This is a genomic window from Enterococcus songbeiensis, assembly GCF_005405265.1.
GTDB classification, from domain to species: Bacteria; Bacillota; Bacilli; order Lactobacillales; family Enterococcaceae; genus Enterococcus_C; species Enterococcus_C songbeiensis.
On record NZ_BJDS01000015.1, the window covers coordinates 1 to 57,671 of the forward strand.

58 protein-coding genes and 1 pseudogene (1 of these 59 running past the window's edge) are annotated in these 57,671 nt (G+C 35.9%); 38 read left to right on the top strand and 21 right to left on the bottom strand.

The window, feature by feature from the left end:
* The 9 genes from FFM66_RS07995 to FFM66_RS08025 all read left to right on the top strand — a co-directional run.
* The coding region (locus FFM66_RS07995) for a transposase (RefSeq protein WP_212741318.1) at positions 1–174 on the top strand (174 nt) is incomplete at its 5' end.
* Between the two features lie 216 nt (positions 175–390).
* Positions 391–513 carry a hypothetical protein gene (locus FFM66_RS11495; protein WP_272927844.1) on the top strand — a complete coding sequence of 41 codons (123 nt, stop codon included), beginning with the start codon at positions 391–393 and terminating at the stop codon, positions 511–513.
* 209 nt (positions 514–722) lie between these two features.
* Positions 723–953 carry a type II toxin-antitoxin system PemI/MazE family antitoxin gene (mazE, locus tag FFM66_RS08000; RefSeq protein ID WP_048603531.1) on the top strand — a complete coding sequence of 77 codons (231 nt, stop codon included), beginning with the start codon at positions 723–725 and terminating at the stop codon, positions 951–953.
* Positions 953–1,294 carry a type II toxin-antitoxin system PemK/MazF family toxin gene (locus tag FFM66_RS08005; protein WP_048603530.1) on the top strand — a complete coding sequence of 114 codons (342 nt, stop codon included), beginning with the start codon at positions 953–955 and terminating at the stop codon, positions 1,292–1,294. Before mazE ends, FFM66_RS08005 begins: the two co-directional genes overlap by 1 nt.
* The gene (locus FFM66_RS08010; protein WP_048603529.1) at positions 1,278–1,715 is read left to right on the top strand and encodes a hypothetical protein; all 438 of its coding nucleotides are present in this window, start codon (positions 1,278–1,280) and stop codon (positions 1,713–1,715) included. The genes FFM66_RS08005 and FFM66_RS08010 overlap by 17 nt, the downstream gene beginning before the upstream one ends.
* Positions 1,716–2,005: 290 nt before the next feature.
* Positions 2,006–2,503 carry a YehS family protein gene (locus FFM66_RS08015; RefSeq protein WP_137605553.1) on the top strand — a complete coding sequence of 166 codons (498 nt, stop codon included), beginning with the start codon at positions 2,006–2,008 and terminating at the stop codon, positions 2,501–2,503.
* Between the two features lie 439 nt (positions 2,504–2,942).
* Positions 2,943–3,227: a hypothetical protein gene (locus FFM66_RS08020; protein ID WP_137605554.1), complete on the top strand. Its 285-nt coding sequence runs from the start codon at positions 2,943–2,945 to the stop codon at positions 3,225–3,227.
* Positions 3,227–3,403, top strand: a complete 177-nt coding sequence (locus FFM66_RS11375) for a DUF6019 family protein (RefSeq protein WP_171000825.1) — start codon at positions 3,227–3,229, stop codon at positions 3,401–3,403. Before FFM66_RS08020 ends, FFM66_RS11375 begins: the two co-directional genes overlap by 1 nt.
* Positions 3,404–4,794: 1,391 nt before the next feature.
* The gene (locus FFM66_RS08025) at positions 4,795–5,292 is read left to right on the top strand and encodes a nucleotidyltransferase domain-containing protein (protein WP_137605555.1); all 498 of its coding nucleotides are present in this window, start codon (positions 4,795–4,797) and stop codon (positions 5,290–5,292) included.
* Between the two features lie 220 nt (positions 5,293–5,512).
* Here FFM66_RS08025 and FFM66_RS08030 read toward each other — a convergent pair whose 3' ends face one another.
* Together FFM66_RS08030 and FFM66_RS08035 are read right to left on the bottom strand one after the other, a co-directional pair.
* Positions 5,513–6,373, bottom strand: coding sequence for a helix-turn-helix transcriptional regulator (locus FFM66_RS08030; RefSeq protein WP_161526842.1), 861 nt, complete (start codon positions 6,371–6,373; stop codon positions 5,513–5,515).
* Between the two features lie 275 nt (positions 6,374–6,648).
* Entirely contained in the window at positions 6,649–6,954 is a 306-nt protein-coding gene (locus FFM66_RS08035; RefSeq protein ID WP_137605557.1) for a hypothetical protein, read from the bottom strand.
* Between the two features lie 298 nt (positions 6,955–7,252).
* On the opposite strand from FFM66_RS08035, the gene FFM66_RS08040 reads away from it, so the two are divergent.
* The 7 genes from FFM66_RS08040 (at position 7,253) to FFM66_RS08070 (ending at position 14,563) form a co-directional block, all read left to right on the top strand.
* On the top strand, positions 7,253–8,653 hold the full coding sequence (locus FFM66_RS08040; protein WP_137605558.1) for a hypothetical protein: 1,401 nt from the start codon (positions 7,253–7,255) through the stop codon (positions 8,651–8,653).
* Positions 8,653–9,555, top strand: coding sequence for an ATP-binding cassette domain-containing protein (locus tag FFM66_RS08045; RefSeq protein WP_161526844.1), 903 nt, complete (start codon positions 8,653–8,655; stop codon positions 9,553–9,555). Before FFM66_RS08040 ends, FFM66_RS08045 begins: the two co-directional genes overlap by 1 nt.
* Positions 9,530–10,648 (top strand): hypothetical protein, encoded by a 1,119-nt coding sequence (locus FFM66_RS08050; protein WP_137605560.1) that lies wholly within the window; start codon positions 9,530–9,532, stop codon positions 10,646–10,648. The genes FFM66_RS08045 and FFM66_RS08050 overlap by 26 nt, the downstream gene beginning before the upstream one ends.
* A 750-nt stretch (positions 10,649–11,398) precedes the next feature.
* Entirely contained in the window at positions 11,399–12,721 is a 1,323-nt protein-coding gene (locus tag FFM66_RS08055; RefSeq protein WP_137605561.1) for a sensor histidine kinase, read from the top strand.
* Positions 12,721–13,455 carry a response regulator transcription factor gene (locus FFM66_RS08060; RefSeq protein WP_137605562.1) on the top strand — a complete coding sequence of 245 codons (735 nt, stop codon included), beginning with the start codon at positions 12,721–12,723 and terminating at the stop codon, positions 13,453–13,455. Before FFM66_RS08055 ends, FFM66_RS08060 begins: the two co-directional genes overlap by 1 nt.
* A gap of 68 nt (positions 13,456–13,523) precedes the next feature.
* Entirely contained in the window at positions 13,524–13,910 is a 387-nt protein-coding gene (locus FFM66_RS08065) for a hypothetical protein (protein WP_137605563.1), read from the top strand.
* Between the two features lie 104 nt (positions 13,911–14,014).
* Positions 14,015–14,563 (top strand): CPBP family intramembrane glutamic endopeptidase, encoded by a 549-nt coding sequence (locus tag FFM66_RS08070; RefSeq protein WP_161526845.1) that lies wholly within the window; start codon positions 14,015–14,017, stop codon positions 14,561–14,563.
* Between the two features lie 310 nt (positions 14,564–14,873).
* Here FFM66_RS08070 and FFM66_RS08075 read toward each other — a convergent pair whose 3' ends face one another.
* The 5 genes from FFM66_RS08075 to FFM66_RS08095 all read right to left on the bottom strand — a co-directional run bounded on the left by FFM66_RS08075 (position 14,874) and on the right by FFM66_RS08095 (position 18,661).
* A complete protein-coding gene (locus FFM66_RS08075; RefSeq protein ID WP_137605565.1) occupies positions 14,874–15,200 on the bottom strand; it encodes a hypothetical protein in 327 nt (108 codons plus the stop codon).
* A 12-nt stretch (positions 15,201–15,212) separates the two neighbouring features.
* Entirely contained in the window at positions 15,213–15,620 is a 408-nt protein-coding gene (locus FFM66_RS08080) for a helix-turn-helix domain-containing protein (RefSeq protein WP_137605566.1), read from the bottom strand.
* Positions 15,621–16,770: 1,150 nt separating this feature from the next.
* A complete protein-coding gene (locus tag FFM66_RS08085) occupies positions 16,771–17,478 on the bottom strand; it encodes an SDR family NAD(P)-dependent oxidoreductase (RefSeq protein WP_137605567.1) in 708 nt (235 codons plus the stop codon).
* A gap of 314 nt (positions 17,479–17,792) precedes the next feature.
* A complete protein-coding gene (locus FFM66_RS08090) occupies positions 17,793–18,095 on the bottom strand; it encodes a hypothetical protein (protein WP_048603523.1) in 303 nt (100 codons plus the stop codon).
* A 29-nt stretch (positions 18,096–18,124) separates the two neighbouring features.
* Complete coding sequence (locus FFM66_RS08095; protein WP_048603522.1) at positions 18,125–18,661, bottom strand: TetR/AcrR family transcriptional regulator; 537 nt, start codon at positions 18,659–18,661, stop codon at positions 18,125–18,127.
* A gap of 101 nt (positions 18,662–18,762) precedes the next feature.
* Here FFM66_RS08095 and FFM66_RS08100 point away from each other — a divergent pair, with 101 nt between their 5' ends.
* The 13 genes from FFM66_RS08100 (at position 18,763) to FFM66_RS08160 (ending at position 34,535) form a co-directional block, all read left to right on the top strand.
* Complete coding sequence (locus tag FFM66_RS08100; protein ID WP_137605568.1) at positions 18,763–19,557, top strand: SDR family oxidoreductase; 795 nt, start codon at positions 18,763–18,765, stop codon at positions 19,555–19,557.
* A 162-nt stretch (positions 19,558–19,719) separates the two neighbouring features.
* Positions 19,720–21,279: an ABC transporter substrate-binding protein gene (locus FFM66_RS08105; protein ID WP_137605569.1), complete on the top strand. Its 1,560-nt coding sequence runs from the start codon at positions 19,720–19,722 to the stop codon at positions 21,277–21,279.
* Positions 21,280–21,356: 77 nt separating this feature from the next.
* A complete protein-coding gene (locus FFM66_RS08110) occupies positions 21,357–22,316 on the top strand; it encodes an ABC transporter permease (protein WP_137605570.1) in 960 nt (319 codons plus the stop codon).
* Positions 22,317–22,319: 3 nt separating this feature from the next.
* Positions 22,320–23,156: an ABC transporter permease gene (locus FFM66_RS08115; RefSeq protein WP_137605571.1), complete on the top strand. Its 837-nt coding sequence runs from the start codon at positions 22,320–22,322 to the stop codon at positions 23,154–23,156.
* Positions 23,149–24,033 (top strand): ABC transporter ATP-binding protein, encoded by an 885-nt coding sequence (locus FFM66_RS08120; RefSeq protein WP_137605572.1) that lies wholly within the window; start codon positions 23,149–23,151, stop codon positions 24,031–24,033. Before FFM66_RS08115 ends, FFM66_RS08120 begins: the two co-directional genes overlap by 8 nt.
* The gene (locus tag FFM66_RS08125; RefSeq protein WP_137605573.1) at positions 24,026–24,916 is read left to right on the top strand and encodes an ATP-binding cassette domain-containing protein; all 891 of its coding nucleotides are present in this window, start codon (positions 24,026–24,028) and stop codon (positions 24,914–24,916) included. The genes FFM66_RS08120 and FFM66_RS08125 overlap by 8 nt, the downstream gene beginning before the upstream one ends.
* Positions 24,916–25,302 (top strand): OsmC family protein, encoded by a 387-nt coding sequence (locus FFM66_RS08130; RefSeq protein WP_171000826.1) that lies wholly within the window; start codon positions 24,916–24,918, stop codon positions 25,300–25,302. Before FFM66_RS08125 ends, FFM66_RS08130 begins: the two co-directional genes overlap by 1 nt.
* 160 nt (positions 25,303–25,462) lie before the next feature.
* On the top strand, positions 25,463–26,134 hold the full coding sequence (locus tag FFM66_RS08135; RefSeq protein WP_048603514.1) for an HAD family hydrolase: 672 nt from the start codon (positions 25,463–25,465) through the stop codon (positions 26,132–26,134).
* A gap of 264 nt (positions 26,135–26,398) precedes the next feature.
* Complete coding sequence (locus FFM66_RS08140) at positions 26,399–27,733, top strand: PTS sugar transporter subunit IIC (protein ID WP_137605574.1); 1,335 nt, start codon at positions 26,399–26,401, stop codon at positions 27,731–27,733.
* On the top strand, positions 27,726–30,023 hold the full coding sequence (locus tag FFM66_RS08145; protein WP_137605575.1) for a glycoside hydrolase family 3 N-terminal domain-containing protein: 2,298 nt from the start codon (positions 27,726–27,728) through the stop codon (positions 30,021–30,023). Before FFM66_RS08140 ends, FFM66_RS08145 begins: the two co-directional genes overlap by 8 nt.
* A 131-nt stretch (positions 30,024–30,154) precedes the next feature.
* A complete protein-coding gene (locus FFM66_RS08150) occupies positions 30,155–31,123 on the top strand; it encodes a LacI family DNA-binding transcriptional regulator (protein WP_137605576.1) in 969 nt (322 codons plus the stop codon).
* A gap of 239 nt (positions 31,124–31,362) precedes the next feature.
* Positions 31,363–32,760: a glycoside hydrolase family 1 protein gene (locus tag FFM66_RS08155; RefSeq protein ID WP_137605577.1), complete on the top strand. Its 1,398-nt coding sequence runs from the start codon at positions 31,363–31,365 to the stop codon at positions 32,758–32,760.
* Between the two features lie 266 nt (positions 32,761–33,026).
* Complete coding sequence (locus FFM66_RS08160) at positions 33,027–34,535, top strand: flavocytochrome c (RefSeq protein ID WP_048603506.1); 1,509 nt, start codon at positions 33,027–33,029, stop codon at positions 34,533–34,535.
* Positions 34,536–34,754: 219 nt separating this feature from the next.
* Here the strand turns inward: FFM66_RS08160 and FFM66_RS08165 are convergent, their stop codons facing one another.
* Entirely contained in the window at positions 34,755–35,147 is a 393-nt protein-coding gene (locus FFM66_RS08165) for a VOC family protein (protein WP_137605578.1), read from the bottom strand.
* A gap of 156 nt (positions 35,148–35,303) precedes the next feature.
* Positions 35,304–36,659: an MFS transporter gene (locus FFM66_RS08170; RefSeq protein WP_137605579.1), complete on the bottom strand. Its 1,356-nt coding sequence runs from the start codon at positions 36,657–36,659 to the stop codon at positions 35,304–35,306.
* 246 nt (positions 36,660–36,905) lie between these two features.
* Between FFM66_RS08170 and FFM66_RS08175 the strand changes: the two genes are divergently transcribed.
* The 3 genes from FFM66_RS08175 to pcp are packed head-to-tail and all read left to right on the top strand — an operon-like array spanning position 36,906 to position 39,205.
* A complete protein-coding gene (locus tag FFM66_RS08175; RefSeq protein ID WP_246038431.1) occupies positions 36,906–37,598 on the top strand; it encodes a DUF969 domain-containing protein in 693 nt (230 codons plus the stop codon).
* Position 37,599: 1 nt separating this feature from the next.
* Positions 37,600–38,544, top strand: coding sequence for a DUF979 domain-containing protein (locus FFM66_RS08180; protein ID WP_137605581.1), 945 nt, complete (start codon positions 37,600–37,602; stop codon positions 38,542–38,544).
* A gap of 16 nt (positions 38,545–38,560) precedes the next feature.
* Complete coding sequence (pcp, locus tag FFM66_RS08185) at positions 38,561–39,205, top strand: pyroglutamyl-peptidase I (protein WP_137605582.1); 645 nt, start codon at positions 38,561–38,563, stop codon at positions 39,203–39,205.
* A 45-nt stretch (positions 39,206–39,250) separates the two neighbouring features.
* Here pcp and FFM66_RS08190 read toward each other — a convergent pair whose 3' ends face one another.
* Positions 39,251–40,435, bottom strand: coding sequence for an MFS transporter (locus tag FFM66_RS08190; protein ID WP_137605583.1), 1,185 nt, complete (start codon positions 40,433–40,435; stop codon positions 39,251–39,253).
* A 34-nt stretch (positions 40,436–40,469) separates the two neighbouring features.
* The gene (locus FFM66_RS08195; RefSeq protein ID WP_048603500.1) at positions 40,470–41,411 is read right to left on the bottom strand and encodes a LysR family transcriptional regulator; all 942 of its coding nucleotides are present in this window, start codon (positions 41,409–41,411) and stop codon (positions 40,470–40,472) included.
* 234 nt (positions 41,412–41,645) lie between these two features.
* Here FFM66_RS08195 and FFM66_RS08200 point away from each other — a divergent pair, with 234 nt between their 5' ends.
* The 4 genes from FFM66_RS08200 (at position 41,646) to FFM66_RS08215 (ending at position 47,391) form a co-directional block, all read left to right on the top strand.
* Positions 41,646–42,242 (top strand): NADPH-dependent FMN reductase, encoded by a 597-nt coding sequence (locus tag FFM66_RS08200; protein ID WP_048603499.1) that lies wholly within the window; start codon positions 41,646–41,648, stop codon positions 42,240–42,242.
* Between the two features lie 15 nt (positions 42,243–42,257).
* Positions 42,258–44,684: a flavocytochrome c gene (locus FFM66_RS08205; RefSeq protein WP_048603498.1), complete on the top strand. Its 2,427-nt coding sequence runs from the start codon at positions 42,258–42,260 to the stop codon at positions 44,682–44,684.
* A 141-nt stretch (positions 44,685–44,825) separates the two neighbouring features.
* Positions 44,826–46,064, top strand: coding sequence for an L-lactate MFS transporter (locus tag FFM66_RS08210; RefSeq protein ID WP_048603497.1), 1,239 nt, complete (start codon positions 44,826–44,828; stop codon positions 46,062–46,064).
* 220 nt (positions 46,065–46,284) lie between these two features.
* Positions 46,285–47,391: an NADH-dependent flavin oxidoreductase gene (locus FFM66_RS08215; protein ID WP_137605584.1), complete on the top strand. Its 1,107-nt coding sequence runs from the start codon at positions 46,285–46,287 to the stop codon at positions 47,389–47,391.
* Positions 47,392–47,438: 47 nt separating this feature from the next.
* Here the strand turns inward: FFM66_RS08215 and FFM66_RS08220 are convergent, their stop codons facing one another.
* Positions 47,439–47,918, bottom strand: a complete 480-nt coding sequence (locus FFM66_RS08220) for an effector binding domain-containing protein (protein ID WP_137605585.1) — start codon at positions 47,916–47,918, stop codon at positions 47,439–47,441.
* A 94-nt stretch (positions 47,919–48,012) separates the two neighbouring features.
* Between FFM66_RS08220 and FFM66_RS08225 the strand changes: the two genes are divergently transcribed.
* Positions 48,013–48,987: a helix-turn-helix transcriptional regulator gene (locus FFM66_RS08225; protein WP_137605586.1), complete on the top strand. Its 975-nt coding sequence runs from the start codon at positions 48,013–48,015 to the stop codon at positions 48,985–48,987.
* A gap of 922 nt (positions 48,988–49,909) precedes the next feature.
* The gene (gene xerS / locus FFM66_RS08230; protein WP_048603493.1) at positions 49,910–51,022 is read left to right on the top strand and encodes a tyrosine recombinase XerS; all 1,113 of its coding nucleotides are present in this window, start codon (positions 49,910–49,912) and stop codon (positions 51,020–51,022) included.
* Positions 51,023–51,297: 275 nt separating this feature from the next.
* On the opposite strand, the gene FFM66_RS08235 is transcribed toward xerS, so the two are convergent.
* The 9 genes and pseudogenes from FFM66_RS08235 to FFM66_RS08275 all read right to left on the bottom strand — a co-directional run.
* The gene (locus FFM66_RS08235; protein ID WP_137605587.1) at positions 51,298–51,531 is read right to left on the bottom strand and encodes a hypothetical protein; all 234 of its coding nucleotides are present in this window, start codon (positions 51,529–51,531) and stop codon (positions 51,298–51,300) included.
* A gap of 161 nt (positions 51,532–51,692) precedes the next feature.
* Complete coding sequence (locus tag FFM66_RS08240; protein WP_137605588.1) at positions 51,693–52,241, bottom strand: bifunctional transcriptional activator/DNA repair enzyme AdaA; 549 nt, start codon at positions 52,239–52,241, stop codon at positions 51,693–51,695.
* A 12-nt stretch (positions 52,242–52,253) separates the two neighbouring features.
* Positions 52,254–52,781 carry a methylated-DNA--[protein]-cysteine S-methyltransferase gene (locus tag FFM66_RS08245; RefSeq protein ID WP_137605589.1) on the bottom strand — a complete coding sequence of 176 codons (528 nt, stop codon included), beginning with the start codon at positions 52,779–52,781 and terminating at the stop codon, positions 52,254–52,256.
* 307 nt (positions 52,782–53,088) lie between these two features.
* Positions 53,089–53,538: a pyridoxamine 5'-phosphate oxidase family protein gene (locus FFM66_RS08250; protein ID WP_048603489.1), complete on the bottom strand. Its 450-nt coding sequence runs from the start codon at positions 53,536–53,538 to the stop codon at positions 53,089–53,091.
* Between the two features lie 57 nt (positions 53,539–53,595).
* Positions 53,596–53,937, bottom strand: a complete 342-nt coding sequence (locus FFM66_RS08255; protein WP_137605590.1) for a hypothetical protein — start codon at positions 53,935–53,937, stop codon at positions 53,596–53,598.
* A gap of 373 nt (positions 53,938–54,310) precedes the next feature.
* A complete protein-coding gene (locus tag FFM66_RS08260; protein ID WP_161526851.1) occupies positions 54,311–55,399 on the bottom strand; it encodes a DUF4179 domain-containing protein in 1,089 nt (362 codons plus the stop codon).
* A gap of 1 nt (position 55,400) precedes the next feature.
* Entirely contained in the window at positions 55,401–55,931 is a 531-nt protein-coding gene (locus tag FFM66_RS08265) for an RNA polymerase sigma factor (RefSeq protein ID WP_237579228.1), read from the bottom strand.
* A 148-nt stretch (positions 55,932–56,079) separates the two neighbouring features.
* Positions 56,080–57,123, bottom strand: a complete 1,044-nt coding sequence (vanA, locus tag FFM66_RS08270) for a D-alanine--(R)-lactate ligase (protein ID WP_137605593.1) — start codon at positions 57,121–57,123, stop codon at positions 56,080–56,082.
* Positions 57,124–57,151: 28 nt separating this feature from the next.
* Positions 57,152–57,671, bottom strand: a pseudogene (locus FFM66_RS08275) (M15 family metallopeptidase) (its annotated part continues 59 nt past the right edge of the window); the annotation flags it as partial.

The window sequence follows — 57,671 nt, forward strand, 5'->3', positions numbered from 1 at the left end:
TTACCTGCGAAAGAAGCAGTTTTCCAAGTAGACACCTTACGTCTTCGCCTTTTCAAAGTGGCTGGTAAGCTAATTCGTAGCGGTCGAAAATTGTTTCTGAAAACGAGCTCTTCCCATGTTTACCAGAACCTGTTCTATTATCTATTGGAAAAAATCCAGCAACTCTGCTGGTAGAACTGGGAGCTAACTGAAATTTTAAAAACTTATTAATTCTAAGGGATATTTGCGCTCAAAAATAAGAAAAATGACTCGTCATTCCTTGAATAGATCATATTTTGAGCTAATAGCGCTAGCGACATTTGAAATGTAATAACGGAAAAAGAAAAACCGATGGTTTTTCAAAATTAATGTTAAAAATCTAGAAGTATGAATAATTCAGGTAAGAGAATCATGGAAATCAATACATTTGGAATTGTACCCAATGGGTTAATCGTTGAAACAAGTACGCAAAAATTTCAATTCGTGTTATCTCAACGTAGAAAAGTAATCAATGTATTCAATATTGCTTATTAGTTGATTACTTAGAGAGGAGAAAATCTCAGCTTTGACTATCAATTAACAGGTTTTCATATTTCTTCTTTAATTAGAGCAGTATTTCCACATAATTAAGTTTTTAACTCATAATTAAGAATGTTAAGTCTCATCTAGTGTTGCTAGAATTATGTAGCGTTATGAGATATAATTGAATGGTAATAATAGAATAATAAAGGATGTGGGCAGAAATGTTATTAACCAAATCAAGAGTACAAGGGAGCTCAATCATTATTACATTGCCGAGTGATAATGGTAAGAAGCCTGAAGCGAATCAGGAATATGTAGTAATGTATTCAGAAGATGGCGTAATTACACTTGTTCCCAAAATAGGAGACCCATTCGATCAGGGAACTGAAGCAGAATTTTATGAACAGGATGAGTGGTCTGATTTAACACCAGAAGGGAGAGAAGTTTTTTAATGCACGAGGAAAAATTATTTATTCCTAAAAAGGGAGATATCGTCTGGATTGACTTCGATCCTTCTGCTGGCCATGAAATTCAAAAAAGAAGACCGGGTCTTGTGGTGTCTCGCTATGAGTTCAATAGAAAGACGTTATTTGCAGTTATATGTCCCATCACGTCTACAATCAAAGACTATCCAACTCGACATACTTTGCCGGATGGAACAGATACCCGCGGACAGATTATTATTTCACAACTAAAATCTCTCGATTTTAAAGTAAGGAACTTAGAGTATATTGAACACCTACCACTTCAAGAAATGGCAAAAATAGATCAGATTATTGAATATATTTTTTAATTTTCAACCGGGTATTTTAGAAGCAGTAAATTACAATGAAGGGGAAATTGTCGGACGTCATCATTTAATCACAGCAGGAAATGATGTTGAAATTAAAGCAACAGTTGATCGTCCAATTATTAAAGCGAATGGATCGGATTTAGCATATATTAAAATTTCGCTTTCAGACAGTGAAGGCAATGAAAATCTAAATAGTAAAGAAAAAATCAATATTTGTATTGAAGGATCGGGAGAAATCATCGGGTTTGGAAGTGCGGATCCACAGACAGAGAACTTTTATCAGTCCAATGAATGGGAAACATATGATGGTAAATTGCTTGCAGTCGTACGTTCAAAGAAAAAAAGTGGAAACATCAACGTATCAATTAATTTCATTAATATAGAAAGAGCTGGAAAGATAATTCAAATTGTTTCTGAATAGGTTAAAGCTTACAGATGTTTGCTCAAATGTCTTAGCTGTTTTCCGTAGGTATCGGTATTTTTCTTGATTTAGGTGATGGTTGGAGAATAGTGTTTTCGACTATATTGTGTGTACTCTTAGCTTTTGAAATTGAAAGAAAAATCCTCAAAAGTGTCTAAAATGTGGCGATTTTACATTTTAGGCACTTTTTTTCTCAGAATTCAGCAACTAAAAACAGTGTTGAATTATTTCAGCGTAGTTTTGCCGAAAATGTTATACTGATGGAGTGAGAAACTTCGTAGGAGGAAATGATGAACAACAATGATATTCTAATTAGATTGCGTTATGCATTAGACTTGAAGAATCAGGAAATGATCAAAATTTTTCAATTGGGTGGAATGGAAATCGATCAGATCAAACTAGGAGAGCTTCTAACAAAACAGTCGTCCGATGAAGATCTGCCAAGAGATGCTGTTTGTGACGCAAAAACTTTGGAGACTTTTCTTAATGGATTTATTATTTTTAAGCGTGGAAAACAAACGATAAAACCGGGTGTGACACCACCAAACCCATTTCAAATCACCAATCAGTCAAGTGTAAATAACGTACTTATCAAGAAAGTCCGAATTGCTTTATCGATGACAAGTGATGATATATTGGATGTACTACGATTAGCAGAAGTTTACGCTTCTCCAAGCGAAATCAGTGCAATTTTGCGCAAAGAAGGACACAGAAATTACATGGCTTGTGGAGATCGCTATGCCCGTAACTTCCTAAAAGGGCTTACTATTCGGTACCGTGAAGCTTAGAATTTTTATTCGGAATTACAAAATTTAAAAACGTGAAAAAAGTAACCATTATTCTATTTCGACTGAAACAGTGTAGAACATGGTTGCTTTTTTAGTACCTTGGATTGCATAAAAGCTACTTGTTTTGTATGAGGAGATTGATTTTTGCTAGTAAAGGGTGTCAGATACTAATTTGAAGATGTCCTGTTAGAAGAAAAGTAGATTTGCATTCTATTCTGCTAGAAGACTCTTTCAGATAAAGTAAAAAAATACTTTATTGTGTAAACGGTTTATGCTACTATGTGAATGTATCCTAACTTCTAATCAAGGATAGTTTATCTGAATAGAAAAGGAACCTGCAGGACGATTTGATGTTTTTTATCAGATGTGGTTACTTTTCTATTTTTTACATAGTTCAGTTTTGTGTTAATCATAAACATACGCGAAAGTGGGTTTCTCTATGGAAAAATTTGTAAAGACTTCAATTATTAGTCGTTTTGGATTGTTGGGATTTTTGTTATTCAACCACTATTCCCAAAAGAATAGATGGCAAGATAAATACTTTATTTTTTCAAGATTTACAATTGGTTTTTTTCTCGTTTTTTTAGGACCGGGTTTAATTATTGGCATCAGCTTAAAGCATAGTTGGCTTGGAATTTTCTTTCTTACTATACTAAGTACAGTATATGGCTGGTGGGCAGAAACATTTTTTAATAAATTTACTCAGAAAGAGGAGAAAAACTAATGTCATATGTTGTTACTTCAGAAAAAGGGAGCGGACTTGTGTTTCTATCTTTTTTTATCAGTACTCTTTTGTTAGTAGGTTTATTTGTTGTGTTATATTTTGTGGTAAAAGCTGCTGTTCGCAACGGAATCAAAGAAGCGAAAAAAAGCGATAACGACCAAAAAAATAGTGATTAGTAACTATAGAATGGCCTTTTTTTCGCTATTTTGCACTATTGTTGTATACTGAAGAAAACGATTGTTATTTACTGGAGAATACAAGCTCTTACGAGAAATCATAAAGAGGAGAATTGGAAGGGAATCAAGTGAAAAATTGGACAAAAAATCAGAAGATTGATTTTTTATATGAAATCATTTTCTTCTTGTTTTATTTTATTGTTTTACTGATTGTTAAACTAATTGGATGGGATAATCATTTCGAGTACTTCTTATTTCTGCTCGCTATTTGAACTTCAGGTATATTAAAAATTAGACGTCAAAAGAAACGCTTCAGGAAGATTGGTCAATTACAAAAGATATTGCCTGTTTCAATAGAAGAAATGCGAGCGATTAGTGGTGCTGGCAGATATGATTTAATCGAGTGGAAAGAAGACAAGATGATGATTACTCCGAAACAAATGTATATTTTAGAAGATTATTTAGATAAAAAATATTTTTTGAAATATGGAGAAGAATTCAATAAGAAAGAAAATAGGTAGGAACTGAAGGATGGAAAGTCTTAGTCGTTTATTCTTTTAGCGTAAAATTTTACATTTGATTTTTAGATTCTACGACATACTTACTTTTTACTTTAACGAAAATTATCAAGGAAAGAATTAGCAAAAAGATTCCCATAAATATAAGAAATATACCAAGTTGATAATTTAGAGCAAATTCTTGCCCAATCGATTTACGCTGTTTTTTTGTGAGTAGCTCATAATCTTGTATTGGAATAAAATTAATGGATAAAATGATTCCTATAAATGAAGAAACCAGTCCTGATATGGAAAGAATTATTGATAACTTTTTAATATAATCACCACCGAAGAGTTGGCATTATTTCAATTTTAAATTGTACTATTTCTATTAATATGATTAGTTATTTTTGTACTAAATACGCTATAACGCAAGCGGTTTCTGAGGAGGGGTTCATATGGCGATTTTTGGTATTATCATAGCAGTTATTGGTCTCGTATCATTTGCATGGAGTTGGTCAAAGATGCCAGAGATACTAGAGCAATGGAAAAACCGAAGTAATAGAAAATAAAAAAATCGTTAATATTTAGAAAGGGCGAAAACTCTGGAACTTCGTTTTTTTCTTAAATTTTTTACAAAGAGAATAAATTTGTTGAAGAGCAAATCGATATTTATGATCTTAGCAGAGGTTCCATTCTTTAACATAGCCAATCTGATTGATTTTAAAAAATACTATAAATGACTTATAGATTTTAGAAGACTGTGGGGAAATAGTATGAAGTCAATTTTAATGGGAAAGTCTTCACTTTTTACAGCTTTTTTCAAACTTGTCTTGTCCACAAGCATCATATAGAATCAAGATAGTTACTTAAAAATTATTTGTGGGTGGTTATTTGAAAAAGAAAATCGTTTCTAAAATAGAATTATTCAAAATATTAGATTTTTTAGATGGATTAGCTATTCATTATTGGGTAGATGGTGGTTGGGGTGTCGATATTTTAACTGGAAAGCAAAATAGGGAACATCGAGATATTGACATTGATTTTGATAGTAAGGATACCGACCGATTACTAACAGCTTTGTATGAGTTGGGCTACGAAAAAATCGTGGATTGGATGCCTGCCAGAATGGAGCTGTGGCATGAAAATCTGGGATATTTAGATATTCATCCGTTAGAAATTAATCCAGATGGTAGTGCAAAACAGGCGGATTTAGAGGATGGGTTTTACTTCTTTCAAGCAGACTGGTTCACTAAGAAAAAATTTGAGAACAGGGAAATTCCCTGTCTTTCATTAGAAGCTCAATTAATTTTCCATAAAGGCTATGAGCTGCGAGAGTCAGATTATATTGATTTGAAGAACTTGGAAAAGTTGGCAGGTCATAATTATTAATAAATCAATTAAGTAGAAGTAGAGCAAAGCAAAAAATCAAACAAAGGAGAATCTAATTTGTTTGATTTTTTTGAGTATCATAAAATAAAATGTAGTCGGTTAGCGTACATAGATTACAAATCAACTTAAAGGGGAGGGTATGACTGTTTTAAGTTTTTTCTGAACTGTTAATGAGAAATGAAAATAAAGCTGACTTAATTTTCTGTGAAAATTTAACATCCTATTCATGACTTGATGATAGTAGCTTAAATTCTTCCTTAAGATCGATCTTTATTGTGTCCTTTACATGATTATTCTCATTAAAAGATGATATTTGATAAGCTCGATCATATTTTGTTAGATAGGTTGGATCGTTGAGCTCTTTTGTGTTATATGCAACTTCATATAATAAAAAGTCTAACAATACCGTAGACTGATATTGTTTATTGATTTTGATTCCCTTATTGCAAAGATCTATAGCTTTCTGGTAATTCTTTATCTCACTATAGAATTTTGCTGCGTTAAAATACACCTTGTTTAGCTCAAGCTCTTTAGATGCTCTATTATCTACATTCGTAATTGCGGCAACATAATAAGTTTCTGCAAATGAGTATGATTTCTTCTGTTCGTAGGCGATACCTAGCCCCATATTTGCTAAAATTGCAAACAGATCCTTCTCATCTGAGCTAGAGATAACCTGTGAGAAATAAAAAAAGGAAGCATCAAAATTGTTGTTAACAAGAAGCTCGGTAATTCCTTTTAAATAGTTTAACTGGTTCATTATTCCCTGATCTGATATTCTGGTAGAATCAATCGTTTGTATTTTTTTTAAAGCTTCATCATTTTTCCAAACATTACAGAGCTTTTGTACATCATTCAGTTTATTCCTAATTTGAACTTCCTCTGATTGAATTATTACATCATTAATTTGTAAATTTAAACGGCTACAAATTAATGATAGAATTTCAATGCTGTAGCAATAGTTCCGGCTTTCGATATTACTGATAGTGGCTTGCTTACAGATACCTGAGGCAAGTTCCTTTTGAGTTAACTTTTGCTGTTTTCTTCTATCTTTTATTAAATTACCTTTAACTGTAGCCAAAATTCCACATCCTTAGTTACTAATACTATGTATATTATCACCATAATAAAAAAAATACTATCAGTTGATATTACAACCAATAGTATTTAATCAATTATTTACCTACGTGTCCTGTATTTCCGTCGGGAAGTGGAAAAGGAATTGGAAAAAAAATTTTATTAGACATAGAATCACTACTTTCTGTTCTTTCTACTAGTAATATAATACATAGATTTATCTCTATTTAAAATACGAAAGATGTATATTATCGAAATGAAAACCACTGATTTACTACATTAAATATCTGATTTACTATTTACTACCATTAATGGCTGGATCGCACCTTTAATTAGTGTCCCTCTAAACTCAAAACCTTTAGAGGTAGAACGTCCAGTGTAATAAAGGTAGCCTGCATATCCATCAGCTGTTCGGTACCACTGAGGAGAACTTTCAGTTTGATAATAAACTGTAACAACTTTAGTTGCGGCAAGAGCTGATGCAGCAGCGGAATTACTGCTTGCTGCGGAAGCGGTGACCCCGGTACTCATGAGACCAACAAAAAGACCACTTGCAATAAGAGTTAACCCAATAAATTTCTTCATAAAAAAACCTCCTATATTTTAATACAAGGTTATCTTAGCCTAAATAAATAAATAAATCAATAAAAAAATAAAATATAAATAATTTGTATTTTTCTGAAGAGCAGATTCAAAAGATGAAAAATGCATTTTTTTGTGGAAGTATTTTATTTTTGGGTGAAAAAATACTATTTTTATGCTAGTCTATACATAACTTTAGTATTTTTTAAAGAAATTATATTTATGTGTTTATATTTATATATATTGATAGTGTTTGTGATTGGAAATTCTGATGAGTGGAGATAGAAGGGAGCAATTTTTAATGAAAAAGCTTTTATCCGAGTGGAAAAATTCTGGAGAGAAATATGAAGGACCTATTGAATGGTATTTGAAGCGAAAAACAGGAGACAAAGGGAAACTAGTATTTTCATTAACGCTTCTGGGAATTTTTATTTTTTTCTTAACTCACATTTTCATTGCTATCTTCATTTTAGTTTCGGTGGTTATAATCATTACCTGCTGCGTAATCATACTTGAAGTGTGGAAGAGTCCTGATCTACATCTTATTGTTTCTAAAATTTTTCCTTTTATACGTTTAGAATTTAAACGTATTTTTTTGAATAGAGTGAATTATTCTGTGATATTACTTACATTAATTATTGGCTTTGGCTCTGGTTATGCGTATCTCGTGTATCAACCACAATCTCAGGAAGCATTTGTTGCAAACCAAGCCTCAGCAGTTCGTACCGTTTTAGATCGACAAATACAAATAGGTCATCTTACTCCAGAATTACAGAAAACATTAAGTGATAAAAAACTTGATGCAAATTTTGAGAATTACTTAAAGAAGCACGAAGAGCTAACTAACAGACTTTATTCATTTCAAATCATGGAGAACTTTAATGATTATACATCTGTTCAAACTGAACAATTGTTGAATGAAGAAAAACTATTGAAGAAATTTAAGAAAGAGCGTCAGGATGGACAACTTAACTTTATTAGGAAACCATATGAGATTAATGCACAATTGGCTATTAATCGGGAATTGACAAAAGAGAAGATGGTCATAGAGACAAGGCAGACTACTGCGTTGGGAAGATTTTCTGAATGGTTTCCAATAATAATTTTAGTGGGTTTGTTCTTAACATTTGTTATTGCAGCACCAATAGTACAAATAGACAACGATCATTCATCGATTTATTCATCACTACCAATTAGAACGTATCTAAGAATCATTTGCCGAGTACTTATTTATCAGCTTATATTTTTAACCTATATAGTTAGTTCAATTATTGGGTATTTTTCTGTTTTTAAACTATTTTCTCAAATAGGAAGTTTACAGACCGTTTTTGCTTACTATTGGATAGATTCCTTTAAAGCTAGTCATGTTGGTCTCTTTATCGTCATTCATGTAAGTCTTGCACTTATCATAAATCTATTAATGCTCTTTTTACATGCAATGCTCAGCTTGAAAGTGAGAAGCTATTTCATTTCGACTACATTCATTCTCAGCACGTATTGTCTGATAGGGCTGCTTTTAGCTATCGGAAATCGTTCATTAGAGAAATTGGAATTCTTGTATCCTTATTTTGTAGTAGGTGGGATTTCTGATTATGGAATTATATTTTCTGGAGCTCTTTTAATGGGATTACTTGTTGCTTGTTCTGTTTTTCTACGAAAGCAATACTTAAAATATGATCATCTTCAAGGGAGTGTATGGTAATGGATCAAACAGAATTGGTCATGCAATTAAAGTATTTGTCCAAAAGTTATGATAAAAGGAAAGTTATATCAAATGTCACATTAGATGTATTCTCTCATTCAATTATTGGTATAGCTAGCCCAAACGGATATGGAAAATCAACGCTATTTCATTTAATAATGAACTATACAAAACCTGATTCTGGAAATATCACTTTTTTTAATGGCTTAGACTATAAAAAAAGAAAAGATTATGAGTCTATTCGAGAAAAAGTTGTTATGCTTCCAAATCAATTTGATTTACATGAAGAATTAACGGGGTGGCAACACTTAAAAATATATCAAAAAATGTGGCATCAACAAGAAAGTCGCTGCAACGAAATAATCGAAGATTTAGTTATGGAGAAATTTATTCAAAAAAGAGTTAGTGAGTATTCTTTAGGTATGAGACAAAAATTATGTTTTGCAATGATATATATGACTAGAGGGAGAATTTTCTTATTGGATGAACTAACCAATGGGCTTGATAGACAAGCTATTAAGCATATTTCTAAAGCCATTTTTCGATTGAAAGCGGAAGGGGCTACAATTTTAATGATATCTCATGACTTAGTGCACCTTCAATCAATGGCTGATAAAGTCTATTTTTTAAAACATGCTGATTTGCATTATGCTTATCCACTACCCGAAGAAATTGATCAAAAATTTATCTCCATTCCAAATCTTGATGATGAAAAAAAGCTGGATTTAAGTTTTCAAGAATTAAAAACTGGGCGATACTATCGGCAAAATCTCAAGTTAGTACAGTTTCTAGTAGAGCATTCAATTGCTTTCAATGTGTCAAATCAAAGTTTGAGTGACGCTTTTAGCCGGTTTTATCCTGAAGATGGGGTTGAGAATGACAATGAATTACCTGAATTATGAATTTCATCTATTTTATAAAAAAAAGAAAATATTGGGGATACTTGGTTTAATTCTTGCTTTAGGCTTTTTTATGGGTACCCTATATCTCAGTAACTTTCATCCAGTAGAGCCTATAGATCAAGCACGATTACAGATAAGTGAAACTGATGTTAATCACAAGGATAAACAAAAAACCTTGGAGAATTACTTACGCCTATCTGTTGAATATTACGATGGCTCCTTAACCGCCTTACAGTTTCCAGAGAAATACTTTACTTTTCATAATTATTACGGTCAATCTGATGCGGCATATCAATTCTCTTATAACTATATTCTTTACAATGGACTGATAAAAAATAGTAATAATCTATCGACCAATGTAATTGAAGAAACGACGGCAGCACAATTTATGCTTCCATCCTTAGAATTTAGTCTCCCACTGTTACTTATTTTATTTTGTTTTGGTTGTTCAGATATAGTGTTGAAAGATCGACGTAATGCCTCAATCGCGTTTGGCCTTCCAGTTTCAAATTTAAAGAAGTTACTGACAAAAACCGTTATGGGGATAAGTTTTTCCATTTGTATTTTTCTATTGTTCTTTTTAGTTGTATATATTACTGTCGGAATTCAAAATGGATTTGGTTCACTTTCGATTGAGAATCCAATTTATAAAGGAGTACTTACCAAAAGCAACTTTGAGACCTTGATTCGAGCAAATATTACTCCCGAAGTTTTTAGTTTACTCCCGATTTGGAAAATATTGTTGGAAGTGTTTATCATGTACTTACTTCTATCAAGTGTTTTTCTAGTAATCATTTTTACCGTGACAAATTTTATCTCCTCTCAGGTAGTTGTGCTAAGTATTCTTTGTCCAATTCCAGTGTTGTCCTATCTCCCACAAGAGCGATTTTCAGGAATATATAATAAGTGGTTAGCTTACCTGCCTTGGAATTACTTGAAAATAGTACCTGTACTAACTGGTAAAATCCAACAATGGGTGGGTGGGGATAATATTACTGTTTTGAGAGGGGTTAAGCTTTATCTTATTCTCCTTTTTGTATTTGGATTAGTGAGCTTTCTTTTTAGAAATCGACTTTCTAGGTATAATAACTAGGAATTTTTTTATTTTTTATAAAAGAAGAGGATCCCAATCCCACCCTCGATGGATCCTAACTCATTTGTCTCTAAAGAATCAAATTTAGATAACGATGCATTATTTTTCATTATTTTTTCCTCCAAATATTTATTTAATAGTTGTGCAACTACTATAAACTGATCTTAATCTTTGGACTTCTCAACATCAATCGTATAATCATAAAGCGACATTAAGATTTCTTAAACGTTTTTTTTATTTTTAAATTCATTATCTTACCGTTCAAGAAATTAAAATGACCGATTACGATAATCAGTTTTCTTTTTTTGCAAATTTAGTGAATAATAGTAAAAAATAGGAAGAAATTTTTGGATGCATTCATGTAGATGTTACAAAGATTTGAGGAATTGCGGTTTTCTATCTATGATTTTAAGAGGAAAGAATCATTTGCTAGACTAAGAAAAATGATAAAAACGGGTACAACCGATTTAGAAAATTACTGAAACTGCAAAAACTTTAAATTCTAAAACGCAAAATAAGTAGAGCAGATATTCCACTATTTTTTATATTTAGATAGTGTAGTTCCATTTTTCGTTCATGTACTGAAGGAAGGTAAGTGGTCATGTTACTATGCAACATAGAAATTCTATTGTGTTAGCAGGCATGATGCTGAAGATTGTGGTCTCTACTATTTTTAGTGTTTGGTTATTATTGTGAGTTGATCTCCTAGATGATAAGATATGTAGTAATTTAGGGTGGGAGAGAAATAAAATGGTGAACTTTATTCTTATAGTACTAAGTTTAGCGATGCAGTTGATGTTAATGTGGGTGATCTACTATCAGATAACTAGGACAAAAATTAACTTCTTGTGGATTGTGTATTCTGTGATCATATCGACAGGGAGTTTGTTTATTCTTAAAAGCTATTGGATGATTATTATGCTGCCATTTTTCTGTATCTATAGTTTCATAAATGAGAAAAAAGATAATTGGTTATTGATTTCTTTTAACGATATTTATACTATTTTTATCTCAGTTTTATTGATGAATTTAACGTCAATGCTCTACTATCTTGTTGTACCGGTAACCATTTTTAATCGTACTAGGTATCTACTAATAATAAACAGTATTATTTTCCCAGTGGTATTGCACACGATACTGCTAAAAGTATTTAAATTTAATTTTGCAATTCTAAAATATAAAGATTCGTTTATAAGAAATAAAATACTGCTTCCATTAAATGTAGCGTTATATGGTGGATTTTCATTATTTTTGGTTGTTTATGGTTATGAAAACAGAGTTAGTGCTAATACTCCTGTCAATGAGTACACAAAATATGTTTTTTTTATTTATACTTTTATGTTTTTTAGTCTACTCATTTTCCTAACAATTCAAATGAAAAATTATTTACAAAAGCAAGTACAAGATATAAAAGAAGAACAATACAATCAGTTGACTTTGTATACACAAGAAATTGAGGAGCTTTACCAACAGATCAGGGGATTCAGACATGATTTTGGAAACATGCTAATTAGTATGAGTGAAAGTATTAATTCAGCAGATGTGGAACAAATTAGGAATGTATATAATAAGGTTCTCTTGCAGGCCAATATTGAATTAAATCAAACTTATTATGATGTTGCAGAATTATCAAATATAGAAAATACTGCCATAAAAAGCATTTTATCTTCAAAAATTATGATCGCTAATCAAAGTGGTCTTCATATCTCGTTGGAAATAAAAGAAAAAGTTGTTTTTTCTGATATGGATATTTTGGATTATGTTCGAATTATCTCGGTTTTAATCGACAATGCAATAGAAGCTGGAATCAATAGTGAAGAAAAAAAGGTTGGTATTGCTATTTTTTTAGCTGAGGAGCAACTAATTTTAATTGTTCACAATTCACGAGAACCAGGAGTTCTGACAATTAAGAATCTTTTTGATCCTAAGTTTTCAACAAAAGGGCATGATCGTGGAACTGGATTGTACAATATTCAAAACATCATTCAGAAATACGAAAATGTTACTTTAGAAACCCAAATTGAAGATACAAGTTTGGCACAAAGATTAATTATCAGGCAGGTGATCGACTAGTGAATATTTATATTTTAGAGGATGATTTATATCAAAGGAATAGAATCAAAGAAGTGATAAAAGAAATCCGAACTACAAGTAATTTTCGAATAAAAAAAATTTTTGATACTGGTAGACCAGAGGAATTGATTGAGAGCATCGTTGAACGTGGATGTCACATGCTATTTTTTCTGGATAATGAGATTAAAGAAAGTCAAAAGAAGGGGTTGGATATAGCAAAAAAAATCCGGGAGTTAGATCGATATGCTACGATTGTTTTTGTTACAACACATTCTGAATTTTCCTTTTTAACGTATTCGTATCAGGTCTCTGCCTTAAATTTTATCGCAAAGGATCAAAACGAGGAAAGTTTCAGGGAACAAATCTACGAGAGTATTCAATATGTCGATAGAGGAATGGATGAAGAGAAACCAACAGACGTATTTCAATTTGAAAGTGAGTTTAAAAAATTTTGGGTGCCTTTTTCCGAAATTTTATATTTTGAGACGCTACCTCAACCGCATAAAATTGTGTTAGTTACCTTGAAGCAAAGAATCGAATTCTATGGAAATCTAGCTGAAATTGAAACTATGGATTCACGTTTGTATAGATGCCATAAATCATTTGTTGTTAATTTGAAAAGTATAGTAGTAATTGACAGAGCAAAAAATTTACTTATTTTAAAAAATGATGAAAACTGCTTATTATCGAGAAGAAAATTGAAAAATATTGCGGAAAGATTACTAGATATTTAATTTTATTGGAAAAGGAATATTTTATCCACGTTGGAAAATGAGCCGTTCTGGAAGAGTTTGCTACCATTGTGGAAAAATCCTTTGAAATAAATTCTGTTCAGTCTTATAGTGAAGAAAATTCTGAAATTGAAAGAGGAGTATTAAAAATGAAGACTGCGTTTTTTTTAACTGAAATGAGAAGATATGATTATACGGGCTCAGCGTTGGCTAACACAATATTATTCGGGAATAAAACGAATAAGGAACTAGAAATGATAAAAAATAGATTTTCAAATTACAATTGGCATGCTGTCAAACTAGATGATATTTATAATTTGTTAGGCCAAGAAGATAGTCAACTCATTGTAGTTTCTACCAAAGCAAAAGCATACACTCATGCACTGAGGGATAAATATTCTAATTCAAGAATTATTACAATTGAAGAGATAACATTGAACCCCAATCTATTATTATGACAAGACCTAACAATATAATAAAACGCTCACTATTTTTTCTAAGTTTAATTATACTGAGCATATTCATACAATTTGAGGTAATTTTTGATATAAATGGTACTATATTGCATGAAAATGAAGATCAATTTATTCTATTGAAAACAGTTCTTTGGCTGGTCGTTTTTGTTTTTTTTCTGTGGGTGTACTTCAAGCAACTAAAAAAAGACAAACGAACTGTTTTTTCTTTAATAGGAAAATTAACTCACAGGAATGTATTGATTTTTGTGGGAATGTTTTTACTTATCTTGATAGTAAACTATATTGATATAAAGCTAAATCCGTTAGTCATTTCAGAAAATCAATCAATAATTAATCAATATGAAAGGATTGTACCTCATCTGACAATACTTAGTAATTCTATCTTTGCTCCAACTATTGAAGAAATTCTTTTTAGAGGAATATTTTTTAATCTTTTTTTTCAGAATAAAACAAAAGTAAATGTGATTCTATGTATTTTTTTCTCCGGAGTAATTTTTAGCTTTGCCCATCAATTTACCTTTGATTTTAATTTACTCATTTATTGTGCGATGGGCTGGATTCTTGCTTCCACCTATTGGTATACTGGAAGCTTATCGTACCCAATAGCATTACATGCATTAGTAAATATTCTTTAGAGAAAATCTCAATTACAGTAATAAGTATGCGAAAATATGTTGTATTCTAAGCTAGAAATTACCCTGTAACAATCAATTTACCCTCAGACATGATTTAATGGTTAAAGATAAAATTGAAGTTATTTTGAACTTTCCGCTTTTGAAGAACTATAAAAAGTCTTGTAGAATCGATGATCTGTTTGATTTTTTTTGAGTGGGATTCTTTGTTACTATCAGAAACCACACAGAATAATAAATGAATTTTATGTTATCTGCATTAAAGGATTGATAAATCTAGATAGGAGTATTAGACAGTACCTAGCTTGTAATATTATAAGTTTCCAGATAATGCGGCAAAAATTAACCCAATGAGTCCTGCAGCAATGAAGCCTAAAGATAATCCAGCTCTTTTTTTACGAGAATCAACAAGTAACTTTATATCCTCCGACATATCGGAAGGATACTTATTTCCACCAAGTAAATATAAAATAAGTCCGCCCCCGCTATTTGTACTTCCAATTGAAAATAATCCCCAAAGTTTTGGATGTTTTAGTCCCCGGCTTTCTGCATCAAGAACGACTAATTGAAATACTTGGTATGCAAGTGTCACACTACCAAGTAAGATCATGAATAGAAAAATTATCGCTAAGATTAACAAAGTAAATTCCCCCTACAATTTTTTAATTATTTGATAAAAAAGGATGCACGTACTGATGATTCCAATCGCAGAGCTCCCAAAGATTAGGTAGTTGTTTTGGAGTATTAATCCATTGAAAAATACGAACGAAAGTAGCAAAGCCACGTTTATAAGAAAGGCTACAATAAGCTTTTGATTGCTCTTTACAATATTGGTGCTTTTTTCTAAATGATCCATCATCTCTTGATCTCCTTTCAAAAGGTTGTCCAGGCTCACGCTATATAGGTTGCTTAATTTAATGACACTAACAATATCAGGGAAGGACTTTTCGTTTTCCCAATTTGATATTGTTTGGCGTGACACTTGAATATTTTCAGCAACCTTTTCCTGAGTTAAGCCTGCCTGTTTTCTTGCTTCTTTTAGCTTGGCTCCTATTTCCATTTTAGATATCAATCCTTTCGTCATTCAATATTTCATATTCTCACATCATCGTCTATCAAATATACCTTACAAGTACAAAATAACCTTGTCAAAATTTTTTAACATCCTTTATTTGACGGTAATTTCCTTAAAATTAAGCTTGGATGAAGAGGGGTATAAAGTTTTTTTTAAAAGTTACTTTTTCCAATTTTAACTATTTTTCTTATAACGTATTTTTTTAATCTGTAAATTGAAATTTGTGGTAATATGAATCTAACGAGTTATAGGGAAGTAGTGGGTAGTTCTAGGAGTTAATTGGAGTTATCTTATGACCATTGAAGCAGATAAAAAATATTACTTCAATGTTAAGGAAAATGTTTTTTTTCGGGGCTAATTACAGAAGATAAATCTCGATAGTGTAGAGGTAGTAATATAAATTAAATTCTTTGTCAAAAGTTAATCTGACACGGGATGTTTAGTGGAATAACAGTAAAGATTTATCGTATTTTGATGAAAGTTTAATCTTGTGGCTATCAAAGAATGTTGATTCTACTACTAGTTGAATCGTTTTTTATGTCTATAGTCATTAGTGATATTCCCTGTTTAATCTAGTCTTGGAGTTGGACAGACAAAAAGGAGGTGATTTATATTCTAGGAATTTATTTTTTTATAATCTTTCTTATGATCATAGAGTGCGTTCTCATTATTTATAGAAACAAACTCAGGTATATCACAACCAGAAGGATTATAAATGCGGCAATAACTTTGATAGGGTTCTTCATTATCTGTAGTATTCTACCGATAATCTTATATGTGATTAAAAAATGGAAGTAGAATAACTGATGAGAAAACTACTATTATGCTTGCCTGGTACAAAAGTTTTTTCAGAATAGACTGCACGTAAACATGATCTATTTTCTATTATTTTTGTGTATTAATTAAAAAGCTAATCCTATCGGCATGAACTAACCGAATGTAAAAGGATTCTCCTCAAGGTAGAGACTGACAAAACGGGTTGTTTTATGCACAAGAAACAAAAAGTGCAATAGGAAAAAAAGAGCGAGAAGCCCTTTGCTTTCACGGGTTTCTGCTCTCCTGCAATTATTCCCACTCATTTTTTTATCTAGAATAAGGTAAGAATGTATTCATTATTCAAACATACTTTCATTTGTTACCTCAAATATCCACCATTATTTAGATCGAAAGTGGCTCCGGTATAATGAGCGCTTTCCTCTGAAAGCAAGAAGTTTGCCGTATCAGCGACATCTTTTGGTAAAACGGGTTCTTTGATCAAATGATGTTGTTGGTATTCTTTTTTTCGCCAATCTGGAATAATTGCCATCATATCTGTATCAACCATTGTCGGAGCAATAGCATTTACCAAAATTTGTGGCGAAAAGCGTAAAGCCAAACTCTTTGTTAGACCCAATAGAGCTGCTTTTGATAAGCCGTACAATGCGTCAGAGCTACCTTCTTGCCCAGAAATAGAAGAAATGTTGATAATTTTTCCATGAGCCTCTTGTTGTATAAGATGTTGAATGAAAAATTTAGAAAAAACCGTGGCACCTTTAATGTTTATTTCTAAAATGCGATCGATTGCAGCTTCATCATAATCTAATAGGCTAAATGCGTTGTACACACCGGCATTATTGACCAATCCATAAAGCGGCTGATCAGCGATTCCCTCAAAAAAATGTGCTACTGCTTGATAATTTGTCACATCAATACAGGTAGTTGTTAAGTGAGGGTGGCTACTGAGGGCGGTTAATTTTTCGTGCTCTTTGTCGATTGCAATCACATGATATCCTTCTTGTAGACAACGTGCTATAAGTGCTTGTCCGATTCCACCGGCAGCACCGGTAATAATTATTTTTTTCATTGTTTTTCCTCCGGAGTTTTGATTCTTAAGACTGTAATAAAACTTTTCCAATACTTCTCCCGACTCCAAATAAGTGTGGGATTATTCTCCCTTTGTGATGACTGTACCAATGCCTTCATATCCGTCGATGAAGGATTTTTTTCATCTGGATTTAGTGAGGAATAAACAAATTATAGCACTTGTTATTTTTCTTGCCACTAGAAATTTGGGAACAATCGATTAGTTTCTGTGAATCACGGACAAAAAATGCAAGGGAATAAAGCGAAAAAAAGCCAAACGTTGCCCCGCTACCAAACGTTTGGCTGGACTGCTATTTATAAAACGTCAAAAACTTCGACACTAACTTCTTCGTGCTCGATACTATCTGAAAACCAAATTGCATTCCATTCCGGTAAGCTTCTTTCAAAAGTAGTTCGTTCTTGGTAGTCTGCTAGTGAATCATAATAAATGTCTAAGACAACGATTGCATCTTCGCCTTCGAAGCGTTGGAACATTTCAATTTTTTTGTTGGTGACCGGAGAATGAAATTTTGGATTATTTCCTGATTCGACAAATTTTTCCATAAGTTTAGATAAATCTTTCTTTTTCGTTCGATAGGTGAAAACGACTTTAATCATATGATTCGCTCCTTGAGTTTGATTTAGTTTTAAAAAACATTTTTTACGATAGTCCATACAGTTTCGAATTCTGTTTGAAACTGATTATCCCAGCGGTCGGCGTAGGCAGGTGCTGAAAAGAACATAAAGGACAATAAGATACCAGTTGTCAAAGTTTCATCGAGTCCGGTAGCATCCATGAAACTGTGCCCCAGTTTTTGAATGTGTTGTGAATAAGCCGACTTATCATGATCGATGTAAGTCGTATAGATAGCAAACATTTTAGGATCATCGAATTTTGCACGATATTTTCCAGATGCAAGTGTCCAAAGCCAATCATGAGCAATCGCAGATACCTCAGCATATCCAGAGGTATCAAAGGGAAAGAGTGCTTCCAACTGTTTGTCTAACCATCTTAAGGCCAGTGCCGTCCAAAGCGCTTTTTTATTTGGAAAATATTTGTATAGGGCAGCGTGACTGACACCGAGAGCTTTTCCAACATCAATCAAGGAAATTTTATCGCTGTGAGTTGCTTCGACTAATTCGGAGGCGGTTATTAAAATGAGTTCTTTCGATAAGTTTTTCATGGATTGATTTTAACAGAAGTTACAAAAATTGACAAATGTAATCTATTGCTTTATTATTTCCTCAAGTTACAAAATCAAATAAATGTAAGTGAGGAAATAAAATGAAACAAACTGGTAATACAATTCTGATTACGGGTGGAACTTCCGGCTTGGGATTCGGACTTGCAAAAGCTTTTCTAGAACGGGGAAATACGGTAATTATAACTTCACGTCGCAAAGAAGTAATCGATACGCTGGTGTCAGAAAACCAGGGACTTTTTGGTTACGCAGCGGATGTCGCTGATTTTGAAAGTGTAAAAAAACTGCAAAAAGTAATCAGCAAACACCATCCACAACTAAATATGGTTATCAATTCGGCAGGAATCATGCAATCCATGAATTTTTTTGACAGTCACTCGCTTTTAACAAACGAAATTGAAACGAATCTTGTTGGTACTATCAATATAGCTAAGCTCTTTTTGCCACTCTTAGCTAAGAAAAAAGAGGCGATGCTGATTAATATTAGTTCTGGATTATCTTATGTCGCAAGTCCGGCACATCCGTTGTACTCGGCTAGTAAAGCAGGAGTAAATGGATTGACTGAAGCGATTCGGGGACAAGCTGATTATTTTGGTTACGATAATTTGCACATTCTTCAAGTTGCACCACCGTTGATTTCTGAAACGAATCTTGAACCAATGATGCATGAAACTGGTGATAAGAATCCAATGAACATGAAGCTTGAAGACTTTGTCCGTGTTGTTTTAAAAGGGATAGAAAAGAATAAAAAAATAATCAATCCCGGTCCTAGCAAATTTTTAAATCTGTTAGGTAAGTTGGGATCAGTAAAGATGAAAGTACGTGCGACACAAACGACAATGGCGACAATATTTGGTAGTGAAAAAACATCCAGATAAAAAATCGTTCATCCTTTTTGATTTACTCGTGATAAGTTAAAACTATCGTGATATATGTTCCCATAACTAAGGGAATTTTATTTGAAGATGGGACGTCACTTGGCTTATACTTCAAGTTGTCCGTAAATGGAACACAGGAAATGAAGAGGGAGTGCTGAAAGAATGAAAAAGATATTTACTGGGGTGTTGATTGCTATGGCAGGAGTGGTGTTGGCTGCCTGTGGAAATGGCAAAAGTTCTGAATCAAGTACTCCAAAAGAGTCGAATGATACCTTCACCTATGCGATTAATGGGGATCCTTCGTCGATGAATCCAATCAATGTCAGTGACCGCTGGGGACTGACGGCAACAAATATGATTTATTCTCCACTAGCGCGAATCGAAGGAGACGGCACACAAAAATTAGAATTAGCCGAAGCAATTGAACCTGCAGCTGATGGGAAATCAATCACCGTTAAATTGAAGAAAGACATTAAATGGTCAGACGGAGAGGCGTTTACGGCTGATGACGTGGTCTTTACTTATTCACAAAAAGTGAAGAAAGAAAATGGAAATGCTGATTCCCTTTGGGTGGATGGAAAGCCGATTAGTGTAAAAAAAATTGATGATACGACCGTTGAGTTTGACTTACCTTCTGTGAGCGCAGCTGCATTAAATAATATTGCTACGGAAACGTACATTATTCCAGAGCATATTTTTAAAGATGAAAAAGATTTTGCAGCAAGCACGTTAGCGGCTAAACCAGTTGGAACTGGTCCTTATGTACTAAAAGAATATAAAACAGGTCAGTATCTACAATTTGTTGCAAACGAAAACTATTATGGTGGTACACCAGAAATCAAAAATATTACGTTACGAATCATCACTAGTGCAGATACTACAAAGGTTGCCTTACAAAAGGGTGAGGTGGATGCTTCCTTTATTTTACCTAATGATATTGAAGATTTAGATACCGATACAACAGATGTTTACGAATACAGTGAAAATCGGGTAGGGTATTTAGGCTTTAATACAAATTCTGATAATCTAAAAGATGTAAAGGTACGTCAAGCCATTCAATATGCTTTGAATCGGGATGATTTAAACAAAGCAGCGTATCTGGATGAAAAGTATTATCAAAATGTTCAATCGATTTTACCTCCAAATAATCCTTATGCTACAACAGATGTGAACGATTATAAAACGGATGTCGATAAGTCGAAGGAATTGCTAAAAGAAGCAGGAGTTAGTGATTTAACAATCAATTTGGCATTTTCATCCTCAGATCCGGCACAAACTGTTCAGGCAACGTTGATTCAACAACAACTTGAAAAAGTTGGTATCACCGTAGAACTTGCAGGTGGGGATAGTGCGGCATATGGAGCAGAGTTGAAAAAACCAGGTTCTAAGAAATATGACTTGTTTATGAATGGTTATATCATGGGAAATGATCCTGATTTGTATTCGTATCTTTTCGCTTCTACCGGTTCTGCAAATTACTTCCAATATAAGAGCGATGCAACGGATGAACTTTTCCGACAAGGCTCTGTTGAGATGGATGACACTAAACGAAAAGAAATTTATGTGAAATTGCAACAACAGATTGCTGATGATGCAGTAATTTATCCAATTGTTGATAATAAAAAGGTCTTAGCAGTAAATAGCCGTGTTCAAAACATAAAAGAAGCCGGTTTGATTCCAATCTATACTTTGGAAGATATGAGTAAATTAACATTAAAATAAAGTGATTTTTACTGCCAGTGCTAGAAACCACAAAGGGATCTAGCCTGGTTTTATTGATTAAAGAGGAGGAGCTGTTTTTGTTACGGTACATAATTAAACGTTTATTCATTGCTATTCCGCTATTGTTTGTCATTTCATTTCTTGTTTTTTCATTGATTCATTTGGCGCCATACGATGTGATTGATTCGATTACTACCCCAAATATGTCTCAAGAAACGATTGCGATTTTAAGAGAGAGGTATGGATTGGACCAACCGTTTCTTGTCCAATACTGGCACTGGCTGACCCAAATTTTTCATGGTAATTTTGGGTATTCGTTAGTAAGTCAACAAAGTATCGGTACAGAGTTAGCTGCTCGAATCCCAAATACGATTCGTCTTGTATTACCTGCCTATTTGACTGCATTGCTTTTGGCAGTTGTTCTTGGCTTGTTAGCCGGTGCGAATAAGGGGAAATTTTTAGATCACTTTATTGATGGTGTTGCTTCTTTTGGTATTGCAATTCCAACATTTTGGTTTGCGATGATTATGATTTATCTTTTTGGTTATAAATTAAATCTTTTTCCGATTTTAGGGATGCATACCGTTGGACAGGAAGGGTCAATTTCCGACTTTTTTGCTCATTTTTGGTTGCCATATATTACCTTGACGATCGCTTTTTTCCCAGAGTTAACCCGCTACATTCGCTCTTCAACGATGCAGCAGCTCTCTCAAGATTATGTCACTGTTCAACAAGCTTTTCAGGCCAGTAAATGGGAAATTTTTACGCGACACATTAGTCGAAATATCTTGATTCCCATTGTGACTCAAATCGGGTTGGCGCTTCCTATGTTAGTGACGGGAGCGATTATTACAGAAACGATTTTCGATTGGCCAGGTGTAGGTCCTTATTTGATGACTGCCACAAAAGGGTTGGATTATCCAATCATCATGGCAGTAATGCTGTTATCTGCAACACTTGTGATCGTTGGGAATTTATTGTCAGATATTTTATATTCTGTTGTCGATCCGCGTATACGGCAGAAGGGAGGAAAATAAGGAATGATTAAGCGAATAAAAGAAACATTGGCTGTACATCCTGTTTATTATTTTCCTCTTATTTTTCTAAGTGTGTTGGTGATTTTATCACTGGCTGCCCCTTTGATTCCTATCGATCCCAAACTGACAGATGTCAGCGCTACGTCTCAAGCACCAAGTCTGCAACATATTTTTGGAACGGATGAAGTTGGGCGAGATTATTTCATTCGTGTCGTTTATGGTGGCAGAATTTCATTGTTAGTCGGAATGTTAGCGATGATCACCTCCGTTTTGATTGGTACAATTATTGGAATTGTTGCGGGTTTTGTCGGCGGATGGCTAGATAATATTTTGATGCGGATTGTAGATGTACTTTCCGCAATTCCCTGGATGGTCTTAGTGATTGTCTTGAGTGTCTTCTTGAAACCAGGACTTTCCACTTTAGTCATCGTTATTGGTGGATTTTCATGGATGAGCATCGCTCGTTTATTGCGAGCGGAAACAATGTCTGCCAAAGAAAGAGAATATGTGGAGTATGCTCAATTTATTGGTGAAAAGAGAGTTCATCTTATTTTGAAACATATCCTACCACAAATTCTACCAACTATGATTGTGGCTGCAACAATGAGTATTTCAGGAGCAATTATGACAGAATCAGCTTTGAGCTTTCTAGGTCTGGGAATCCAACAACCTAGTGCCTCATGGGGCAGCCTTTTACAAAATGCCCAAAGTTCGTTACAACGGGCGCCTTATATGGCAATTCTGCCGGGAATTTTTGTCGCATTTACGGTTTTTTCATTTAACCGGTTGGGTGACTTTTTACGCGTGATATTGTTACGGGAGGATGAAAAAAATGACTGAATCAATTCTTAAACTGAAAAATTTAACCGTTGATTATGAAAAGAAACATCATCCTAAAAAACAGTTGATTCGCCACATAGATTTAGATATTCCAAAAGGGAAAATCGTGGGAATTGTTGGAGAGTCCGGCAGTGGCAAGAGTATTTCAATGAAAGCAGCAATGAGTCTTTTACCAGACTATTTAAAAACTCATGCGGATTTATTTGAGTTTGCAGGTACTCCTGTTGAATTTGGGGACCATTTGCCGATCGCAATGATTTTCCAAGATCCTATGACGGCTTTAAATCCATTACGAACGATTGGCTACCATTTGACAGAAGTTATTGCTCGTTTTCAGAAAGTGAAGGGGGCGAAAGCGAAAGCTCTAGCGATTACGGAGCTTCAAAATGTTGGGATTCCTTTTCCAGAAAAACGGTTGAAACAGTATCCTCACGAACTCTCCGGTGGTATGCGGCAACGAGTCATGATTGCCATGGCATTTTTGGCACAACCTCAGTTTCTGATTGCAGATGAACCAACAACGGCATTAGATGTGACCATCCAAGCGCAAATTCTCTATTTGATTCGCAAATTGCAACAAGAAACAAATCTATCCGTGGTGCTCGTAACCCATGATTTTGGTGTTGTTGCTGGAATGAGTGAATTCATCAAGGTGATGTATCAAGGGAAAATCGTTGAAGAAGGAACTACAGAAGAAATTTTTTACAACCCACAGCATGAATATACGAAAAAACTTTTAAAAGCCTCAACGATTGGCCGAAAAGGTGAAAGCTTATATAGTCTGCAAGCTGAGAAGCTCATTATTGCGGATAATTTAGTGAAGCATGAGCTTTCAGAAACACATCATGTCTGGTTAGAAGGTGAAAACAATGAATGAACTTATTCGGATAGAAAAAGCAAATAAAATCTTCGTGAAAAAGAGTCTTTTAAAAAACTCTCTACCGATTCATGCAATCAATCAAGCAGATTTAACCATTTATCAAGGAGAAACGGTTGGTTTAGTAGGTGAATCAGGGAGCGGCAAGACAACCTTAGGCCGTAGTATTTTGCAACTAGAAACCCTAACTAGTGGCGATATTTACTTTAAAGGAGTAAATTTAACTCAGGCAAATAAAAATCAACGACAAAAAGCGCAAAAGGATATGCAAATTATTTATCAAGATCCTTACTCCTCGTTAAATCCAAATTTAACTGCCTTACAGTTAGTAATGGAACCGTTAGAATTGCAATTTTCTTCAGCAGAAGCGAAAAAAAGAGCGATGGAAGTGTTAGCGTTAGTCGGATTTACAGAGGAGGATGCAAATAAATTACCTTTTGCATTTAGTGGTGGGCAACGCCAACGTATCGGGATTGCCAGAGCAGTAGCGACAAACCCGGAGTTTATTTTGTGTGATGAGCCAATTTCCGCACTGGACGTGTCGATTCAAGCGCAAATTATCAATTTACTTGTTCAATTACAAAAGAAGTTTTCATTGACTTATTTATTCATCTCTCACGATTTATCAATGGTACGGTATATTTCTGATCGAATCGTAGTAATGTATCAGGGAAAAATTCTTGAAGTCGGACCGGCAGAAGAATTGTTTATCAATCCACAACATGCTTATACCAAGAAATTATTACGGGCTATTCCAGAACCTGATCCAAAAAAAGCACGGAAAAATTTTTCGGAAATGGTTGAGGACTATCGATTTGATGAGAAAAAAACCCAATGGACAGAAGTTTCAGAAGGTCATTTTTATGCAAAGGAGATTTTATGATGGAAGAGATTCATTTGATTCAGGGAGAACATGGCATGGAGCTTCCCCGAGAAGAAGAAAATTGGGTGTTGCTCCGTAAATATGGGTATTCTCCTGTGCAGAGCCTTGTTGCAGCAGCAGGGGCTTGTGGAGCATACGTGTATCAAGACGTATTGAAAAATTCTAAGGTTCCGTATGTCTTTCATGGCGTGGACATTAGTTATAGTCGTGATGAAACAAAGCAAAGTCATCCTCTTAAAGAAATCGCCATCCAGTTTAAGGTGACGGTCGATGAAGAATACAAAGGACGGGCCGAACGGGGCACTCGGCTGGTTTCTCGTTACTGCCCAGTTATTCAATCGTTGGACCCATCAATTAAAATTGTTGAGACAGTTGTTTTTGTTTAAAAATAAATAAGATTTTAGTGGAGAAAAAGCGATTGTGATTCTTGCAATGGCTTTTTCTAGTATATTCTTTTTCCTCCGTTTATAGTAAAAGTTGGGAAATACCTTTAGAAAAAGGGTATAATTAACTTGAAAATTCATAGGAAAATTTCTGAGGTGTAAAATGAAAGGAATTATTTTTGATTTTAATGGGACCATGTTTCAAGATTCTCATTTACACGAAAAGGCTTGGATCGAAATGATTCAGCAATACTCTACGAATAAAATTTCTGAGCAAGAAATATTGTTAAATATCCATGGACACACAAACGATCAAATTTTACGATACTTTATTTCAGCCGAATTGACGAATGCAGAGATTCAAAAATTATCGGATGAAAAGGAACAGTACTATCGTGAATTGTGCCTGCAAGATTCCACACAACTTGTGCTAACTAGTGGGCTAGAAGCTGTTCTTGATATGTTTAAAGAGAAGAACATTCCTAGAACGATTGCTACCGCAACTGGAAGAGAAAACCTACTTTTTTATTTTGAAACATTTGATCTAGCCAAGTGGTTTGATTTAGAGAATGTTGTTTATGATGATGGTACTTTTGAAGGAAAACCAGAACCAGATATCTTTTTAAAAGCAGCAGAAAAAATTGATCTTTTGCCAGAAACCTGTGTGGTGATTGAGGATGCAGTTTCAGGAATCCTTGCCGCAGATCGGGCAAAAATCGGAAAAATTATTGCCATCGATCCAAGCGGAAAAAATCGTCTTCTTTTTCAGAAAGAAAACTTGAGAATCGATGCGTTGATCGAGAATTTTGATGGTTTTCCAATGGGGTTGTTTTAGAATAATGGGGAATGTTAAGCCATTTATCAGTTAAAACAGGTTGTATCCAAGAAATTTCAGGTTAAAGAAAGTGCCTGGAATTTCTTGGATACATAGGTGTGAGGAAGTATAAAGTTTGTGGAAAGGTTTCTACGGGAAGTGTTAGATTGTAATAATAAAAATGAACCGGTTCATTTTTATTTGCAAAATCTATTGTATTTTTTGTAATCGTTTGCTATTATACTTTTGAACCGGTTCAAAAAAAGAAAAAAAAGGAGAATTCTTATGAAATTTGTAGATAAGGTATCTGAGAAATTATTGCCAATTGTGTCAAAAATCAATGGTCAACGGCATTTGCTGGCAATTCGTGATGCATTTATTATTACTATGCCACTAGTTATGGCTGCATCATTTATGGTTTTATTAAACGCTTTGATTTTTTCAAATGTTGCAGTCCAAAAATTTGTGGACTTAAGTTTTTTATCAGAGTTGGCTGTCATTGTAAATAATGGAACGATGAGTATTTTGGCAATTATTGTTTGTTACAATATCGGAGTAAATTTGGCTAATTATTATATTAAGACAAAGGTAATCGATGATCCATCTTTTAGTGCCGTTCATGCTGGCGTTTTGAGTTTGGCAACAATGTTCATCTTAATGCCTGTCAATACAGTGGTTACTTTACTTGATGGTAACACAGCTGATGCCACTGGTGTTTTTCCTCAAGCACTTACTTCTAGTTCAGGTTTAGCTACCGCGATGATTTGTGCTCTATTGAGTACGGAATTATTTGTCCACTTAGCAAAATATAAAAAATTAAAAATTAAAATGCCGGATGGGGTACCACCAGCAGTTGCAACATCCTTTAATTCGCTAGTTCCTGAAGTTTTGGTTATTTTAGTTTTTGGTGTTTTTGTTTTTATTCTAAAAAAGCTGACAGGTTTGAATGTACCAGACTTAATTAATTTGGCAATCCAAACGCCATTAAGAGGATTTGTCCTCTCGGTACCAGGAATGCTGTTTTTACAATTCTTTTCCGATTTCTTGTGGGTATTTGGAATGCACGGATCAAGTATTTTAGCGCCAATTAAACAAGCACCGATGCTACAATCTATCGAAGAAAATATGACTGCTTTTCAAAATCATGAAGCAATTCCAAACATCATTACAGAACCATTTGCAAATGCTTTTGGACTGATTGGCGGTGGAGGTTGTATTTTACCATTAGTCATCGCAATTTTGTGGGTATCTCGTCGCCGTGATGAACGACAAATTGCCAAACTGGGATTAACTACTTGCCTTTTCAATATCACAGAGCCTGTAATGTTCGGTTTGCCTGTTGTTATGAATCCAATTTTCATGATTCCTTGCGCACTAATTCCTTCCATCAATTTGATTATTGCTTATTTTGCAACGAGCATTGGTCTGGTAGGAAAAACGGTTGCAGCAGCCCCATGGATTACACCGCCAATTATTCAATCTGTGATTGCTACTGGAGGGGATATCATGGCTGGCATCTTGACTGTGCTATTAATAGTATTAGATATATTCTTGTTTATGCCATTTGTTATGGCTTCTAACAAAGCTGCACAAATGAGAGGAGACGAGTTGATTGGTTAAATATCCTTATCAAAATCCTGATCTAGTTATCAGAGAACGGGTTGAGGATCTTATGAGTCGACTATCTTTAAAAGAAAAAGTCGGTCAAGTGAACCAACATCTGTATGGTTGGGAATGTTATGAAAAACAGGCAGACGGGTCGGTGGTGTTGACAGATAAATTCAAAAACCATGTTAAATGGGGAGGCGGAATTGGCGCACTTTATGGGTTGTTTCGGGCTGATCCTTGGTCTAAAGTTAGTTTTGATAGTGGAATTGCCCCGGAAGATAGTTGGAAACTTGTTAATCAAGTGCAAAAATATGTGATGAGTCAATCACGTTGGCAGATTCCGGCATTGATTGTAGAGGAATGCCCGCATGGACATCAAGGACTTGGCGGAGTATCCTATCCAACAAATTTGGGTAGAGGGAATACTTTTAACGCAGAGCTAGTAGAAAATTCAAGTCACTTAATGGCAAAGGAACTTGCAGCTAAAGGAGTTCATTTGGCTCTAGTTTCTACTTTAGACTTAGCTAAAGATCCTCGTTGGGGACGGTCGGAAGAATGTTTTGGAGAAGATCCTATTTTAGCAGCAAAGATGAGTGAAGCTGTTGTTTCTGGTTTTCAGGGAAACTTAATCAGTGACAGTGTCTCTTATTTAGACCAAACAATAGCTGAGATTCAAAAAAAGCCAGAACAAATTGGGGTTGTTTTGAAACATTGTATAGCGCAAGGGGAAGCGCTCGGTGGACATAACTCTGGAACAGTCACAATTGGAGGTCGTGAGTTTAATGATATCTACTTACCACTTTTGAAAAGTACACGTAATGCGGTCGGTGTTATGGCGGCATACAATGATATTGACGGAGTACCATGTCACATCAATGGGGAACTATTTCAAAAAGTGATGCGAAAAGAAATGGGATATCAAGGCTTAGTCATGGCTGACGGCGTTGCACTTGATCGATTGGAAGACGTGTTTCGTACAGCAATTGAAGGAGCGAAAGCTGCTTTAGAGGCTGGCATTGATTTAAGTTTATGGGACCAAACTTATCTGCAAATTGCAGAAGGCATAGAAAAAAATATCATAGCAGAAGCTGATTTAGATGCTGCTTGTGCCAATGTTTTAGGGATCAAATTTTTACTAGGCCTTTTTGATAATCCTGTTGTGAAAGCCCCAGGGGGAAAATTCGAAAAGTTATTGGTAGAATCTCAGAAAATGAACTTACAAGTGGCAGAAGAATCTTTGACATTGATAAAAAATGATGGGATTTTACCGCTGAAACAAAAACTTAATAAAATAGCGGTAGTTGGCCCGAGTGGGAACGGATTGTATGAGTTGCTTGGTGATTATACAGCTCCTCAAGCCGATTCTTTAGCTGATCGTTCCATCTATCATCAAGTTAAGACTCATTTTCCCCAGTCAGAAGTTGTCTATGCGGAAGGCTGTGAGGTCCGAAATTCGGAAAATCAAGAACAGAAAATTACGGCAGCAATAACAGCTTGTCAAGATGCAGATGTAATCATATTGGTACTAGGTGGATCCAGTGCACGTAATTTTAATATGGAATTTTTAAAAAATGGCGCTGTTTCTTCAAAGGGAATCAATATGGACTCCGGAGAGAATGTTGATGTGGCATCACTCACGTTGGGCGGACATCAGTTGAATTTGTTGGAACAGATTCACAGGTTAAATAAGCCAGTAGTGAGCATTTTGATTCAAGGTCGTCCATATGATATTCGTAAAGTTGAAGCGGCATCGAATGCTGTTTTAATTGGGTGGTTCCCCGGTCAACAAGGCGGAGCAGCTATCGCAAGAACATTATCCGGATTAAATAATCCGAGTGGGCGTTTGAGTATAAGCTATCCGCGTAATTCTGAGCAATTGCCAGTTTACTATTATCAACGAGCAGCTTCTAAAAAAGATGATTATTATGATGAATCTGGGGCACCGCTTCATGAGTTTGGTTATGGACTTTCCTATACAGAGTTTCTCTACGATGACTTGCAAATTAGTAAAAATTCTGACAAAATAACAGTGAATATAACTGTAAAAAATAATGGCATTTGCGCTGGGAAAGAAAGTGTACTATTTTTTGTCCGTTTGTTAGGTGGATCTGTGATTCAACGACACAAGCTGTTAAAAGATTTTGTGAAAGTAAATTTAGAACCTGGAGAGAGTCGGAGAATCAGGTTTGATTTACCAACTACTCAGTTGACCTATACAGATTTTGATCAAACTGTGAAGGTAGCCGAAGGGTGTCGTGTTTTGATTGGTAATTTAACGAAAGAAATTTTTTTCACTAAGTAGCGTCTTTTTTTGGATTAATCATCATATAAGATCTATCTTTCTACAAATATTAAGTTAATCAGGTCTTTATTAGCTACTTATGTTTCAAAAAGACTATTTTATTACTAGATTATTGGAGAGGAAGTGGAAGCATGTCATCTATCCGAGAAGTGGCGAGAATGGCTGGAGTGTCAATTGGAAGTGTGTCTCGCTATTTAAATGGTCAGCAGTTAAAAGAAGCTAATATGCAAAAAATTGCGACAGCTATTGAACAGCTGGATTATAAAGAAAATATTATTGCTAAAGGATTGAAAAATAATCGCAGTTATTCGGTCGGTCTATTGATGAACAGCATCTCCAGTCAATTTGGTGCAGAAACAGTGAGCGCAATCGAAGAAGTTATGGAAGCTAATGGATATTCTATTCTTTTAAGTGGATTTAAGGGTGATATGTCAATGGTGAATAAGAAGATTGACTATTTGATGCGTCATTCTGTGGATGGTCTGATTGTTTTTATGTCGGAGCAAGAGTGGGACGGTATGGAGCGACTAGCTGAACTTCCAATTCCAGTACTGACTATTAACAGTCCAGTTCAACTAGAGGGTGTTGATCGAGTGCAGGTTGCCGACTTTGAGAGTGTATCAACGGTTGTCGAACATTTTATAACGAATGGTCATCACCGTATTGGAATTTTAGCAGCCCCACAAAATGATTTTGTGGCTAGAGAACGCTTAGCAGGAGCTGAAAGTGCCGTAGCAAGACATCCTGAAACAAAATTAATTGTAGAATTTGGAGATTATTCCCGTTTAAGTGGCTACCATGGTGCTGCAAAATTATTGAAGCAAGATATTACCGCTCTTGTGGTAACCAACTATAATATGGCAATGGGCGTGTTGGAGTTTTTACAACATACGGATGATCCTCGAAAAGAGGGACTAATTTTAGCACATTATGATTATACTAGTGAGATGGCAGAATTTCTAAAGGATCGAATTGTAATCAAGGCACCAACAAAAATGATAGGTCAACTTTGTTCGGAAAGAATGTTGACACGCATGAATGATGCAACTTTACCTAGCACTCAAAATTTATTAGTAAAAAATGAAATATTCGGAATATAAATTCCTTTGCTAAAAGGCTGGAATTTTTTGAATAGTTTTTGAAAGTAGAAGTGGTATTTTTTTAGTTAGGTAAAAGAATACAGGCATAGTGAAAAATGGTTAAGATATGTAATAATACTGAACGCTTATTGGAGAAATAAGCGTTCAGTATTTTAAAATGCCTCTATTCATGGGGAACAACGAGAATGGAGCAGGGGCCATTCTGAAAACAATAAGGTCATTTAATAGGAGGAACACATATGTATCAATTTCCAAAGGGATTTTTATGGGGGGCTGCAACCAGTGCGCCACAATCTGAGGGGGCAGCGACAAAAGACGGAAAAAGTTCTTCTACTTGGGACAAGTGGTTTGAACTGGAACCAGAACTTTTTTATGATCAAGTAGGGCCAGAAAATACCTCTAATGTCTATGAGATGTACAAAGAAGAAGTAGCAAATATGAAGGCAATGAATTTGAACTCGTATCGAACTTCTATTGCATGGACTCGTTTGTTGCCAGATGGTAAAACATTAAATCCGAAGGCGGTCGATTTTTATCGAGCATATTTTCAAGAATTAGTAGATAACGGTGTTGAACCAATTATCAATTTGTTTCATTTTGATATGCCGTGGTGGTTGATGGAAAAAGGCGGTTGGGAGGTACGGGAATCTGTAGAATACTTTGCTCACTATGCAAGCGTTGCTTTTGACCAGTTCGGTGATATTGTGAAAAAGTGGGCGACTTTTAATGAACCTTTGGTACACATTGAGTGCGGCTATTATGGTGATGCGCATTGGCCAAGAGTTCATGATTTTAAACGGGCATTGCAAGTTGGTTATCACACCATGTTAGCTCATGCGAAGGCAGTAGAGGCTTATAGAAAATCTAAGCACGGTGATGGTCAAATTTCCATCATCTTAAATTTATCGCCGGTTTATCCAAAGAGTAATACACCGGAGGATCTAGAGGCAGCGAAGTGGGCAGATCACATCTATGTCCGTAGCTTCCTTGATTGTGCTATTAAAGGCGCTTTCTCTGATGAATTTGTCAATATGCTGAAAGAGGCGGATTTGTATCCTACAACTAGACCAGAGGATAAAGGAACCTTTTTGAAAAATACAGTCGATTTTTTGGGCTGCAACTATTATCAACCAATGCGGGTACAGGCAGTGCCCATGAATAGAAGAAATGTGCCAATTAAAGGTCCTCACGATTTGTTCCAAAACTATGATTGGCCGGAAAAACGTATTAATCCTCATCGAGGCTGGGAAATCTATCCTCGCGGTATTTACGATATTGCCATGCGTTTAAAGAATAGCTATGAGAATGTTCCCTGGTATATCTCTGAAAATGGCATGGGTGTTTCTGAAGAAGAACGATTTGAAAATTTAGATGGAATCATTGAAGATGACTACCGCATTGAGTTCATTGAGGATCACTTGGTGGAACTCCATCGTGCAATTGAGGAAGGATCCCCTTGTTTTGGTTACCATTTGTGGACATTTTCTGATTGTTGGAGCTGGTTAAATGCTTACAAAAATCGCTACGGTTTTTACCGTGTAAACTTGAAAGAAGATTTTAAACGAACACCAAAGAAATCCAGTTTTTGGTTGGCTGATACCATAACCAAGAATGGGTTTGATAGAAAGACTATTTAAAACAAAAGAGATTTCTTGAAAATTTATAACTTTACCGAATTAAGTGGACAGTACTACCTACGAGCATCGAAGCTAAGTTTTCCACCAGCTTCGATGTTTATTTATTTTCTTCCATACAATTTAAAGTTTCAAAAAATATCAATGAATTAATTCTCACAATCATTGAAAGTTGAATCTTCATGTGAGAAAATGTTCAAGGTCAATTTACATGAATGTTTCAGAAAACTAAATCTGTACATTCAAAATAGAAAAGAGGGAGTCAGAAAATGAAAAAAGCGTCAAAAATTTTTGGTTTATTAGCTAGTGCATTATTTCTAGCTGCTGGGTGTTCTGCAGATAATGGCAAAGGAGATACTTCAGCCAATAGCTCAAGCGAATCTGCGGAGGTTGCTTCAGGAGCATCAGCCCAAGCCTATACAGATCCGAAAGAAATGAAAGATGAATATGATATTATCATCGTGGGTTCCGGTGGAGCAGGGATGTCTGCAGCAATCGAAGCAAAAGATGCTGGTTTAAATCCGGTTATCTTTGAAAAAATGCCGGTTGTTGGAGGAAATACAAATAAAGCTTCTTCTGGAATGAATGCGTCAGAAACAAAATTCCAAAAAGAACAAGGAATCACTGACAGCAACGATGCGTTTTATGAAGAAACGCTAAAAGGCGGTCATGATACAAATGATAAAGAATTGTTACGTTATTTCGTGGATCATTCTGCGGATGCTATCGATTGGTTGGATTCATTAGATATCCGTTTAAATAACTTGACAATTACTGGCGGTATGAGCACAAAACGTACCCATCGTCCTGAAGATGGTTCTGCAGTCGGTGAATATTTGGTTAAAGGATTATCGGAAAATGTTCAAAAAAGAGAGATTCCGGTATTTGTTAATAGCGATGTAAAAGAATTGATCAAAGAAGACGACCAAGTTACAGGTGTGAAAGTTAGTGTGAAGGGACAAGCTGAGAAAGAAATCTCAGGAAAAGCAGTTATTGTAGCAACTGGTGGTTTTGGTGCCAGCGCTGAAATGATTGAAGAAGTTCGACCTGATTTAAAAGGAATCGTAACCACCAATCAAGAAGGAAGCACCGGAGACGGAATCAAAATGATTGAATCCGTTGGCGGCTATACTGTTGATATGGATCAAATCCAAGTCCATCCTACAGTGCAACAAGACAAAGGCGTACTGATTGGAGAAGCTGTTCGTGGAGAAGGCGCCATTCTTGTTGATGAGAACGGAAATCGCTTTGTAAATGAGTTGGATACCCGGGACAATGTTACCGCAGCAATCAATAAGTTACCTGCTAAAGCAGCTTACTTGGTTTTTGATCAAGGTGTTCGTGATCGGGCAACAGCTATCGAGTTTTATGACAAGCAAGGATACGTTGTTGAAGGAAAAACAGTTGCTGAATTAAGTGAAAAACTTAAATTTTCTGGGGACGATTTAGTAAAAACCGTTGATACATGGAACAAAGCCGTTGCGGATAAAAAAGATACCACTTTTAATCGGACAACTGCGATGGATCATGATTTGAGTACAGGACCATTTTACGCAATTAAAATAGCACCAGGAATCCATTACACAATGGGTGGCGTAAAAATCAACAGTAAAACTGAAGTATTGAAAAAAGATGGAGAAACAATCCCAGGATTGTTCGCTGCTGGTGAAGTAACGGGTGGCCTTCATGGACAAAACAGAATCGGTGGAAACTCTGTAGCTGAAATTATTATTTTTGGCCGACAAGCAGGAATCCAAGCGGCTGATTTTGTAAAATAAAAGAGTCGCTAGTCGAATAACTTGTTTATATCATAAAAATCCACAGTTGTTGTCTTAGACACGATAACAGCTGTGGATTTTTTTCATTTTGAGTTATTTTATTTTCCGTTCGATAGGTGGGAAACTTTTTGGCTGTGAGGACCAGAAAAAAACGCCATTTGATCTCCAATGAACAGGAGAGACAAATGGCATTTTCTTTTTTAGTTGATTGCAAAAGGTTTAAAAAAGCAACTGCCAAGTAAATCCAAACTTGTCGGTAACCCAACAAATCTCAGTATATTTATCAAAATTCTTTTCATGCATTATTATGGTGCCACCATCTTTTAGCGTATTGAACGCTTGATCAAATTCAGTCTGTCCGTCTACCTCAATTAAAATAGATGTTGCCCAATTGGAGATTGGTGCTGGAGAATCCTTAGTCATATCTAAAAATCCAATCACTAAATTACCTAGTTTCAGTTCCCCTTCGAGAATAAGATTTGGTTCATCTTTGCTGGCTTCCCCATACCGGTTTAACTTGGTAATTTCAGAACTTGGAAAGGCTAGATGATACCAATTAATCGCAGCTTCGGCCTGACCACTATACGTCAAAAACGGAAATGCTTGTTTCATTTTTTTTCCTCCTAACATGCCGTTGAAATCGTTACCAATGAAAGTATAGCATGAGATAAACTAAAATAGCCAAAAATAGGATTTGTCTGAAGATGGGAAAAGCATTCGCTATCGATTTTAATGGCTGCCGATTTTTCAAATTTTTAAAAGCTATTTTTAGAAATTCTCAATTTTACGAGGCAGGATCAGGAATAGGATGCCACCAATGATGAGAGCTGAAAAAAGAAATACGAGGTGATAGCCAGTCAAAGTCTGAGAATCATGGGCAAACCCAAAGCTATAAAAGATTCCTAAAAGTGTAATCATGAAACTTTGTCCTAAGGTTCGACACAAGGTAATAAATCCTGAGACAGTACTGATATTTTCCTCCGTGGCATTTGACTGGGCAGTGATCAGGCTGATTGTAAAAGCTAGACCGATGCCAAGCCCAGAAAATCCTGCTAATAACAAAAGAATAAGATAAGAAGCTGAGGCAGGCAAAAAGCTCATAATCCCAAAAATACCTAAAATAAGTGTTAAAGAAAGGAGCAAAATTTTTTTCTTACCAAAATAACCAGCAAGCTGTGCAGAGAAATAAGAACCGGTAATGAACAGGATCGAGGAAGGAAGTAAAGCAAGACCGGCCAAGGTGGGGGTGAAGTGCAATTCAGTTTGGACCCATAATGGTACGTAGACTTGAAACCCGATAAGTGCCCCGTTAATCAAAAAAATCACTGCAACAAACAGTAGAAAATTTTTCTTTCTAAACGTCGTGAGGGGAAGAATCGGCATTTTTTCTTTTCGTTCTAATTTGATAAATCCCCAAAGTAATCCACACCCGAATAGAAAGAGTAGTGCCCCAAGAAGCAGATTTGTTGTCATTAGTTGGATACTTGTAAGCATAAGAAATAGCAGCACAGCAAAAATGACCTGTTGGCGAAGATAATGGCTGTTTTTTTCTTTTTTTATTGGCTGCTTTTTTTCATGATAGACGAAAAACACGATTAGGAACACCGCGATCCCAAAAGGAATATTAATGAAAAAAATCCAGTGCCAAGTAAAATTGGATACCAACATTCCTCCTAGTAAAGGAGCAATCAGAGAGGTGATTCCCCATGCAGAATTATTCAAGCCCATGATTTTGCCCCGCTGTTCTAAATCGAATAAATCACCAATCAAGGCAAAGGTAATAGGTAGAATCCCACCCGAACCGATACCTTGAATCACTCGAAAAATAATTAGGCTGAGGTAAGAAGTCGAAAGTCCGCAAAGCATCGTTCCCAAAGTAAATAGAGCTAAACCGAAAAGAAAAATTTTTTTCTTTCCTATTTGATCGGCCCAATGACTTAAAAAGGGTGTGGCAATTGCACTGGCAAAGAGATAACTCGAAAATAATAATGAAACAGAGTCATTTTGATTATTGAAACTTTTAAAGATGTCATTAGCAGCAGTGACCACAATGGTTGACTCAATGGCGGTCATAAAAGTAGCGCCATAAATCGCCAGCATCATCCAGCGTTTATTTTTTTTCATAAAAAATCCTCCAATCAAAAGGTGAGCAGTAAGCGAACGGTTAATTATGCTTGCGCAAGCAATTATATAGTTGTTTCTGCTATTTGTCAATGAAACACCGTTTTTAGTGTCGATTACTAAAGAAACACACTATTAGTTACGGTTTGTTTTTTTTCAGCAAAAAATAAGGAAATTTTCAGTCTAGTTGAAGTTTTTTCAAACTACTGTAGAATAGATTTTAGTTTAATGAAAGGTAGGAATCATTTATTGGATGCAAATATTTTAAGTTTAATTGGTGTCGTCATCGTTATCATTGGCTTTGCACTTAAGTTGGATTCGATTCTGATTGTTGTGGTTGCGCTGATCGCAACAGCGCTAGTCAGTGGATTAGGATTTACGGCAATGCTGGAGACCTTGGGAACGAGCTTCGTTGCGAATAGAGGAATGGCTATTTTTATTATTATTATGTTGGCAACCGGAACTTTGGAAAGAAATGGATTAAAAGAATCAGCTGCTCGCTTGATAAAAAAAGCAAAACGTGTAAATACCAGTACGATTTTGATGATTTACGGGGTGTTTCGTACAATCTTTGCGGCATTTAACGTTAGCTTTGGCGGTGTCGCTGGATTCGTCCGTCCGATTGTCTATCCGATGATGGAAGGCGCTGTGGAATCGAAAAAAATGCCGGAAAATGAAAATTATTCCGAAGACTTAAAAGGGATGTCTTCCGCCATGGAAAATATCACTTGGTTTTTCGGACAGAATTTATTTATCGGTGGCGCAGGAGCATTGCTAGTACAGTCTACATTAAAAAGTTTAGGCTATGAAGTCTCACTCGTCCGTTTGATGGTCGTTGAGATTCCCGTTGCTCTTGTGGCTTTAGTCGTTGCTTGTCTTTATTTTTATTTTAAAGATAAACGTTTGATGAAAAAATATTATGGCGAAAAGGAGGAGAAATAAAATGACCTTTTTTTCAAGTTCAGAGGTATTATTAAGTGAGAAGCTTTTGGAGATCATTTATCTTGTCATGGGGTTGATCTCAGCAGGTACAGGAATCTATAATTTATTGGATCACAGCAATAAAAATCGGTTTGGTACGGGTATTTTTTGGTTGATTTTAGGAATCGTAATTGGTTTTGGGCGTTGGATTCCTAGTGTTTGGGTTGGGGTATTGATTTTAGTGATGACGATTCCAGCAATCTTGCAAAAAGTGACAAAAGGAAAAAGTCATGCTGCAAGCAAAGAATACATGGAAAACATGGCAAATAAAATCGGTAATCGGATTTTTCTGCCGGCGTTGAGTATTGGTTTTGTTGCAATTATTATTGCTTTGTTCACTAAGCTTGGTGCTTTAGTTGGTGTTGGTCTTGGCGTGTTACTGGCAATTGTTTTAATGATGCTCTTTTCAAAAGATAATAAGCCGGCGACTTTTTTCAAAGATGCGGTGGAAATGTTAGGAACAGTTGGTCCGTTATCCATGCTGCCGATGCTCTTGGCTTCATTAGGAGCGGTATTTACTCAGGCTGGTGTTGGTGAAGTTATTTCCAATGGAGTGAGCGAAATCGTGCCAAAAGGGAACATGACGGTAGGAATCATTATCTATGCTCTAGGCATGGTTATTTTTACAATCATCATGGGAAATGCCTTTGCTGCAATCACCGTAATGACTGTCGGAATTGGTGCGCCCTTTGTACTAGCCTATGGGGCAGATCCGGCATTGGTTGTAATGGTGGCGTTAAGTTGCGGTTTTTGCGGAACATTGATGACGCCAATGGCAGCCAATTTTAACATTGTACCTGTTGCTATTTTGGAAATGAAGGATAAATATGGTGTTATAAAAAATCAAATTTTTGTCGCTTTGTTTATGCTGGTCTTCCAAATTGTTTATATGTTGATTTTCAAATAAGAAAGGTTGGATGAACATGAAAGTTTTAGTTACCGGCTTTGATCCGTTTGGCGGAGAAAAAGTCAATCCTGCATATGAAGCAGTTAAATTATTACCTAATGAGATTGCTGGGGCAGAAATCATTAAGCTGGAAGTACCGACTGTTTTTGGCGAAAGTGGAGAAAAAGTTCGCACAGCGATTCAAAAAGAAACGCCTGATATCGTTATTTGTGTCGGACAGGCAGGGGGTCGGGCCTCTGTCTCTTTTGAACGGGTAGCAATCAATTTAATTGAAGCTCGGATTCCTGATAATAAAGGAAATCAGCCAGCAGGGGCTAAAGTCCAGGAGGATGGCGAAACAGCATATTTTACTTCCTTACCAATCAAAGCGATGGTCAAACATGTCAATGATCATGGACTGCCCGGTTACATTTCCTATACTGCCGGAACTTTTGTCTGCAACGAAATTATGTACAATTTGTTGTACACGATTGCCAACGAATTTCCTACTGTTAAAGGAGGATTTATCCACGTACCTTTTGAAACAAGTCAAGCAGTGGGGAAACCTGCAGATACGCCATCAATGCCAATTACTACCATCGCAAAAACCATTGAATTAGCGATTGAAGCTGCAGTTACACAAAAAGAAGACATTCAGTTGAATGTTGGAACAACACATTAAGCTTTGTCTATATAACTGTATAAAACAAAAATTCCTCTGATCGTGTTAATCGGAGGAATTTTTGTTTGCATTTTTTTCATTTTTTAGAAGATAACTGGCAGCTGTCAGCAAAATGGTCAGGAGCAAAAGAAAGAAAGGAAATAAGTGCAGTGACCATTGATCTGCGAGCCAACCAAATAAAGGGGGAATCAGCATGACACCAATATAAGCAGCAGCCATTTGTGAACCAATCACTGCTTGAGAATAGTTCCTTCCAAAGGTTTTTGGCGTTAAATGCGTGAAATTTGGAAAAAGCGGGCCATTGCCCAAACCAATAAAAAATAAGGGCAAAGCGGCAAACGTTTGTGGAAGGGGAAAAATGAGTAGAAGTAAAGCCCCAAAGATAATTCCCTCACCGATAAAAATAATCTGCCAAGTAGTTAAAAAACGGGAAAGGACACCGGAGAAAAAGCGACCTATTGTCATTCCCAAGTAATAAAAGGTTAAAACACCGGCAGCGGCGGCAACCGGTATTTCCCGAACCTGAACAAAATAGCTGGCGCCCCATATGCCACTAGTAAATTCCAATCCACAAGAGCTAATAAAGACAAGCCACACCAAGCGGACTTTAGGATTTTTGCTTAGGTGAAACAAAGAAATTTGTTTTGGTTGGCTTTCTTCTTGAACCTGCGCCCATTTTGCCTGAACCTTTCCCCATAAGGGTTGGCTGAAAACCATCAAAAAAGCGATCACTAATTGTACAAAAAACATTAAACGGTATCCTTGGTGCCAGCTTTGGCCGCCACCTAAAATCTGACTCATCAGCAGAGGACTCATAGTGATTCCGATACCATAAAAACAATGGAGAAAATTCATGTGAATCGCTTGATAGTGAAGAGCAACATAATTATTCAGTGTAGCATCAATTGCGCCTCCACCTAAACCCAAGGGAATGGAGCAAAAGACCAGCCAGAGAAAATTCGGAGCTAAAGAAAAGCCGAATAAACCGATTGCTGTGGCAAAGGTACTGATAACTACCGTTTTGTTGGTTCCCAATGTTCTAATCAAGCGTGCACTGTTCAAACTAGCGATAACTGTCGCTCCTTGCAGGACCAATGTTAGGATGTTAAGGGAAGCAATCGGAACTTGAAAATCTTGATAAATCGCCGGCCAAGCAGTACCTAATAGGGAGTCGGGTATGCCTAGTCCAATAAAAGCAATATAAATGAAAAATAAGAGTAATGTAGCCATAGTTACCTCGTAAGTTTTTTTAGTTGTTGGTTAGCTAGTCTTGAAATAAAGAAGAAAAATTTTGTTGTTGAATGCCTTTTAAAAAAGCAGTGACAAAATTTTCTTCGGCTTTTGAGAGCGTCTTATCCATACGATGAGCAATGAAATAGCTCAGGGATAATTCGGTAACCGGAAACAAATTATAGTTTCCGGGTTTAAGAGAATAAATTACACTTTCCGGAGCAATGGCTAACCCAAGACCGTTTTTAGCAAGTTCCACCACTGTATAGATATTATCGCTTTCTAGGGAAATTGCGGGTTCAATTTTATATTTTTGAAAGAGCTGATCCATTTGACGACGAATCGCTGATCCACTGGAAGTCAGCACAAATTTTTCTTGCAGCAAGTCCTTTATTGCAATCGATTTTAGGTCTAATAAGCGAATACCTGCTTGGTAAAAACGAGAAGAGTCGGGAATGATACCATAGTAATTTTCTTTTGAACACTCGTAAACCTTTAGATTTGGGGAAACGGTCTCGGGATTTTGACCGATGTAAAAATTCGTTTCGCCTTTCAACACCTTACTTTCATTGGTTTTTGGCAACTTCTCATCCAACAACAATTTTACTGTTGGATTATTTTGCTGGTATTCCGGCAGAAAAAGCGGCAGGAGAAAAATCCCTAAGCTAGACAAGATGCCGACTCGAATTTTTGTTTGATCGGGATCAGTATATAGCTCCAATTTCTTTTGAAGTTGAGAGGCCTCCATTTCGAGGGTTTCTAAATATTGATAGTAAACCTTGCCAGCCTCTGTCAATTGCAGGTGACCGGTATGACGATTAATAATCTCTGTTCCTAATTCTTGTTCTACTTTTTGAATCGCTTGGGTTAAATAAGGCTGCGAAATAAATAAATCTTTGGCTGCTTTGGTGTAATTTCCGTGCTTTAGAAGAATATCTAAATAATGCAGCATCACCGGTGAGTCTTTTAGAGCCATGAGTATCCCTCCAGTTTCTTTTCATTATAACAAAATACTTATAGCATGATAGTTAAATAAATATTTCACAAACAGTTGTGTAAGGATTAGACTGACCTTAAGTAAATGGAAACGATATTTACTACAAAACAGAAGAAAAATAAAAAAGTTATTTGCGCATTTTTTGAGCAACATAAATTTTTTTCTTCAATATTGTTAAATATATCACATTTAATTTTGAAAGGAAGTTTTTAAATGAAACTTATCGGAATCGTTGGAACAAACTCGGATCGTTCCACCAATCGAAAATTATTACAGTTTATCCAAAGACATTTTTCTGATCAAGCAACCATCGAACTTTGTGAGATCAAAGATATCCCAGCTTTTGATGAGCCGGAAGATAAAACACCACCAGTAGCAGTCCAAGAACTATCAAATAAGATTACCAAAGCTGATGGTGTGATTATCAGTACACCAGAATATGATCACACAATTCCTGCTGCTTTAAAAAGTGTTTTGGAATGGCTATCTTATACGACACAACCATTAATTGATAAACCTGTGATGGTAACGGGGGCTTCATTGGGTTCGTTGGGGTCTTCTCGGGCTCAAGCACATTTGCGTCAAATTTTAGATGCGCCAGAATTGAAAGCCCGTCTTATGCCAAGTGCCGAATTTTTATTAGGTCATTCGGAACAAGCCTTTGATGAAGAAGGAAACCTGAAGGATCAAGAGAAGGTTGCGGAACTGGAAGAAGATTTTAATGAGTTTTTGCATTTTGTGACCTTGACCAACCAATTGTTAAAGGATCGCAGTAAAAAACAAACCAAACCATTTTCATGGGAAGTCTAGTGAGGAGGAAGTAAAATGAAATATGCAGCACTTATCGGAACAAATGCCAATCATTCGTATAATCGAACACTTGTGCAATTCATGAAAAAACATTTCGCAGATTCTGCTGAAATTGAAATTTTAGAAATCAAAAATGTACCAATGTTTAATGAAACAGACGATCAAACAGAAAGCCCAGTCATCCAAACCCTCAACCAAAAAATCAGCGAAGCCGATGGAGTCATCATTGCGACACCTGAACACAATCATTCCGTTCCTTCTGCATTAAAGAGCGTTTTAGAATGGTTGTCCTTCAATATCCATCCTTTCGATGGTAAACCAGTTATGATTGTTGGAGCTTCTTATGATGTTCAAGGATCATCCCGCGCACAATTGCATTTACGGCAAATTTTGGACGCACCGGGAGTAAATGCTTCGGTTATGCCAGGGAGCGAATTTTTACTAGGTCGTGCGCAACAAGCCTTTGATGAAGATGGTAATTTGAAGGATGTTAGAACGATTGAATTTCTAGAAAGCTGTTTCCGAAAATTCATCCGTTTTACAGAAATTGCCAATTTATTGAATGTTCCAGAAAATATCACCTTTGAACCAGGAAAATATGAAGTGACGGCGGTGGGACATAACGGAAATCTACCAATGACTGTCACTTTAAGCGATGATCGAATCGAAGCAATCGATATCGATACATCAGGTGAATCAGAAGGAATTGCAGATATTGTCTTTACTCGAATTCCCCAAGAAATCATTGATGGGCAAACCCTGAATGTCGATGCCGTTTCTGGGGCATCAGTCACCAGTCACGGGGTAGTTGATGGCGTGGCAAAGGCGGTACAACTTGCCGGAGCAAATCCGGATGCTTTAAGAAAGCGCCCCAAAACCGGCTTCATTCCTCAAACAAAAGCGGTAGAATACACAACAGATGTTGTTGTTGTCGGTGGTGGTGGCGCAGGTTTAAGTGCGGCAGCCAGTGTTTTACAGGCTGGAAAAAAAGTAATCCTCGTCGAAAAATTCCCTGCACTTGGCGGAAATACAGTTCGAGCTGGAGGACCAATGAATGCAGCGGATCCTGCTTGGCAAAATAGCTTTGATGCTTTGCCGGGTGAAAGTGCAACATTGGAAGAAATGCTGCATCTAGATGAAAGTACGATCGATCCAGAATATTTAGCCGATTTTAAAACATTGAAACAACAAATCAATGCTTATTTGAAGGAAACTACGGACACGAAAGAATATCTTTTTGACTCCTCAATTTGGCATCGAATCCAAACGTATCTTGGCGGAAAACGGACAGACTTAAAAGGAAATGTCATTTATGGTCAATACGATCTTGTAAAAATCTTAACGGATCATGCATTGGAATCAGTCGAATGGTTGGAAGAAGTTGGCGTAGCGTTCGATAAAAATCACGTGGATATGCCTGTTGGTGCAAAATGGCGTCGGGGACACAAACCTCTTAAAAGTGAAGGCTTTGCCTTTATCTCTGCATTGAAAGAGTTCGTTGAGAAAAATGGCGGCACAATTCTGACCGATACACCAGTCAAAGAATTACTGATTGAAGATGGCAAGGTAGTAGGTCTTATTGGTCGAGGCATTAATAATCAAAAAGTCACGATTCATGCAAAAGCAGTGGTTTTGGCTTCAGGTGGTTTTGGTGCCAACACGAAAATGTTGAAACAATACAATACTTACTGGACACAAATTGATGACGACATTAAAACATCGAATTCACCTGCGATTACCGGTGACGGAATCAAACTAGGTGAAAGTGCGGGAGCGGATTTAGTAGGTATGGGCTTTTCACAAATGATGCCTGTTTCTGATCCGAATACCGGAGCACTATTCAGCGGGTTACAGGTACCGCCAGCAAACTTTGTTATGGTTAATCAAAAAGGCAAACGGTTCGTTAATGAGTATGAAAGTCGGGATGTTCTGACTCAAGCGGCCATTGATAACGGCAGTCTGTTTTACTTGATTGCCGATGATGAAATTAAAAAAACAGCTTACAATACAAATCAAGAAAAATTAGACAAACAAGTTGCTGCAGGAACCTTATTCCGATCAGAAACGATTGAAGGGTTAGCAGAGCAACTTGGAATGGACCCAGCAACTCTGAAAGACACGATTGAAAAATATAACTCTTATGTAGATGCAGGAAATGATCCTGAGTTTGGCAAAGATGTTTTCGATCTAAAAGTTACGAAAGCACCATTCTATGCAACACCAAGAAAACCAGCTGTTCACCACACTATGGGTGGATTGAAGATTGATACGCAGACACATGTTTTAGACAAAAATGGAAAACAAATTTCTGGATTATATGCTGCCGGGGAAGTTGCCGGTGGAATTCACGCAGGAAATCGTTTGGGAGGAAATTCCTTAACGGATATCTTTACCTTTGGACGAATCGCTGGGAAAACGGCAATCAAAGATTTTTTTGAATAAATGATTCATCCATAGTGTAGGAAAAAATTTGCTAAATCAGTGAGTAGAAAAATGCTCATTGATTTAGTAAATGGATTGTTCGTTTAGCGGTTTTAAAAATCCATGTGAATTTTGTAACAATAATAGCAATGGAGGAAGAAAATGGAAAATAAATCATTGAATCGCTGGCCAGTTCTAATTGCTTCAACAGCAGTCTTGCTGTGTACTGGTGCAGTGTATGCGTTTAGCGTTTTTGCAGGTCCACTAAGTCAATTAAAGGGTTGGAGCATGTCAGAAATTATGTTGGCGTTTACTATTAATGCCGCTGTTGGACCAATCACTATGATTCTTGGTGGGTTTCTAACAGATAGAGGGTTAGCCAAATGGACGATTTTCTTTGGTGGGATTCTTTTCGGCGTAGGATTTTTCTTGACTGGACTAGTAAATTCGCCAGGGATGCTTTATCTTACTTATGGTATTTTAGCTGGTTTGGGGCAAGGATTTGCTTATTCTGCTTGCCTAAGCAACACCTTACGCTTGTTTCCAGACAAACGTGGCTTAGCATCCGGACTAATCACAGCAGGAATGGGGGGGGCTGCAATTATTGCTGCACCAATTGCCAATAGTCTGATTGAATCACAGGATGCGTTGTACGCATTTCGGATGTTAGGAATCGCCTATATACTTGTCGTTGTCGTTGCCAATTTCTTTATTAAAAATGCACCGACTGACTTCAAGCCAAAGGGATGGACAGCGCCGGTTGTAAAAAGTGGCAATAGTTCAATTAATAAAAATTGGAAAAAGATGTTGCAAACACCAGAATTTTATTTAATTATTTTTATGCTGGGCGTCGGTGCATTCTCCGGATTGATGATTGCATCAAATGCTGCAGTCATTGGACAAGAAATGTTTGGTTTAACTGCGGCAGCTGCTGCGTTTTACGTAAGTCTTTATTCTCTAAGCAATTGCTTGGGTCGCGTTCTTTGGGGAACCGTCTCTGATCGTCTTGGGCGGACAAAAACGTTGCTGATTATCTATACTGTGGTGGCTTGTTCACTATTAGTATTAGCTTTGCTTTCGGGAACGGCAGCTTTTGCTATCGGTATTATCGGCTTAGGTCTATGTTTTGGTGGCGTGATGGGAGTTTTTCCATCAATGGTTATGGAAAACTACGGTCCTGTCAATCAAGGTGTCAACTACGGTATCGTTTTTATCGGGTATTCGACGGCAGCCTTTTTTGGACCAAAAGTTGCAACCGGGATGGCAGCGAACCACAATGGTGACTTTACCCAAGCCTTCTACACAGCAATTGTACTAGCTGTTGTGGGACTATTGTTGGATCTCGTTTATATCCAACGAAAGAAAAACCAACAAGCAGAACCATTGGTTAAAGGCAGATAATCAAAAATAGACAACTTGGGTCGTTTTTCCTTTTTTTAGGAGAAGCGGCTTTTAATTTCGGCATAGTAAACAAGATAAAATCTTTCTGTGACTGATAGATATTAACTAATTTTAAAATACACCTTACTTAGGTGAAATCTCTTCCAAAAACAACATTCTTTTAAAAAGTGAGGAAAGAATGTTATAACTAGAGTAATGAAAAATAAAAGGATGGATAAGAATGACAAAAATAGACGGAACGTTTACGTTTCCAAGAGGATTGTCAGTAAAAAATCGGATCGTTATGGCACCAATGACTACAAAAATGTCTTTTTATGATGGGGTAGTAACGCAAGATGAACGGGAATATTATGGCTTGCGCTCTGGTGAAGCTGGCATAGTAATTACTGGTGCAGCAAACGTTCAAGAAGATGGAAAAGGCTGGGAAGGGGAGTTAGGCGTGTATGATGACCGTTTTATTCCCGGGTTAGCAAAATTGGCTTCAACCATCAAAGAAAATGGTACGAAAGCCATTCTGCAAATTTTTCATGGAGGACGAATGACAAACTCAGCGATTTTGCGGGGAACCCAAACTATCGCACCCAGCGCGGTTGCCGCTGAACGTCCAAAGGCAGAAACACCTCGTGAAATGACTTCAGAAGAAATTTACACCTTGATTGATAATTTTGCAAAGGCTACTGAAAGAGCCATTAAAGCAGGGTTTGACGGGGTTGAGCTGCATGGAGCCAACACTTATTTAATTCAGCAATTCTTTTCTCCTCATTCCAACCGTAGGGAAGACGAATGGGGCGGTACGTTAGATAAAAGATTTCATTTTATTGATTTATTGGTAGATAAGGTCTTGGAAACAGTGGATAAAAGCGACGCGGAAGACTTTATTGTGGGGTATCGTTTTTCTCCAGAAGAATATGAAACGCCAGGGATTCGATTTGATGATACTTTGTTCCTTATCGATCAATTAGCAAATAAAAAACTGGATTACCTACATCTTTCTCTTAACGATTTTGCGAAAGTCTCTGTTAGTGAAAACTACCAAGACAAAGCAATGATGGATTATGTGGCAGAGAAAATTGATCATCGGCTACCTTTGATTGGTGTAGGGAATGTCCGAACCAAAAAGGATGCAGAAAATGTCTTAAAACAAGCAGATTTTGTTGCGATTGGACGGGCAATCTTGATTGATCCTCATTGGCCAAGTAAGGTCTTGAATAATCAAGAAGAACTATTACGCACCCGTCTTAGCCAGTATGACCGTGAGGAACTGCTTTTACATGATGGTGTCTGGGAATTTTTAATCAATATGATGCCAGAACGATTAATTGATTAACCTAAAAAGTGTATCCGGATTTTCAAGTCCAGATACACTTTTTTTGATTATTGTTTTACCACTGGAATCCAAATTTCACCCGTTACCTGATTTTCTTTTTGTTCATTCACAACGACAGTATTAGGACCACCTACATAGGCATAGTCAGAAAGATTCATCAGAACGTCTCCAAAAGCACTGCCTGTCAATTGCATAGCCAAAGATTCAATATCAGAAGAAGTTCCAGAGATAATAAGATATTCGCTTGCAGGAAATTCAATGTTCCGAGTGACTTCCGGCAATGTTTCATCCGTCTGTACTCCGAAGTAATACATCATTTTATCGTCATAAGCTTCATTTACTAGAAATAATTCTGGTGTTTTTGCTACTGATTTCAATTTATCAAAAGTTCCGTTTGTTTGAATTTTTTTATAAAAATCTGCTTTTTCTTGATTGATCCCCATAAAATCTGTGTAATGGCTTTTTAATTCTACGCCTGTTCCGGCAACGTTGAAACTTGCTTTTGATTGTAATTTATAGTCTGTCATTTTAATTCCACCTTTGTTTTTATTGCCATTCTTGCTGACAAGGTTATAATAAACCTTAATCATATCAAAAAGTGATACTGTTTAAGGAGTCGGGATGAAAAAAGTAGAACGAATCAATACAATGATGCGCTATATCAACAATCGTGGTCATTTTACAATTTCTGAATTAATGACCGAGTTTCAAGTTTCCCGCGCGACAGCTATTCGCGATGTGCGAGAAATTGAGGCCAGTGGTATGCCCTTGGTCTCAGAAGTTGGTCGAGATGGCGGCTATTCCGTTATCCAAAATTCTCTTTTACCTGCGATTCGGTTCAAAGACGATGAGGTAAAGGCGCTTTTTCTTGCTTTTATGGCTACACGCAATCAGCAGCTTCCTTATTTAAAAAGTCGCCAGTCTTTGACCGAAAAATTATTAGGACTGCTTTCTGAAAGTCAGCAGGAGGAATTGATTATTTTGAATCAGTTGATTCAGTTTGCGAGCACTAATGCTAAAAATCCGGAGCTGCTCGAACTCAGCGATCAGCCTTCACCTATGGTAGAGAAAGTCATCCGTTTAGCTTTGAAAGATGTTTATCTGAATATAGTGGTGGAAGAGGGGAACAGACAGGAAACTTCCTTCATCTATCTTCTTCACCTTTATCAAGAAAATGGAGCATGGTTAATTGATGGCTTTGATCTCGACAAAAAAGAAGAGAAAATAATTTTTGTTAAAGATATTCTGGAGATTAATTTGGCACCCTCAAAGAACACATGGACAGAAAAAAAGATTCGTATGTTATTGACGCAACAAGCACCTGTAAACAATTTCAAGTTGCAGCTTAGTGGTACTGCCATCTCACAATTTAAAAAATACCATCCAATTCATTTACTGCTGGCTTATACTTCACCGTTTCAGTCAACAGCCATTGTAAAAGTATTTATTGATTTAAATGATTCTAAAAAAATTCAAGAGGCCATCAATTGGTTGTTGTTTCTTGGTGAGGAGTGTAAGATTCTGGAAATTCCTGATATGGTTGAAAAGAAATTACAGGAACGAATTCAGGGCTATATTGGAAAATTTAGTGGATAAAATTGGAATTTTCTGCTTTATCTCTCCTATAAATTATAGGATTTCCCTGCTGTTTTTCTAAATGACTATCCGCAAAAATTTTTTCTTAGATAGTAATTTAGAAAATTGGTTCAGGAATTATAGCTAATCAATGACGTATTCCTAAATTTATTTTGTTTCATGAATATATACGAAGCAGTTAGGGGTTAGCTATAGGTATAAAGGCTCTGTCGATTAACAATCCATCTTTCAGAAAAATACAGATTTTCAGGAAAGATGGATAGAAAGACAAATACCTCCATACAAAACGAGTGCTATTCAATGAAAATGAAGCAACTTAACCTATGATAATACTTAATCTTTTAGATACAGGTTGCTAATATGGTTAATTATTGAAAAAATTATTCTTTTCCATAGCTTTCAGCGATAAAAATTGTTTTGTTTAGGCAATAAAAGAAACGAATCAACTGTATAAAAATTATGTAAACTAGGAATTAGATTTTTAATGTATAGCGGTTGTTTTTTTCATATGAACCTTTAGCAATTGGTTTGAATTTTTTAAGTCATATAAGGAATTGAAAATTCTAAAATAATATTCTAGTTCGTGAATACTGACGATTTTCTTTAAGACAATTATTGGGAAAACTTTTTCCTAGCAAAGTAAAAACCAAAGATTTATTCATTTACTTACTTGTTCTCTTTTTTATTTATAAAATAACAATCTTTCTTAAAAAACGGTTCTTTTCCGAAAATTAGATAGACTTTGATTTACTAGAATATTTTTACAATTTCATATAGACCTATTTTTGCGTACTTGCTTATTTATCGGAAAATATCATTGCGTTATCAAAGATTATGAGTTTTTTTGTTGACTTTTTGGTATATACCAATTATAATTATTATAGGCTCTTCCCTACCCTATAATTGAAAGGAATGAAAAAGAATGGATGAAGAACGTATTTATGAATGTATTCAAGATGAATTAAAAAACATGCCCGAGTTTGTTTCTGAATTTGTAAAGATAAAAACAGTCGGACAGTACTCTCCTCTTACAATTTACGAGTATCTAAAAAATTATCGTCCCTTCTTTGAATATCTGACACAACATCATTTGGTTGCTGAAACAAAGCCGGCTGATATCTCGATTGCATCGATGCAAAAGTTGACTGTTCTGGAATTAAATGATTATAAAGCATTTTTACAAACGAGAAAACCACATCGCTCCCCCGCTGCTCAAGCAAAAGTTGCGACTAGTTCACCAAAGAAAAAAGCTAGAAAAGCTAAGTTATCAACGGTGACCGTGCAACGAGCAATCACTGCCTTAAAGGTTCTCTTTAAATTTTTGACTGAAAGTTCTGCGAATAAATGGCATAAACCCTATCTCGAGCATAATCCGATGAATGAAGTAAAAAGTGTTGCCGTCAAAATGACGCTACAAGCTCGGGCAGATAAAATTTCTGACTATCTTTTTTTAGGAGAGCAAACGCAGGAATATCTGGACTTTATTGAAACAATTTATCCGACAAAAATTTCTGCTCAGGCAAAAAAATTTTATGATCGTGACAAAGAACGAGACCTCGCCATCAATGCATTGATTCTCTACTCCGGTTTGCGACTTTCAGAAGTCGTCAATATTGATTTAGAAGACTTATCCTTTGAAAAAAATCGGGTTCGAGTTGTCCGTAAAGGTGCTAAAGATGATGCCGTTTATATTGGTGCAAAAGCAATGGAATATCTCGCAGCATATATCGAAATTAGAGCAAGTCGTTATAAACCAGATGAGGATGAACCTGCATTTTTTCTTTCTAGAAGCAGTAAACAAGCCAAAAGAATGACTGGTTCTGCCATCGAAAAAATGGTTGGTAAATATTCTGAGATGTTCAAAATTCGCATTTCTCCTCACAAAATGCGGCATACCATGGCAACTCGCCTGTATCTCAATACGTTGGATCTTATGCTCACAGCAAAACAACTGGGCCATAAGGATACCTCTACCACTACTCTTTATACAAGTATTGCCAACGATGATACCAAGGATGCACTGAATAACTTGTGAAAAATGAACTTTATATTTCAACAACAAAAAAGCAGAGAAAATCCGCCATTTTCATTTTGGCGTTTATTTCTCTGCTTTTTTGTTGAAATAACATGATACTTCCATAGAAAACATTCAATTATCGTGTATTGCCCAGTTGCTTGTCAACCAGGTTAAAATTCAACTTCCTCAGTTTTTTGAAGCGACTGAAAGAATAGTTGCGTTAATAGTAACTGGTGATACAGTATTAACAGCTGATTCACCTTCAAAGGTAATGACCACGGATGTATTGATTTTTAGTCTTTAGCAAATTCCAGATAATTTTTAGTAGTAACTGCTAATTCTACTCTTTCTATTTCAGGATTAGTTGTTGCTAGCAGGATAAGTGAACACCTGTCATCCGTTTTTTCTATGTTGAGAATGGTACCATCTAGTGCTGTTTGATTGGCATTATTTACTCTAGTAAAGAAAAGAACGGCGAAGATGGTCAGTATTGCTAACAACGACAATATAACTACTCTTTTTTTCATTTATTATTCTCCTAAAGATACTATAACATCAATAGACATTTTGCTTATGTATTCGCGACCAACTCAGATTAGTGAAATAAATAGGACTGACAATACGTCTGCCGACTATATCACCATCATGCCCCATGTCCTTCAAAAGGATTTGAAATAAGAAACGAATATTAACTCTGCTCATTGTGTAACCTAAATTGTTTCGGAGATTGACCATAATATTCGCCAAATTTTCGAATGAAATAAGAAACATTAGGTAATCCTATGTCAGCAGCAATTTCTTTTATTGTCTTAGTTGAATTCAGTAATTCTCTTTTTGCATGGTCCATCCGAATAGCCATTAATCTTTGCTGCGGCGTTTGGTTGGTTACTTTCTTAAAAACATGCCGCAAATGAGATTCTGATCCGCGAGCCAAATAAGATAACTCCTCTAATGTCAGATTCAATTGATAATTTTTCTGTAAAATTGTTTCTATCTCCTTTGCCCACAGCACATCATCGATTACTTCATCTGTTGGTCGGCATCTTTTACAGGGGCGATAGCCTTGTTTTTCTGGTTCACTCAAATCGTAATATATTTCTATATTTTCTTTATTCGGGATACGTGAATGACAAGATGGTCGGCAAAAAATCTTGGTTGTTTTTACTGCGTAACGAAACAGGTCATCATAGGTTTCATCATTTTCCACAATTGCTTGCCATTCTTTGTTAGTGACCATTTTATGCCTCCTTTAAATGCGTATATTTTCCAATTTTTTTCTTTCTACTCCTTCTAAAGCCAACAATGCAATTTTGCGATTCATTCCACCGGCATAGCCCGTCAAAGAGCCATCCGTTCCCACCACTCTATGACAGGGAATTAAGATAGTTATTGGATTGTGTCCAACAGCTCCCCCAACAGCGCGGGCAGAACTTTTTTTGCCATTTTCTCGGTTAAATATCTTATCAGCAATTTCTTTATAAGTAATTGTTTGACCATAAGGTACGCCTTCTAAAATTTCCAATACTTTTTTTCGAAATTCTGTTACTTCGGGTGCAAGGAATGATTGGTCTACTTCTGGATTTTTCCCTGCAAAATACTGTTCTAACCACTTTTTTACCCATTTGGTGACCTGATTGCTTCCGCTGTTTATGACTGATAAATCATATTGTGAACCATGATACGATTGATTTTCAAACCAAATATCTTTAACTGTTTTTTCATCACACAAAATATCTAGCTTACCTAGCGGTGATAAATAGTCACTTTTATATAGCATATTTCTGATCCTCCTGTTTAAAGCTGCTAAACGACACCAAATAATTCTAATTAGGTTCCTACGTAATCTAATAGTAACAAAAATTAGGTGCAAAAAATATCACTATGTGGCTTTTTAATTCATTGTTTGGATTTCCTTTATAAATAAAAAAGCAGAGAAAATTACCCAATTTTTTGGCAATCAGTCCCTGCTATTATATATTGTTTTTATAAGGCTAAATTTTTAGAGGCTAGTCAACTTTTGAAACTAGCTCAAACGTTTGATGGTTTCGACTGGATGATCTTATCCCTAATAAATGCGGGTATGCCTATTTAATCTCTAATAAATTTTGGTAGAGTGGTTTCGTACGCAAATCGTATACGCCCAAAGAGCCCTTTGCTAGTTCAAAGACCCGTAGCACTTCTTTACTCGTTGGTGTTGGATAAATCTGATTTAGATATGCATTTTTTTCAAAAATTTCATCTAAATATTTTGTCCCAATTTCTTCCACTTTTCCTTTGACTGTGATTGAGATTGAAGACATGGTATCTTCTCCCTTTATTCCCGTAATCGCAACGTATGGGTGAGTTAATAGTTGAGTATAAAATGGTTTAGTATTTGCGGTTAAAAAGAATAACTTATTTCCCTTTATGAGCATCACATCAATAATACGAGATTCAGGCATGCCATTTTTATCTACTGTTGAAAAGACGGTATACTGAATTTCATCTTTTAAAAATTGCAAATAGTCTGCGATGGTCATTTTGTTGTGATCCATTTGTGTCACTTCTTTCTGTTCATTTTTTCACGGAAACCACACTTGGTTATCTAACAACTACATGCGTAAGGTAACTGCTACATTCAAAACAAGTCCAAAAATCAAGAAAATCCATGTCCAATAATTATTTGGTATGAAAAACAGTGAGGATCGATCTTTTACTTGAACCCGTTCGCCTGTCTGCTCATTCACATGGGTTTGGACTTCATCTGAAATATAGCGTTTCGTCAGAAAATAATTTATTCCCGCAGTTAATAGCGTAGTAAACAAACCTTCTATAAAGAAAATTATAGGATTTGAATCACCTAATGGCAGACGATTAATAAACCAGTAACCTAGAACGCTCCCGATAATAAGTGCTAACAGCACTAATCCACCTTTTTCTCGCCAAATAATCATATTACTTCCACTCTATTCTTACTAAATTTTTCTTGAGAAATTCTGAGCACTTTTTACCTATAGAGTTTTCTAAAATTTGTACTTGTAATGCGTTCTTGTCATTAGAAAATGTTCTGTAGAATTGCGCCTCATTTGTTTTATTATATAAGAATTTAAAAACAAAAACGTGTCAATCTTTAACCTCAAGTGAACAATTTATGACAAGTTATAAAAAATATCATGAAATTTGGCGAAAAATAGAGTTGTTAGAAAAAATTTATTTTTGCGTATCAATAGTCGTTACATTTACTTATTCATTCTGTAGGATATTCCTGATAATCATTCATTTATCAAGAGATTCGGGTGTAATTGATAATTCATTTAGTTGGGAAGTTTATTTTAAGGCCAATTCAATAGTTGTATCACCAATATGGACAAATACTGAATGATAGACATCATATTCAGGGTAACTGTAAGTTGCCTGATAATATTCTTGTCCGTTTAAAATAACCCGTTTTCCATTTTTTTGCTTGTATGAATTTTTTCCATTGCTGTCATTACTTAAAATAATTTCTGCAGCTTTTTCAGTGATTTTAGCATCATCACCAATTTTCAAATTAAGGACAAGTGTTGTAGGGGTTACTTTTGCAAATATATCCGACTGAAGGTCCGTGTTCTCAGCTTCCATCCTTAAAGAAGGCATGGCTTGTTTCGTCACGTTTTGAATAGGCAATTCCCAACGTCCGGTCTCTTGAACAAAATCCTCTCTGACCTTTTCAGTATGAAAATCAGAGTCAGAATTTTTAGTACTTCCCCCCACACTCGTTGATATTTTTGTAACGATTACTTTTGCTTGCTGCAGTTCTTTTCTTAAGTCAGTATTTTCCAGCGTTTGTGTCACAGTAAAATCAATAGTATGATTATTCTTATCTATCCTACTATTCTCTGTATAGTTTCCTTTGATCTTGGGCAAATAGTCCTTTTCGGTTAGACCGCTGTTGAAATCGAATAAAACATGATCTTGCTTGTCAAGAATCGCAAAGTTAATCACATATTGATTATATTTATCCTTCAGTAGCTTTGATTTTTCTGAAAGTTCGGCAGATAAGGACAATCCGATTTCGTTTTGATCGAAATATATCTCGTTTAATCGCATGATAATTCCCTGATCCTCAACAAAATAATCTTGTGATTGGACAAAATTTGACTGAACAAGTTTTTCAGAGGTAAATTGGTCAAAATTTAAAAAATTTCTCAAAGCATTACCAATGGGAGCAGAAAATACTATTACGGAAAAAATACAAATTGCTGCAGAGAACAAGAAAAAGTAGTTTATGTGCTTACTTTTAGTTTTTTTGGTTGATTTTTTCTGTATTCCATTTTCGATTTCAGAATAAACTTCATCAAGTGATTGCCGGACAACCCTTGGCATTTCTTTAGATGTATTCATGGCTTGTCTAATTTTCTCATCAAAATTATCCAAATTATTCATCCTCCTTCAAGTCTTTCAATGTTCTTTTAAGCAGTATTTTTCCTCTAGCTAGCTTCGACTTTATCGTGCCAATCGGTTCATTCAAAATCAAACCTATTTCTTTAATGCTAAACCCGCTTTGATAATATAAAATGAGTGGAATACTATAAATCGGATTCAATGTTTTGGTGATAAATTCCATCAAAAATTCTGATTCATCGATTTTATTTTGAGAATAATATTTATCTTGGTTGATTTTTTCTATGTCAATGGTGGAAAATCGTTTATTTTTTTCAAGGAGATTCTTACATTCGTTAATCAAAATACGACAAAGCCAAGTTTGAAAATAAGCTTCATTTTTAAGCGTATTGATCTGTAGATATGCTTTTAACATTGTTTCCTGCAATACGTCGGCACAATCTTGGTCATTACCAAGAATTTTGTAGGCAATGTTGAAAAGGCGGTTTTCCTGCTTTCTAACAAGTAAGACAAAAGCTTCACCATCTCCCTGTTTTGCTCTCTTTACTAACAATTCATCAGTCAAAAGTATCTATCCTCCCAGCTTTACTATGTATGATTTTTTTCCTTACATCTATTAGACAATTAAAGAACAAAAAAGGTTGCATTGAAAGCAAAAAAAAGAATTATGATCCTCATTAATCATAATTCTTCATAGATAGGTAAAAAACTATTTATACTTTCAGTCTATTCCCCAAGGCCAGCTCAATACAGGACTCAATCAGTTGAGAAAGAGAGTTACCTGCTGCGGCCATCATTCTGGGGTATCGACTGTAAGAGGTGAACCCTGGTAAAGTATTGATTTCATTGATTACCAACTGCCCGTCTTCACGCAAAAATAAATCGATACGGGCAAGTCCTTCACAACCTAAACTTCGAAAAATTTCTTTAGCAGTATGTTGAATTTCTTTTCTTTTTTCAGCCGGTATATCAGCTGGGACGGTAAAAAAAGAATTTTCTGAACCATTTTCCGGTGTTTCTTCTTGATGAATACGAAAAATACCGTGGGATAAGGTAATTTGATCAACTTCACCAACGACAAGATTGTCGCGGTTTCCTAAGACAGCACAACCAACTTCCGCTCCGATAACCGCTTCTTCAATCAGGATTTTGGTGTCATATTTCCTAGCCGCTTCAATCGCAGCCCATAACTCTGCTTGTTTTTTCACTTTTGTCACGCCAAAGGAGGAGCCTGATCGTGCAGGTTTGACAAAAACAGGATAGGAAAAGTTCTTTTCTGCAATGTTTGTCTCTTCATTAATGACTGAAAAATTCGGAGTTAAAAATCCGGCGTTTCTGGCAACGGTGTAAGTCAATGCTTTATCCATACAGATAACGGAGCTTTCAATTCCGCACCCTACATAAGGAATACCGGATAATTCAAATAATCCTTGGATTGCTCCATCCTCTCCGGTTTTTCCGTGAAGCGCTGAAAAAGCTACATCAATAGGAATAAGCTGATATTCTTTTTCTTTTAAGACAATCAATCCGTGAATCGCTTTGTCCGGTGAAAGGATTGCTGGCTGACAACTCTCCTGCTCCCAGCCAATTTTTGGCCTACCGCATAATCGCCAGGCACCTTCTTTGGTGATTCCAATATAAATTGGTTGAAATTTTTCTGTATTGATATGCTCGGCAATTTCTCTTGCGGATTTTACAGAAACTTCATGTTCCTCTGAAGCTCCTCCAAATAAAATGACGATGTTTAACTTACTCATACTGATTTCCCCTTCTAAAATTAGTTTATTATTGCGCTAAATATTCTTCTAAACAGATTGCTTGATCGTAAATTTTTGTAGCAGCAGCAACCCCCACATATCGATAATGCCACGGCTCATTGATTACTCCAGTTATGGTTGTTTTATTTGCGGGATAACGATTGATGAACCCAAATTTATGGGCGTTTATTTTTAACCAGCCATACACCTCCTCAGAGGAAGAACGCAGCTGATCTTCATTGATATCTACGGCAATTCCTAGTTGGTGCTCACTCGTTCCAGGAAGTGCAACCCATTGTTCCGCTTTTTCTTCTGCTTGATTTTTACCGTACCCCTCAGACTGATACTCAGCAATTTTTTCATCCAGCAATTTCTGTTGCTCTTTTGTACTTCGATATCCAGACACAACTACCGGATAAACGTTCTCTGCTCTTGCTGCATCAAACATTTTTTGCAGAAAAGGATAAATTCGCTGATCAATTAATTGCCCATTCGATAGTTCTTTTAATTCTACCGAATAGTTGTTAGGTATTGTGTGCCATTTATTA

Coding starts and splice junctions, on each gene's coding strand:
- FFM66_RS11495 (WP_272927844.1), top strand. CDS start 391: ATGGAAATCAATACATTTGGAATTGTACCCAATGGGTTAATCGTTGAA.
- mazE (WP_048603531.1), top strand. CDS start 723: ATGTTATTAACCAAATCAAGAGTACAAGGGAGCTCAATCATTATTACA.
- FFM66_RS08005 (WP_048603530.1), top strand. CDS start 953: ATGCACGAGGAAAAATTATTTATTCCTAAAAAGGGAGATATCGTCTGG.
- FFM66_RS08015 (WP_137605553.1), top strand. CDS start 2,006: ATGAACAACAATGATATTCTAATTAGATTGCGTTATGCATTAGACTTG.
- FFM66_RS08020 (WP_137605554.1), top strand. CDS start 2,943: ATGGAAAAATTTGTAAAGACTTCAATTATTAGTCGTTTTGGATTGTTG.
- FFM66_RS11375 (WP_171000825.1), top strand. CDS start 3,227: ATGTCATATGTTGTTACTTCAGAAAAAGGGAGCGGACTTGTGTTTCTA.
- FFM66_RS08035 (WP_137605557.1), bottom strand. CDS start 6,954: ATGAAGAAATTTATTGGGTTAACTCTTATTGCAAGTGGTCTTTTTGTT.
- FFM66_RS08040 (WP_137605558.1), top strand. CDS start 7,253: ATGAAAAAGCTTTTATCCGAGTGGAAAAATTCTGGAGAGAAATATGAA.
- FFM66_RS08045 (WP_161526844.1), top strand. CDS start 8,653: ATGGATCAAACAGAATTGGTCATGCAATTAAAGTATTTGTCCAAAAGT.
- FFM66_RS08050 (WP_137605560.1), top strand. CDS start 9,530: ATGACAATGAATTACCTGAATTATGAATTTCATCTATTTTATAAAAAA.
- FFM66_RS08055 (WP_137605561.1), top strand. CDS start 11,399: ATGGTGAACTTTATTCTTATAGTACTAAGTTTAGCGATGCAGTTGATG.
- FFM66_RS08080 (WP_137605566.1), bottom strand. CDS start 15,620: ATGGAAATAGGAGCCAAGCTAAAAGAAGCAAGAAAACAGGCAGGCTTA.
- FFM66_RS08085 (WP_137605567.1), bottom strand. CDS start 17,478: ATGAAAAAAATAATTATTACCGGTGCTGCCGGTGGAATCGGACAAGCA.
- FFM66_RS08090 (WP_048603523.1), bottom strand. CDS start 18,095: ATGATTAAAGTCGTTTTCACCTATCGAACGAAAAAGAAAGATTTATCT.
- FFM66_RS08095 (WP_048603522.1), bottom strand. CDS start 18,661: ATGAAAAACTTATCGAAAGAACTCATTTTAATAACCGCCTCCGAATTA.
- FFM66_RS08100 (WP_137605568.1), top strand. CDS start 18,763: ATGAAACAAACTGGTAATACAATTCTGATTACGGGTGGAACTTCCGGC.
- FFM66_RS08105 (WP_137605569.1), top strand. CDS start 19,720: ATGAAAAAGATATTTACTGGGGTGTTGATTGCTATGGCAGGAGTGGTG.
- FFM66_RS08115 (WP_137605571.1), top strand. CDS start 22,320: ATGATTAAGCGAATAAAAGAAACATTGGCTGTACATCCTGTTTATTAT.
- FFM66_RS08120 (WP_137605572.1), top strand. CDS start 23,149: ATGACTGAATCAATTCTTAAACTGAAAAATTTAACCGTTGATTATGAA.
- FFM66_RS08125 (WP_137605573.1), top strand. CDS start 24,026: ATGAATGAACTTATTCGGATAGAAAAAGCAAATAAAATCTTCGTGAAA.
- FFM66_RS08130 (WP_171000826.1), top strand. CDS start 24,916: ATGGAAGAGATTCATTTGATTCAGGGAGAACATGGCATGGAGCTTCCC.
- FFM66_RS08135 (WP_048603514.1), top strand. CDS start 25,463: ATGAAAGGAATTATTTTTGATTTTAATGGGACCATGTTTCAAGATTCT.
- FFM66_RS08140 (WP_137605574.1), top strand. CDS start 26,399: ATGAAATTTGTAGATAAGGTATCTGAGAAATTATTGCCAATTGTGTCA.
- FFM66_RS08150 (WP_137605576.1), top strand. CDS start 30,155: ATGTCATCTATCCGAGAAGTGGCGAGAATGGCTGGAGTGTCAATTGGA.
- FFM66_RS08155 (WP_137605577.1), top strand. CDS start 31,363: ATGTATCAATTTCCAAAGGGATTTTTATGGGGGGCTGCAACCAGTGCG.
- FFM66_RS08160 (WP_048603506.1), top strand. CDS start 33,027: ATGAAAAAAGCGTCAAAAATTTTTGGTTTATTAGCTAGTGCATTATTT.
- FFM66_RS08165 (WP_137605578.1), bottom strand. CDS start 35,147: ATGAAACAAGCATTTCCGTTTTTGACGTATAGTGGTCAGGCCGAAGCT.
- FFM66_RS08170 (WP_137605579.1), bottom strand. CDS start 36,659: ATGAAAAAAAATAAACGCTGGATGATGCTGGCGATTTATGGCGCTACT.
- FFM66_RS08180 (WP_137605581.1), top strand. CDS start 37,600: ATGACCTTTTTTTCAAGTTCAGAGGTATTATTAAGTGAGAAGCTTTTG.
- pcp (WP_137605582.1), top strand. CDS start 38,561: ATGAAAGTTTTAGTTACCGGCTTTGATCCGTTTGGCGGAGAAAAAGTC.
- FFM66_RS08190 (WP_137605583.1), bottom strand. CDS start 40,435: ATGGCTACATTACTCTTATTTTTCATTTATATTGCTTTTATTGGACTA.
- FFM66_RS08195 (WP_048603500.1), bottom strand. CDS start 41,411: ATGGCTCTAAAAGACTCACCGGTGATGCTGCATTATTTAGATATTCTT.
- FFM66_RS08200 (WP_048603499.1), top strand. CDS start 41,646: ATGAAACTTATCGGAATCGTTGGAACAAACTCGGATCGTTCCACCAAT.
- FFM66_RS08205 (WP_048603498.1), top strand. CDS start 42,258: ATGAAATATGCAGCACTTATCGGAACAAATGCCAATCATTCGTATAAT.
- FFM66_RS08210 (WP_048603497.1), top strand. CDS start 44,826: ATGGAAAATAAATCATTGAATCGCTGGCCAGTTCTAATTGCTTCAACA.
- FFM66_RS08215 (WP_137605584.1), top strand. CDS start 46,285: ATGACAAAAATAGACGGAACGTTTACGTTTCCAAGAGGATTGTCAGTA.
- FFM66_RS08220 (WP_137605585.1), bottom strand. CDS start 47,918: ATGACAGACTATAAATTACAATCAAAAGCAAGTTTCAACGTTGCCGGA.
- FFM66_RS08225 (WP_137605586.1), top strand. CDS start 48,013: ATGAAAAAAGTAGAACGAATCAATACAATGATGCGCTATATCAACAAT.
- xerS (WP_048603493.1), top strand. CDS start 49,910: ATGGATGAAGAACGTATTTATGAATGTATTCAAGATGAATTAAAAAAC.
- FFM66_RS08235 (WP_137605587.1), bottom strand. CDS start 51,531: ATGAAAAAAAGAGTAGTTATATTGTCGTTGTTAGCAATACTGACCATC.
- FFM66_RS08240 (WP_137605588.1), bottom strand. CDS start 52,241: ATGGTCACTAACAAAGAATGGCAAGCAATTGTGGAAAATGATGAAACC.
- FFM66_RS08245 (WP_137605589.1), bottom strand. CDS start 52,781: ATGCTATATAAAAGTGACTATTTATCACCGCTAGGTAAGCTAGATATT.
- FFM66_RS08250 (WP_048603489.1), bottom strand. CDS start 53,538: ATGGATCACAACAAAATGACCATCGCAGACTATTTGCAATTTTTAAAA.
- FFM66_RS08255 (WP_137605590.1), bottom strand. CDS start 53,937: ATGATTATTTGGCGAGAAAAAGGTGGATTAGTGCTGTTAGCACTTATT.
- vanA (WP_137605593.1), bottom strand. CDS start 57,123: ATGAGTAAGTTAAACATCGTCATTTTATTTGGAGGAGCTTCAGAGGAA.